The organism is Alterirhizorhabdus solaris, from assembly GCF_007785815.1.
GTDB classification, from domain to species: domain Bacteria; phylum Pseudomonadota; class Alphaproteobacteria; order Sphingomonadales; family Sphingomonadaceae; genus Alterirhizorhabdus; species Alterirhizorhabdus solaris.
In genome coordinates, this window is the sequence record NZ_VNIM01000031.1 from 1 (window position 1) to 40687 (window position 40687).

The 40687-nt window shown below is 68.1% G+C and carries 37 protein-coding genes and 4 tRNA genes; 26 read left to right on the top strand and 15 right to left on the bottom strand.

Translation table 11 applies throughout. From position 1 onward, the window contains the following. The first annotated feature begins 1 nt into the window (after nucleotide 1). Nucleotides 2–1174, top strand: coding sequence for a multidrug effflux MFS transporter (locus FOY91_RS09315; protein ID WP_145150464.1), 1173 nt, complete (start codon nucleotides 2–4; stop codon nucleotides 1172–1174). On the opposite strand, the gene FOY91_RS09320 is transcribed toward FOY91_RS09315, so the two are convergent. From FOY91_RS09320 to hslV, 3 genes are read right to left on the bottom strand one after another with little or no spacing between them, the layout of a single operon-like run. After that, nucleotides 1165–1878: an alpha/beta fold hydrolase gene (locus tag FOY91_RS09320; RefSeq protein ID WP_145150467.1), complete on the bottom strand. Its 714-nt coding sequence runs from the start codon at nucleotides 1876–1878 to the stop codon at nucleotides 1165–1167. The two genes, FOY91_RS09315 and FOY91_RS09320, sit on opposite strands and share 10 nt — an antisense overlap. A 22-nt stretch (nucleotides 1879–1900) precedes the next feature. Continuing rightward, complete coding sequence (gene hslU / locus FOY91_RS09325; RefSeq protein WP_145150470.1) at nucleotides 1901–3199, bottom strand: ATP-dependent protease ATPase subunit HslU; 1299 nt, start codon at nucleotides 3197–3199, stop codon at nucleotides 1901–1903. Nucleotides 3200–3259: 60 nt separating this feature from the next. Next, nucleotides 3260–3811: an ATP-dependent protease subunit HslV gene (gene hslV / locus FOY91_RS09330; protein ID WP_145150473.1), complete on the bottom strand. Its 552-nt coding sequence runs from the start codon at nucleotides 3809–3811 to the stop codon at nucleotides 3260–3262. A 337-nt stretch (nucleotides 3812–4148) separates the two neighbouring features. Here hslV and FOY91_RS09335 point away from each other — a divergent pair, with 337 nt between their 5' ends. Further along, nucleotides 4149–4766 carry an outer membrane protein gene (locus FOY91_RS09335; RefSeq protein ID WP_145150477.1) on the top strand — a complete coding sequence of 206 codons (618 nt, stop codon included), beginning with the start codon at nucleotides 4149–4151 and terminating at the stop codon, nucleotides 4764–4766. Between the two features lie 125 nt (nucleotides 4767–4891). Then, nucleotides 4892–5941, top strand: a complete 1050-nt coding sequence (locus tag FOY91_RS09340; protein ID WP_145150480.1) for an alpha/beta fold hydrolase — start codon at nucleotides 4892–4894, stop codon at nucleotides 5939–5941. Nucleotides 5942–5952: 11 nt separating this feature from the next. On the opposite strand, the gene FOY91_RS09345 is transcribed toward FOY91_RS09340, so the two are convergent. Then, a tRNA-Pro gene (locus FOY91_RS09345) sits at nucleotides 5953–6029 on the bottom strand. Nucleotides 6030–6201: 172 nt separating this feature from the next. Between FOY91_RS09345 and yajC the strand changes: the two genes are divergently transcribed. The 5 genes from yajC to FOY91_RS09370 all read left to right on the top strand — a co-directional run bounded on the left by yajC (nucleotide 6202) and on the right by FOY91_RS09370 (nucleotide 10534). Beyond that, the gene (gene yajC / locus FOY91_RS09350; protein WP_145150483.1) at nucleotides 6202–6543 is read left to right on the top strand and encodes a preprotein translocase subunit YajC; all 342 of its coding nucleotides are present in this window, start codon (nucleotides 6202–6204) and stop codon (nucleotides 6541–6543) included. 6 nt (nucleotides 6544–6549) lie between these two features. Next, the gene (secD, locus tag FOY91_RS09355; protein WP_145150486.1) at nucleotides 6550–8151 is read left to right on the top strand and encodes a protein translocase subunit SecD; all 1602 of its coding nucleotides are present in this window, start codon (nucleotides 6550–6552) and stop codon (nucleotides 8149–8151) included. Nucleotides 8152–8161: 10 nt separating this feature from the next. Further along, nucleotides 8162–9148 (top strand): protein translocase subunit SecF, encoded by a 987-nt coding sequence (secF, locus tag FOY91_RS09360; RefSeq protein ID WP_145150489.1) that lies wholly within the window; start codon nucleotides 8162–8164, stop codon nucleotides 9146–9148. Nucleotide 9149: 1 nt separating this feature from the next. Next, nucleotides 9150–9521 (top strand): Mth938-like domain-containing protein, encoded by a 372-nt coding sequence (locus FOY91_RS09365; protein WP_145150492.1) that lies wholly within the window; start codon nucleotides 9150–9152, stop codon nucleotides 9519–9521. A gap of 329 nt (nucleotides 9522–9850) precedes the next feature. Continuing rightward, nucleotides 9851–10534 carry a TetR/AcrR family transcriptional regulator gene (locus tag FOY91_RS09370; RefSeq protein ID WP_238995326.1) on the top strand — a complete coding sequence of 228 codons (684 nt, stop codon included), beginning with the start codon at nucleotides 9851–9853 and terminating at the stop codon, nucleotides 10532–10534. Nucleotides 10535–10562: 28 nt separating this feature from the next. Here the strand turns inward: FOY91_RS09370 and FOY91_RS09375 are convergent, their stop codons facing one another. The 3 genes from FOY91_RS09375 to FOY91_RS09385 are packed head-to-tail and all read right to left on the bottom strand — an operon-like array spanning nucleotide 10563 to nucleotide 15073. Next, nucleotides 10563–12185: an NAD-dependent malic enzyme gene (locus FOY91_RS09375; RefSeq protein ID WP_145150495.1), complete on the bottom strand. Its 1623-nt coding sequence runs from the start codon at nucleotides 12183–12185 to the stop codon at nucleotides 10563–10565. Between the two features lie 15 nt (nucleotides 12186–12200). After that, nucleotides 12201–13712, bottom strand: coding sequence for an alginate export family protein (locus FOY91_RS09380; RefSeq protein WP_238995328.1), 1512 nt, complete (start codon nucleotides 13710–13712; stop codon nucleotides 12201–12203). 26 nt (nucleotides 13713–13738) lie between these two features. Further along, nucleotides 13739–15073, bottom strand: coding sequence for a dicarboxylate/amino acid:cation symporter (locus FOY91_RS09385; protein ID WP_420822874.1), 1335 nt, complete (start codon nucleotides 15071–15073; stop codon nucleotides 13739–13741). Nucleotides 15074–15305: 232 nt separating this feature from the next. Here FOY91_RS09385 and FOY91_RS09390 point away from each other — a divergent pair, with 232 nt between their 5' ends. The 3 genes from FOY91_RS09390 to FOY91_RS09400 all read left to right on the top strand — a co-directional run bounded on the left by FOY91_RS09390 (nucleotide 15306) and on the right by FOY91_RS09400 (nucleotide 18486). Next, a complete protein-coding gene (locus tag FOY91_RS09390; RefSeq protein ID WP_203234532.1) occupies nucleotides 15306–17015 on the top strand; it encodes a sensor histidine kinase in 1710 nt (569 codons plus the stop codon). Then, nucleotides 17012–18331 carry a sigma-54-dependent transcriptional regulator gene (locus FOY91_RS09395; protein WP_145150504.1) on the top strand — a complete coding sequence of 440 codons (1320 nt, stop codon included), beginning with the start codon at nucleotides 17012–17014 and terminating at the stop codon, nucleotides 18329–18331. The genes FOY91_RS09390 and FOY91_RS09395 overlap by 4 nt, the downstream gene beginning before the upstream one ends. An 81-nt stretch (nucleotides 18332–18412) precedes the next feature. Continuing rightward, nucleotides 18413–18486 (top strand) — tRNA-Gly (locus tag FOY91_RS09400). Nucleotides 18487–18561: 75 nt separating this feature from the next. On the opposite strand, the gene ygfZ is transcribed toward FOY91_RS09400, so the two are convergent. After that, nucleotides 18562–19284, bottom strand: coding sequence for a CAF17-like 4Fe-4S cluster assembly/insertion protein YgfZ (ygfZ, locus tag FOY91_RS09405; protein WP_145150507.1), 723 nt, complete (start codon nucleotides 19282–19284; stop codon nucleotides 18562–18564). A gap of 41 nt (nucleotides 19285–19325) precedes the next feature. Here ygfZ and FOY91_RS09410 point away from each other — a divergent pair, with 41 nt between their 5' ends. Next, nucleotides 19326–20651, top strand: coding sequence for a dihydroorotase (locus FOY91_RS09410; RefSeq protein ID WP_145150510.1), 1326 nt, complete (start codon nucleotides 19326–19328; stop codon nucleotides 20649–20651). Nucleotides 20652–20808: 157 nt separating this feature from the next. Here FOY91_RS09410 and FOY91_RS09415 read toward each other — a convergent pair whose 3' ends face one another. After that, nucleotides 20809–21579 carry a DUF1134 domain-containing protein gene (locus FOY91_RS09415; RefSeq protein ID WP_145150513.1) on the bottom strand — a complete coding sequence of 257 codons (771 nt, stop codon included), beginning with the start codon at nucleotides 21577–21579 and terminating at the stop codon, nucleotides 20809–20811. 183 nt (nucleotides 21580–21762) lie between these two features. Here FOY91_RS09415 and FOY91_RS09420 point away from each other — a divergent pair. Beyond that, nucleotides 21763–21854, top strand: a tRNA-Ser gene (locus FOY91_RS09420). A 119-nt stretch (nucleotides 21855–21973) separates the two neighbouring features. Here FOY91_RS09420 and gorA read toward each other — a convergent pair. The 3 genes from gorA to FOY91_RS09435 all read right to left on the bottom strand — a co-directional run bounded on the left by gorA (nucleotide 21974) and on the right by FOY91_RS09435 (nucleotide 25622). Beyond that, a complete protein-coding gene (gene gorA / locus FOY91_RS09425; RefSeq protein ID WP_145150516.1) occupies nucleotides 21974–23323 on the bottom strand; it encodes a glutathione-disulfide reductase in 1350 nt (449 codons plus the stop codon). Between the two features lie 173 nt (nucleotides 23324–23496). Next, nucleotides 23497–25008 carry a glucose-6-phosphate isomerase gene (gene pgi, locus FOY91_RS09430; protein ID WP_145150520.1) on the bottom strand — a complete coding sequence of 504 codons (1512 nt, stop codon included), beginning with the start codon at nucleotides 25006–25008 and terminating at the stop codon, nucleotides 23497–23499. A 218-nt stretch (nucleotides 25009–25226) separates the two neighbouring features. Further along, a complete protein-coding gene (locus FOY91_RS09435; RefSeq protein WP_145150523.1) occupies nucleotides 25227–25622 on the bottom strand; it encodes an HIRAN domain-containing protein in 396 nt (131 codons plus the stop codon). Nucleotides 25623–26286: 664 nt separating this feature from the next. Here FOY91_RS09435 and FOY91_RS09440 point away from each other — a divergent pair. Beyond that, the gene (locus tag FOY91_RS09440) at nucleotides 26287–27045 is read left to right on the top strand and encodes a class I SAM-dependent methyltransferase (protein WP_145150526.1); all 759 of its coding nucleotides are present in this window, start codon (nucleotides 26287–26289) and stop codon (nucleotides 27043–27045) included. A gap of 181 nt (nucleotides 27046–27226) precedes the next feature. On the opposite strand, the gene FOY91_RS09445 is transcribed toward FOY91_RS09440, so the two are convergent. Further along, a tRNA-Arg gene (locus tag FOY91_RS09445) sits at nucleotides 27227–27303 on the bottom strand. Nucleotides 27304–27524: 221 nt separating this feature from the next. Between FOY91_RS09445 and FOY91_RS09450 the strand changes: the two genes are divergently transcribed. From FOY91_RS09450 to FOY91_RS09470, 5 genes are all read left to right on the top strand, one after another. Beyond that, nucleotides 27525–28265, top strand: coding sequence for a DUF4198 domain-containing protein (locus tag FOY91_RS09450; RefSeq protein WP_145150529.1), 741 nt, complete (start codon nucleotides 27525–27527; stop codon nucleotides 28263–28265). A gap of 23 nt (nucleotides 28266–28288) precedes the next feature. Then, a complete protein-coding gene (locus tag FOY91_RS09455) occupies nucleotides 28289–28666 on the top strand; it encodes a hypothetical protein (RefSeq protein WP_145150532.1) in 378 nt (125 codons plus the stop codon). 131 nt (nucleotides 28667–28797) lie between these two features. Next, a complete protein-coding gene (locus FOY91_RS09460) occupies nucleotides 28798–29517 on the top strand; it encodes a HupE/UreJ family protein (RefSeq protein WP_145150535.1) in 720 nt (239 codons plus the stop codon). Beyond that, the gene (locus FOY91_RS09465) at nucleotides 29514–30131 is read left to right on the top strand and encodes a hypothetical protein (protein WP_145150538.1); all 618 of its coding nucleotides are present in this window, start codon (nucleotides 29514–29516) and stop codon (nucleotides 30129–30131) included. The genes FOY91_RS09460 and FOY91_RS09465 overlap by 4 nt, the downstream gene beginning before the upstream one ends. Before the next feature lie 38 nt (nucleotides 30132–30169). Next, nucleotides 30170–30520, top strand: a complete 351-nt coding sequence (locus tag FOY91_RS09470; RefSeq protein ID WP_145150541.1) for a DUF3147 family protein — start codon at nucleotides 30170–30172, stop codon at nucleotides 30518–30520. A gap of 90 nt (nucleotides 30521–30610) precedes the next feature. On the opposite strand, the gene fsa is transcribed toward FOY91_RS09470, so the two are convergent. Beyond that, entirely contained in the window at nucleotides 30611–31267 is a 657-nt protein-coding gene (fsa, locus tag FOY91_RS09475) for a fructose-6-phosphate aldolase (RefSeq protein ID WP_145150544.1), read from the bottom strand. Nucleotides 31268–31381: 114 nt separating this feature from the next. Between fsa and FOY91_RS09480 the strand changes: the two genes are divergently transcribed. From FOY91_RS09480 to FOY91_RS09510, 7 genes are all read left to right on the top strand, one after another. Continuing rightward, a complete protein-coding gene (locus tag FOY91_RS09480) occupies nucleotides 31382–33550 on the top strand; it encodes a primosomal protein N' (protein WP_145150547.1) in 2169 nt (722 codons plus the stop codon). A gap of 161 nt (nucleotides 33551–33711) precedes the next feature. After that, on the top strand, nucleotides 33712–34266 hold the full coding sequence (locus FOY91_RS09485) for a F0F1 ATP synthase subunit delta (protein ID WP_145150551.1): 555 nt from the start codon (nucleotides 33712–33714) through the stop codon (nucleotides 34264–34266). Between the two features lie 2 nt (nucleotides 34267–34268). Further along, nucleotides 34269–35798, top strand: coding sequence for a F0F1 ATP synthase subunit alpha (gene atpA, locus FOY91_RS09490; RefSeq protein WP_145150555.1), 1530 nt, complete (start codon nucleotides 34269–34271; stop codon nucleotides 35796–35798). Between the two features lie 91 nt (nucleotides 35799–35889). After that, nucleotides 35890–36774, top strand: a complete 885-nt coding sequence (locus FOY91_RS09495) for a F0F1 ATP synthase subunit gamma (protein ID WP_145150558.1) — start codon at nucleotides 35890–35892, stop codon at nucleotides 36772–36774. Nucleotides 36775–36854: 80 nt separating this feature from the next. Beyond that, on the top strand, nucleotides 36855–38306 hold the full coding sequence (atpD, locus tag FOY91_RS09500; protein WP_145150561.1) for a F0F1 ATP synthase subunit beta: 1452 nt from the start codon (nucleotides 36855–36857) through the stop codon (nucleotides 38304–38306). 87 nt (nucleotides 38307–38393) lie between these two features. Further along, nucleotides 38394–38660: an ATP synthase F1 subunit epsilon gene (locus tag FOY91_RS09505; protein ID WP_145150564.1), complete on the top strand. Its 267-nt coding sequence runs from the start codon at nucleotides 38394–38396 to the stop codon at nucleotides 38658–38660. A gap of 118 nt (nucleotides 38661–38778) precedes the next feature. Beyond that, complete coding sequence (locus FOY91_RS09510; protein WP_145150567.1) at nucleotides 38779–40281, top strand: TadA family conjugal transfer-associated ATPase; 1503 nt, start codon at nucleotides 38779–38781, stop codon at nucleotides 40279–40281. 7 nt (nucleotides 40282–40288) lie between these two features. Here the strand turns inward: FOY91_RS09510 and FOY91_RS09515 are convergent. Continuing rightward, nucleotides 40289–40687, bottom strand: a 399-nt coding sequence (locus FOY91_RS09515) for an inositol monophosphatase family protein (protein WP_338062073.1), incomplete at its 5' end; no start/stop codon positions are given.

Here is a 40687-nt window from a genome sequence, read left to right on the forward strand (position 1 = left end):
GATGGCGATCAACGCACTCGGCATCGACTCCATGCTGCCGGCGCTGCCCGCGATGGGCGCCTCGCTCGGCATCCCGGAAGAGAATCAGCGGCAGTGGATCATCGCCGCCTACGTCATCGGCTTCGGCTCGTGCCAGCTCGTCTACGGGCCGCTGATCGACCGGTTCGGCCGGCGGCCGATCCTCTTCGCCAGCTTGGGGTTCTTTGCGGTCGCCTCGGTGGCCTGCGCCTTCGCCTATGACTTCCACACGATCCTGATCGGCCGGGTGTTGCAGGGCGTGGGCGCCGCGGCCTCGCGCGTGCTGGCCGTGTCGATCGTGCGCGATAGGTTTTCCGGGCGGACGATGGCGCGGGTGATGTCGATCTCGTTCGTCGTCTTCCTCGCGGTGCCGATCCTCGCGCCGAGCATCGGCCAGCTCATCATGCTGGTCGCGCCGTGGCACGGCATCTTCTACGCGCTGGCCGGCTTCGGCCTGTTCGTGGTGGCCTGGGCAGCGCTGCGCCTGCCCGAGACGCTGCATCCGGACGATCGCCGGCCGATCTCGATCGCCAAGCTCTGGTCGGCGGCCAAGCTCACCCTCGGCAACCGCACCTCGATCGGCTACACGCTGTCGATGACGCTGATGTTCGGCGCGCTGATGGGGTTCATCAACTCCGCGCAGCAGATCTTTGCCGACGGCTTCGGCGCGGTGCGCATCTTCCCGCTCGCCTTTGCCGGTTGCGCCGGGCTGATGGCCGTCGGCTCCATCCTGAACGCGCGCATCGTCGAACGGCTGGGCACGCGCCGCGTGTCGCAGACGGCGCTGCTGGCGCTCATCACGCTCTCGGGCATTCATGCGGTCGTCGTGCTCAGCGGGCATGAGACGATCTGGACGTTCTGCATCCTGCAGGCGCTGACGATGGGGTGCTTCCCGCTCTCCACCTCCAACTTCGGGGCGATGGCGATGGAGCCGGTCGGTCATATCGCCGGCACCGCCGCCTCCGTGCAGGGCACGATCTCGACGCTGGGCGGGGCACTGATCGGCCTCGTCATCGGCCAGCAGTTCAACGGCACCTCGGCGCCGGTCGTGGTCGGCTACTTCCTCGCCGGCCTCGCCGCGCTGGGCATGGTGTTCTGGACGGAGCGCGGCAAGCTGTTTAGCGCGCACCACGTCGTCCCGCCGGCTCAGGCGTGATCGCGGGCCACCACGTCGCGGATGAAACCGGCGATGCTGGCGGCGATATCGTCGAGCGGGGTCGCCGTCAGCGGGTGCGCCGGGCCGGGAAACAGCCCGAGCCGCCATGTAGCGAAGCTGCCGGCAAGCGCGTGCGTCTCGGCCAGCGGCACCAACTGGTCCTCGCTGCCGTTCATCACCAGCACCGGCACCCGCATAGCGCGCAGGTCCCCGGGCGAAAGCGGCGGGTTGTGCCCCAGATCGGCGAACAGCCGCCGGTTGGCCGCGTTCACCAGCCGCCAGTCGGTCGGGTGGTGGATCGCGGCGAGTTCGGCCGCGCGGGGGTTGCCGGGGCGGGTCAGCCGCGCCGGGTCCGCAAGATGGACGATGTGCGCCACGGCGGCGGGATGCCATATCGCCCGCGCGGCGAGCGTCGCGATGCCGGCGATCCGGTCGGGCCGGCGGTGGGCCAGCATCATCGCGAGCATCCCGCCGATGCTGTAGCCGAACACGAAGCATCGGCCGATCCCGGCGGTATCCATCGCCGCCTCGATATCGTCGGCTATGGCGGTGATGCCATACTCCGCCCCCGGCGGCGGGCGGCCGCCGTGGCCGAGCCAGTCAGGCGCGAAGGTAACGATTTCAGGCGGCAACCGCTGCGCGACCGGCGCCATCTCGGCCGCCGATCCGTTCGCGCCGTGGAGCAGGACCAGTGTTTCCGGCACCTGCTCCCCCCGCCCCTACCGCCTAGAGGACATATTTGCTGAGATCGGTATTGCGCGCGATCGCCTGCAACTGGCTCTCGACATAGGCCGCATCCACCGTCAGCGCCTCGCCCCGCCGGTCCTCGGCATCGAAGCTCACGTCCTCCAGCAACTTCTCCATCACGGTGGAAAGGCGGCGGGCGCCGATGTTCTCGATCTGCCCGTTCACCTCGGCCGCGATGCGGGCGATGGCGGCGATGCCGTCCTCGGTAAAGGTCACCTCCACCCCCTCGGTGCCGATCAGCGCGCGATACTGTTCGGTCAGGCTCGCCTGCGTCGCCGACAGGATGCGGACGAAATCGGCCTCGGTCAGCGCCTTCAGCTCCACCCGGATCGGTAGTCGGCCCTGAAGCTCGGGCAGCAGATCGGAGGGCTTGGCAACGTGGAACGCGCCCGAGGCGATGAACAGGATGTGGTCGGTCTTCATCGGCCCGTATTTGGTGGCGACGGTGGTGCCCTCGATCAGCGGCAGCAGGTCGCGCTGCACGCCCTCGCGGCTCACCGATCCGCCACGCACGTCGGACACGGCGATCTTGTCGATCTCGTCGAGGAACACGATGCCGTTGGCCTCGGCATCGGCCAGCGCCGCACGGCTCACCTCGTCCTGATCGAGCCGCTTGTCCGATTCCTCCTCGATCAGCTTCGCCCAGGCGGCAGGCACCGGCAGCTTGCGGCGCTTCGGACGCCCACCGCCCATCTTGCCCATGATCTCACCGAGATTGATCATGCCCATCTGGCCGGGCATCCCGGGAATCTCGAACTGCCCGCCGCCGGCATCCTCCACCTCGATCTCGATCTCCTTGTCGTCGAGATGCCCGTCGGTGAAGCGCTGGCGGAAGGCGGTGCGGGTCGCCTCGCTGGCATCCTTGCCGGTCAGCGCGTCGAGCAGGCGGGCCATCGCCGCCTCCTCGGCCTTGTCACGCACGGCGGCGCGGCGGCGTTCCTTCTCCAGCCGCACCGCCTCCTCCACGAGATCGCGGGCGATCTGCTCCACGTCGCGACCGACGTAGCCGACCTCGGTGAACTTGGTCGCCTCCACCTTCACGAACGGGGCATCGGCCAGCTTCGCCAGCCGCCGGCTGATCTCGGTCTTGCCGCAGCCGGTCGGCCCGATCATCAGGATGTTCTTGGGCGTCACTTCCTCGCGCAACCCCTCGGGAAGGTGCTGGCGGCGCCAGCGGTTGCGCAGGGCGACGGCCACCGCGCGCTTGGCATCGGTCTGGCCGACGATATGGGCGTCCAGCGCGGCGACGATGGCTTTGGGGGTGAGGGCGTCGTTCATAGCAATATCTCCGTCATCCCGGCCCGGGCCGGGATCTCTGCGGCGAAGCGGAAAGCGGTATCAGGCCGCCGGCTCGATCGTCTCGATCGTGAGGTTGCCGTTGGTGAACACGCACACGTCGGCGGCAATCGCCATCGCCTTGCGGCAGATCGTCTCGGCATCCTGCTCGTAATCCAGCAGCGCGCGTGCGGCGGCCAGCGCATAGTTGCCGCCAGAGCCGATCGCGGCGACCCCTGCCTCCGGTTCCAGCACGTCGCCGTTGCCGGTCAGGATCAGCGTCACCTCCTTGTCGGCGACGATCATCATCGCCTCCAGGTTGCGCAGGAACTTGTCGGTGCGCCAGTCCTTCGCCAGCTCCACGGCGGCGCGCAGAAGCTGGCCGCTGTGCTGCTCCAGCTTGCGCTCCAGCCGCTCGAACAGGGTAAAGGCATCCGCCGTCGCCCCGGCGAAACCGCCAATCACCGATCCGTCACCCAGCCGGCGCACCTTGCGCGCGTTGGGCTTGATGACGGTGTTGCCGAGCGAGACCTGCCCGTCACCCACCACCACCACCTTGTTGCCGCGACGGACCGACAATATCGTCGTGCCGTGCCATCCGATCTTGTCGCTCATCGCACTCCCCGCATCAGGGTGGGGGATATGGGGAGGTGAGGGCGAACGCGCAATCGCCCACAGCGGGCGCAAGGCTTGCCGCGACAGATGCGCTGCAACCGAAGTATCGACGGCGACATGTCAAGTCGAGGCACCGGATTTACTCCGTTTTGCTCATTACCAAGAGTTCACGGTCGATTAACTTGACGTTCATCCGCCGGGAACGCTCGCGCCCGTGAGGCGTGGTGCAAATATGCAACAACATAGCGCGATCTCGGCGGGTCGCACGAAGGGGGTGGAACCTGCGCGCGATCCGTCTATTCAGCCGACGCGTATTTGCAAATCGGAGTGTCCCCGTATGAAGAAGATCATCCTCGCCCTGGCGACCGCGGGCGCCGCCCTCGGCGCCACCGCCGCATCGGCCCAGGTCGTCAACAACACCACCTTCCGCGGCTTCCGTGCCGAGGGCCAGGTCGGCGGCGATCGTTTCCAGTCGCAGGGCGAGAGCAACAACAAGTTCGGCTACGGCGGCGCCATCGGCTTCGACGGCACGATCGGCGACAAGATTGTGGTCGGCCCGGAAGCCACCTACTGGCGTGCCAACGAGTGGAACGGCAACCGCACCGCCGGCGTGCGTGGCGGCGTCGTCGACCACAAGTCGTTCGAAGAGTGGGGCGCTGCAGTGCGCGTCGGCTATCTCGTGACCCCGGCGCTGCTGGTGTACGGAAAGGCCGGCTACGTCAGCAACGAGTTCCGCAAGAGCTTCATCCCGGCCGCGCCGACCGCCACCGTGCGTGAGACGGGCTACTACAACCGTGGTCGTTCGGACGGCTATCAGGTCGGCGGCGGCGTCGAGTATTCGCTCACCGACATGTTCTACGTGAACGGTGAATACAAGTACTCCAACTATGCCAACGACTCGGTTCGTCAGCGCGCTCTGGTCGGCTTCGGCGTCCGCTTCAAGCCGGGCTTCTGATCCGAACGAGATAATGGGGCCGGCCTTCTGCGGAAGGCCGGCCCTTTTCTGCGTCCGCGAGACAAGCGGCAGCGGCAACTTTTTGCAGTGCAGCATGTTGGGGTGGCATCCATCAGGAGCCACTCATGAACAAATCTGCTTTCGGCCGTATCCCGGCTGGCAAGATCCCTTCGTCGGGTAGCAAGCTTTCCCGCATCGGCGCCGGCATCACACCGAAGGGCGCACTGATCGCCTCGGGCGTCGTCGCCGCCCTTGCCGCCGCCGCCCTCTACAACCGTCGCGAAACGACCGTCGCAGAGCGCAATACGCCGCCGACCGGATCGTTCGTCGAGGTGGACGGGGTTGACCTCCACTATATCGCGCGCGGCACCGGGCGTCCGCTCGTCCTGCTCCATGGCAATGGCGTGCCGTTGCAGGACATGATCGTCAGCGGCCTGTTCGATCGCTCGGTCGAGGCCGGCTACCGGGTCATCGCGTTCGACCGGCCGGGTTACGGCTACAGCAGCCGCCCGAGCGACCGGATGTGGACCCCGCGCGAGCAGGGCGACCTGTTCGCGCACGCGCTTGCCACGTTGAAGATCGAACAGCCCGTCGTGCTCGGCCACAGTTGGGGCACCATGGTGGCGCTGGCGATGGCGCTCGATCATCCGGAGAGCGTCGCCGCGCTCGTGCTGCTGTCTGGCTATTACTATCCCACCGTACGGCCCGATGCGTTGCCCCAGTTGCCCACCGCCGCACCGTGGCTGGGCACCTTGTTCGCCCATACGCTCACGCCGCTGATCGCCCGCCTGTTCGGCCCGTTGCAGGTGAAGGCCAGTTTCTCGCCTGCCCCGGTATCGCCTTGGTTCGCCGACTTCCCGGCACGGATGTCGCTGCGTCCCTCGCAGATCCGTGCGGCCTCGATCGAGGGTGCGATCATGGTGCCGGGCGCCGCGACGATCAGCAAACGATATGGCGAGCTCGATCTGCCCGTGGTCATCATGGCGGGCGACGGCGACAAGATCGCCTGGCCGGAGCGGCATGCGGTGCTTATGCATCATGAGATCGCACGGAGCGTGCTGCGCGTCGTGCCGGGTGTCGGCCACATGATCCACTACGACGCGACGGACGAGGTGGTGGACGGTATCCGCGACGCCGATCAGCGCAGCAGGCAGGCGACACCGATGGCCGCCTGATGGGGTCTAGCTGGTCGGGGCGACAGGATTCGAACCTGCGACCCCCAGACCCCCAGTCTGATGCGCTACCAGGCTGCGCTACGCCCCGACCACGGCGGCGGCTTTAGGCGGCGATGCCGCACTTGGCAAGCGCCCGCTGATCGCGGCGGCGAACATGTCCCGGAGGCGCCGCAGCGCGGTTGCGCGGAGGCGCCCGCCCGTGATAGGCGCCGCGCGATCAACGGCCCCGCGCCCGCAGCTTCCAGGAAGCCTTTCCAGCGATGTTCATCTCTCCCGCATACGCCCAGGCCGCCGGCGCGACCCCGCCCGGTGGCGCCACCGCCATCATCATGCAGATGGCGCCGCTGCTGCTGATCTTCGTCGGCTTCTACTTCCTCATCATCCGCCCGCAGCAGAAGCGCGCCAAGGCGCACCGCGATCTGCTGATGGCGGTGAAGAAGGGCGATCAGGTCATCACCGGCGGCGGCCTGCTCGGCAAGGTCACCCGCGTCGAGGAGGATGCGGTCGAGGTGGAGCTGGCCCCCAACGTGCGCGTCCGCGCGCTCAAGTCCACGCTCACCGACGTGACCGGCACCGGCACCGCCAAGCCCGCGAACGACTGAGCCGCCATGCTCGACTTTCCGCGCTGGAAGATCTGGTCGATCTGCCTCACCCTGCTCGTCGGCGTGCTGTTCGCCATCCCCAGCTTTCTGCCGGAAGCGACGGTGGCGAAGTTCCCGCCCGGCGTGCCCAGCGCGCGGTTCAACCTCGGGCTCGACCTGTCCGGCGGCAGCCACATCCTGCTGGAGGCCGCGACCGACGATCTTGAAAAGCAGCAGCTCGCCAAGATGGAGGAAACCGTCCGCACCGAGATGCGGCGCGGCGACCCGCAGGTGAACATCGGCGATATCTCGACCACCGGCAACCGTCTCTCCTTCTTCGTCCGCGACGTAACGCAGCTCGACGCGGCGGTGGACCGTGCCCGCACGCTCACCAGCGCGGTCGGCGTCACCGGCAAGCGCGACTGGGATGTCGCGGTGGTCGATTCGACCCGTATCGTGATGACGCCCACCAAGGCCGGTCTCGCCTACGCCACCGACGAGGCGATGAAGGTCGCGGTCGAGGTGGTGCGCAAGCGCATCGACGAACTCGGCACGCGCGAGCCGACGATCATCCGCCAGGGCGACGACCGCATCGTGGTGCAGGTGCCCGGCCTGCAGAACCCGGCGGCACTCAAGGCATTGCTCGGCAAGACGGCCAAGCTGGAATTCAAGCTGGTCGACCTGACCGCCGACCCGGCGCAGATCGCGCAGGGGCGTGCGCCGATCGGCAGCCAGGTGCTGCCCTATCTCGACAATCCCGCCGGCGGCCAGCGCATCGCCGTGCAGCGCCGCGCGATCCTGTCCGGCGACGAACTGATCGACGCGCAGGTCGCGCGCGATCAGGATGGCCGCCCGGTCGTGTCGATCACGTTCAACTCGGCCGGCGGACGCAAGTTCGCGCGGGTGACGCAGGAGAACGTCGGCAAGCCGTTCGCCATGATTCTCGACAATCAGGTGCTGTCGGCGCCGAACATCAACGAGCCGATCCTTGGCGGCAAGGCGCAGATCAGCGGCAACTTCAACGCCGAAAGCGCCAACGCGCTCGCCATCTCGCTACGCTCGGGCAAGCTGCCGGTGGCGCTGAAGGTGATCGAGGAGCGCACCGTCGGCCCCGATCTCGGCGCCGATTCGATCCGCTCCGGCGCGATCGCGGCGATCATCGCCACCGTCGCCGTGATCGCCTTCATGATCGCCACCTACGGCCGCTTCGGCGTCTATGCGACGCTTGCGGTGGTCATCAACATCTTCGTCATCCTCGGCGTGATGGCGATCATCAACGCCACGCTCACCCTACCCGGCATCGCCGGCTTCGTGCTGACGATCGGCGCGGCGGTGGATGCCAACGTGCTCATCAACGAGCGTATCCGCGAGGAGCAGAGGCGTGGCCGCAACGTGATCCAGTCGGTCGAGCTGGGCTACAAGGAAGCGAGCCGCACGATTTTCGACGCGAACGTGACGAACCTGATCGCGGCGATCATCATGATCGTCTTCGGCTCCGGCCCCGTGAAGGGCTTCGCCGTGGTGCTCACCATCGGCATCGCCACCTCGGTGTTCACCGCCGTCCACTTCACCCGGATGCTGGTCGCCCTGTGGCTGCGCAAGCAGCGCCCGACGCACTTGAATATCTGAGGGACACGCCATGCGTCTGCTGAGAATCGTCCCCGACAACACCAACATCGGCTTCGTCCGGCTGCGCTTCGTCGCGTTCGCCTTCACCATCCTGCTCACCCTCGCCTCGATCACGCTGATCGCCACGCGCGGGCTGAATCTCGGCGTGGATTTCGTCGGCGGGCTGATGATCGAGGCGGGGTTCAGCCAGCCCGTCCAGCTCGACGAACTGCGCGAGACGGTGAGCGGGCTGAACGTGGGCGAGATCTCGCTCCAGCAGTTCGGCGGACCGAACAACGTGGCGATCCGCCTGCCGCTGCCGCCGGGCGACGAGACCGCCGCGCAGACGGTGGTGAAGCGCGTGCAGGCGACCATCGCGCAGAAGCACCCCGATGTGGTGTTCCGCCGCGTGGATACCGTGTCGGGAAAGGTATCGGGCGAGCTGATCCGCAACGGCATCTTCGCAGTGCTGCTCGCCATCGCGGGCATCGCGGTGTTCACCTGGGCACGGTTCGAGTGGCATTTCGGCGTCTCCACGCTGGTGGCGCTATTCCACGACGTGATCGTCACGCTGGGCTTCTTCGCGCTGACCCGGCTGGAATTCGACCTCAACGTGGTGGCGGCGATCCTGACGATCGTCGGCTATTCGCTGAACGACAAGATCGTGATCGACGACCGCATCCGCGAGAACCTGCGCAAGTATCGCCAGATGGAGATCGGCGCGCTGATCGACCTGTCGGTCAACGAGACGCTGCCGCGCACGGTGATGACGACGATGTCGATGGTGCTGGCGCTCGGCTCGCTGCTTATTTTCGGCGGTGAGGTGATCCGCGGCTTCACCTCGGCGATGCTGCTCGGCATCGTGATCGGTACCTACTCGTCGATCTACGTCTCGTCGTCGCTGCTGATCGCGCTCGGGATCGACCGTAGCACACTCGCCAAGCGTGCCACCCCGTCGCTGACGCCGGAAATCAATGCCGAGCGCGTCACCCGTCGCCGCGACGATCCGAAGGCCTGACTTGCCGACGATCGAACGTGAATCGCCCCCCGGCGGGCCGGTCGTCCGGGGCTTTGCCGGGCGTGGCTTCCGCGTCGGCGAGACGGTGTATGCCGATGGCCTGCTGATGACCGCCGAGTGGGCGATGGCGTGGAACGCCCCGTCGCTCGATACTCTCGCGGAGGCGGACGTTCTGCCGCTGCTCGACGGACCGCACGAGTTCCTCTTGCTCGGCACCGGCCCGAGCCTGCGCCGCCCGCCGGCGGCCTTCACCGCCGCGCTCGACGCGCGGAGCATCGGCGTCGAGATCATGGACAGCCGCGCTGCCGCCCGTCTGTGGGGTGTGCTGCGCGCCGAGGGTAGGCAGATCGTCGCGGCGTTGCTGCCGCTGTAGACGACAGACGCCAAACGGCAGCGATGCGCTTTCCGACTGGCCGACCGTATCGGAAATACGCACGACGAGCAGCATGATCGCAGGGACCCGCCTGGCAGATCAGCCGCTCGCTGCTTCGCCCGATGCCGGCCTTACCGTCCGCACTGGCGGAAAGCCGGTGAAGGAAGGGATGCCTCGACACCTCGAGGAATCCACTACCGAATTTCACCGCGTCCGGCCGTCATTTTGAAATTGCTAACGTGATTTATGATATACGTCAGCCTTCCGGGGCCGGGGTTATTGCCGCTGCCCGTGCGGCGATGAAAACATGCTGGCTCCGGGCCGGGTGAGTGAAAAGGCGTTTGGTCGAGATGGCGGAGCAGGATCAGGCACTGGCGCCACGCCGCAGGCGGCGGTCTTCGCAGCAGTTGACCGACCTCATCCTGGAGGCGGCGGCCGCCGAATTCGAGGACAATGGTTTCGCCGGCGCCACCACCGCCGCGATCGCCCGTCGCGCCGCCGTGACGGAAACCCAGCTTTTCCGCTTCTATCCCTCCAAGCAGGCCTTGTTTCGCGCAGCCATCTTCGAGCCGCTCAGCCGCCATTTCGCCGAGTTCAACGCGCGGCACCCAGCCAGCGGGGGCGAGCCGGTTTCACGGCAGGCGTTCGCCGCCCAGTATATCGACGAGCTGCAGCTCTTCATCGAGCGCAATTCCCGCATGATGATGTCGCTGATCGCCGCTTCTGCGTTCGGGGCCCGGGCCGGGTCGGACGTGCCGACGATCGATGGCATGACCGACTATTTCGCCCACGGCGCCGCGATGATGGCCAAACGGGTCGGCGACGATCCCGCCATCGATCCGGCTCTGATGGTCCGGGTGTCGTTCGCCGCCGTCCTCGGCAACATCGCCTTTCGCAACTTCCTGTTCCCCGGCCCGATGGCGGACGATCAGCGCATTCGCGAGGCGGTCGCCCGGCTGGTGCTGTACGGCGTCGCCACGGACGGCCCGCCGCCCGGCGACGGGGAAGGCTAGCACCGCCCGCCGCCGCGTAGCCACCGCCTCAGGGGTAGGTCGCCTCCCACATTCCGGCGGCGATCGCTTCGCGGGTCAGCGTCTCCGGATCGACGGTGGCGACGCCCTCGACCAAGGCCTGGCGGGCGACCGCCACGGCGATGTGCAACGCCACTTCGCGCAGGCGCGTGATCGGCGGCAGCAGCGTCGCCCCCTCCCCGCCCAGCGCGCCCAGCGCTCGGGCGGCGGCCATGAACATGCCGTCCGTCACCTCGCGCGCGCCGCTGGCCAGCGCGCCCAGCCCCACGCCGGGGAAGATATAGACGTTGTTCACCTGCGTGACGCCGGCGACGCCGAACGGGCTGCCGGTGCCGACGATCGCGCGGCCATCGGTCCACGCCAGCAGATCGGCTGGATGCGCCTCCGCGCGCGAGATCGGGTTGGAGAGCGGGAAGATCACCGGCTGCGCCACGCCCGCCGCCATCGCGCGGATCACGCCTTCGCCGAACGCGCCCATCTGGCCCGATGCACCGATCAGCACGGTGGGCCGCACGTTGGCGACGGTATCGAGCAGGCCGATCGCATTGGCCCCCGTCCGCGTCCAGTCGACGATATCGGCCGGATCGTGTGCCAGTGCCTGCTGCTGCGGCGGCAGGCGGGGAATGTCGGAGAGGACCAGCCCGTCGCGATCCACCGCCCAGATCCGCGCCCGCGCCTCCGCCTCGGCCAGCCCGTCCGCCATCATCGCGCGCACCAGCAGTTCGGCCACGCCGCTGCCCGCCGCCCCCGCGCCGAACAATACCACGCGCTGTTCGGTCAGCGGCGTGCCGGTGCGGCGGATGGCGGAGAGCAACGTGCCCACCGCCGTCGCCGCCGTGCCCTGGATATCGTCGTTGAAGCTGAGCAGCCGGCCGCGATAGCGTTCGAGCAGATCGTAGGCGTTCTTGCCGGCGAAATCCTCCCACTGGAGCAGCACGCCGGGAAAGCGATCCGCCACCGCCGCCACGAACGACTCCATGAAGGCGTCATACTCCGCGCCCCGGATGCGCGGGTTGCGCCAGCCCACGTACAGCGGATCTTCGCGGCGGGCGGCGTTGTCGGTGCCCACGTCGATCAGGATCGGCAGTACCTCCGCCGGGTGGATGCCGGCGCAGGCGGTGTAGAGCGCCAGCTTGCCGATCGGGATGCCCATGCCGCCCGCCCCCTGATCGCCGAGGCCCAGAATGCGCTCGCCATCGCTGACGACGATCACCTTCACCCGGTCCAGCGCCGGATCGGCGAGGATGTCGGCGATACGGTCGCGGTTCGGGTAGCTGAGGAACAGCCCGCGCGGCCGCCGCCAGATCTCGCTGAACCGCTCGCACCCCTCGCCCACCGTGGGGGTATAGACCAGCGGCAGCATGCGCGGCAGATCGCGCTGGACGAGTGCCTGAAACAGGACCTCGTTCGAATCCTGCAACTCGCGCAGGAAGGCATAGCGGTGGAAATCGTCCTTCATGCCCTCCAGCGCGCGCATCCGCCGCTCGATCTGGCTGTCCAGCGTACCGACGTGCGGCGGCAGCAGCCCGTGCAGGCCGAACGTCTCGCGCTCCTCGTTGGTGAAGGCGGTGCCCTTGTTGGTCAGCGGATCGGCGAGCAGGGCGCGCGCGGCGGCATGGAAGGCGGGGGAGATAGGACGATCCTTTCGTCAGAAGCGCAGGCTGATCCAGCCGGCGAGGAAATCGGAACTCTTGTAGCCCGCGTCGGTCAGCGCCGGGCCGGCGGCGAGATGCTCGTACCGCCCGGTGAACGAAACGCGCGGCGTGATCGTCCAGACGAGCTGGAGGCGGGCCACGTCGGCGATACGGCGCGCACGGAAGTTCTGCGTACCGGCGAACGGCTGGCCGTTGGCGCGATACACCGCATCGCGCACGTCGTCCCGCCAGGCGCGCTGATATTCGGCAGTCACGCGCACGCCCTCCAGCGGCGTCACCGTCAGGTTGGGCGCGAGGGTGACGAGGTTGGAGGGGGTGAGGAACAGCTGGTAGCTGTAATAGATGTTGTTGCCGAACGGCGCATAGGCATTGCGCAGCTTGCCCTGCCCATAGCCCCCGCCGCCGCTGGCATAATCGGCGTGGAAGCCCACGCGCGGCGCCGTCTTCGCCGATCCGACGCGGTAGGTCTGGGCGAGGAACACCTGCCAGGCGGAAATCTCCTGATCGATGTAGCTGCCCGTCTGGCGGTTGGCCGACCAGTCGATCGTGAGCGGGCCGACATCGCCCCACAGCCGCGCGCCGGCATAGTGACGCACGGCCGGGCCGATCCGCCCGCCCCACGCGCCCTTGGTGTTGCGCCGGCGCCAGAGGAACGGGTCGAGATAGAGCTTCGATCCGCCGAACCACGTCGTCGGCAAAGCGGCGCCCAGCGTGACGCCTGAGAAGCGCCGGGCATCGTCGATCACGTCGTCGCCCGTGCCCAGATCGCCATATTGGGTAGGCTTCATGTCGAAAACGTCGGCGCGCAGGCGGGTGCCCCGTGCCCATGCCCGCCAGCCGTTGAGCGTGTAGCGGATCGTGTTGTTGTCGCGCTGCGAGACGAGCAGGTTCGGCCCGTCGGTGAACTCCTGCCGGCCGTAGCGCACACCCACCGCGATGCCCTCCACCGTGCCGTTCGCCTCGACGAAATACTGCTGGTACACCAGATCATTGCGCAGCGAGGCGGCCGGCGCACCCAGCCGCTTGCCCGAGATGCCGCCATGCGCCACCTCGCCGAAGGCACGCAGGTGCGGCCCGATGTGAACGTCCGCACCCAGAAACAGGCGGTTGATGTTCTGCTGCTGGTAAGCCCCCTCGCGCAGGTTGGGGTTGGTGGTGTTGTTCTGCCGCAGCCGCAGTTCGCCCGAGAGGGTGACGTACACCTCGCCGTCGCCATCCAGCGGCAGATATTTCAGCCGGTCGAGGAAGTCGTCGCGCTTCTTCGGGTCGCGCATACCGCGCCAGTCCTCGGCCCAGCGTGACAGGTTGTAGCCGTTGAGCGTCGTCGCCTCGCCGTTCGCCGCGGCGGGATAGCCGTTGGCGATCGTCGTGGCCGGCGCCTTGGCCACCGCCTCGCCCGGCGTGGCCGAGGGGGAGGCGGCGGGCGCGGCCGGCGGGGCTTCCGCCAGCAGCGGCGCTGGCGTGAGGCAGAGGGTGGCAGCGCAGAACCGCAGGGACATCGTCATGGGAAGTGCCTCCTTGGGCCAGCGGTTCACTCGGCGGCGACGACGCCCTGCGGCAGGTCTTCCACGCGCGGCATCCGGCCGGAGAGCGCGGCGTCGAACTGCTCCTTGTCCAGCGCCCCCTCCCAGCGCGAGACCACCACCGTCGCCACCGCGTTGCCGATGAAGTTGGTGAGGCTGCGGCATTCGGACATGAAGCGATCCACCCCGAGGATCAGCGCCATGCCCGCCACCGGCACGGACGGCACGATCGACAGCGTGGCGGCCAGCGTGATGAACCCCGCGCCCGTCACCCCCGCCGCGCCCTTGGACGACAGCATCGCGACCGACAGCAGCAGCAGTTGCTGCCCGAGCGTCAGGTCCACATTGTACGCCTGCGCGATGAACAGCGCCGCCAGCGTCATGTAGATGTTGGTGCCATCCAGGTTGAAGCTGTAGCCGGTCGGCACGACCAGCCCGACGATCGACTTGGGGCAGCCCGCGCGCTCCATCTTCTCCATCAGGCTGGGCAGCGCGCTTTCCGACGACGACGTGCCCAGCACCAGCAGCAGTTCGGCCTTCAGATAGGCGATCAGCCGGAGGATCGAGAAGCCCGAGAGCCAGGCGACGGTGCCCAGCACCACCAGCACGAAGAACAGCGAGGTGAGGTAGAAGGTGCCCAGCAGCCAGCCCAGATTGGCAAGGCTGCCGATGCCGTACTTGCCGATGGTGAAGGCCATCGCGCCGAACGCGCCGATCGGTGCCGCCTTCATCACGATGCCGACCAGCTTGAAGAAGGCGATCGACACGTCGTTCATCACATCGAGCACGCGGGTTCCACGGTCGCCGATCAGCGCGAGGCTGACGCCGAACAGGATCGACACGAACAGCACCTGCAGGATGTTGCCCTCGGTGAGCGAAGACAGGAACGTGTCGGGGATGATGCCCGTCAGGAAGCCGATCAGCGTCGTGTCGTGCGCCTTGGCGGCATATTCAGCCACCTTGCCCGCATCGAGCGCACCGGCGTTCGCGTTCAGCCCCGCGCCGGGCTGCACCACGTTTGCCACGATCAGGCCGACGATCAGCGCCAGCGTGGAGAAGAACAGGAAGTACGCAAACGCCTTGCCCGCCACGCGGCCCACCGCCTTCAGGTCGCGCATCCCGGCGATGCCGGTCACGATCGTCAGGAAGACCACCGGCGCGATCACCATCTTCACCAGCTTGATGAAGGCATCGCCCAGCGGCTTCAGCGCCTCGCCGGTGGCCGGCGCGAAGTGGCCGAGCAGCACGCCCGCCGTGATCGCGATCAGCACCTGAAGGTAGAGCTGCGCGTACCACGGCTTGGGCGCTGGTGGCGTGATGTCGATGGTGGGGGACATAATCATCGGCTGACCTTTCATCCTCTCGCACGTCCCGAGTCTCGGCCGGGGTCGCGCTGCTGGCGCATCGTCACCGATCGCGACATGCGGCCCAAGCGAATGCAACCGATGAAGCCGAAGCACGGGTTTCCGCCGTTTCCTCGGTGCGACGGGTGAAAAGCTGTCCCGTTTCCTGCCCATCGATACGGCCCGAGTGCAGAAAGTTGCACATTGCCGGTGCCCGCCCTAGCGTCTGTCGATGACACGGTGGCGGTGGATCGGATGGGTGGCGGCGGCGCTGGCGTTGTGCGTGCTCGCGGGCTGGCTCGCCGGGCTCGCGGTCGAGCGACGCGAAACCGCCCGGCTGATCGCTGCCACCACCGCCGACGCCCGGCTACGGCAAGGCCTGCTCGGCAGCGAGATCGCGCGCTTCCGCCTGCTGCCGCTGGCGATGGCCGATGATCGCGACCTGCGCGCCGCCGTCGCCGGCATCCCCGGCGCGGCGCGCGCGCTGGATACCAAGCTGGAGACGCTGTCGGCCCGCACCGGCGCGGCGGTGATCTACGTGATCGGGCCGGACGGCCGGGCCATCGCGGCGAGCAACTGGCGCGCCCGCACCAGCTTCGTCGGTCGTGACTACCGCTTCCGCCGCTACTACCGCGATGCCCTGCGTGATGGTGCCGGCGAGCAATTCGCGCTCGGCACGGTCAGCCGCAAGCCCGGGCTGTACCTCACGCGGCGCAGCGACGGCGGCGGGGTCATCGTGGTGAAGCTGGATTTCGACGACGTCGAGCGGCAGTGGCGCGCGGCCGGCGGCATCACCTTCGCGACCAATGCCGCAGGCATCGTCCTCGTCACCAGCCGGGCGGACTGGCGCTTCTCGGCCACCGCCCCGCTTTCCGCCGCCGTGGCTGCGGCGGCGCGGGCGGACAGTGGCACGCGCGCGCTGGCCGGGCCGCGCTTCTCGATGGCCGGCGACGGTCGCGTCGCGATCCCGGGCCGGCGGGGCACGCTGCTCCACGCCGTCACCGCGCCCGATGCGACGGGGTGGCGCGTCCACCTGCTCGTGCCCGCCCGCCCGATCGACATCGTGACCCGCGCCGCCCGCATCGCCGCCGCGCTGGCGACGCTCGGCCTGCTCGCACTCGGCTGGGGCCTGCGGGAGCGCGCGCGCCGCCGGTCCGCCCGCACCGCAACGCTCGAGGCCGCCGTCGCCGCGCGCACCGCCGACCTCAGCCGCGAGATCGACGAACGCACCGCCGCCGAGGCCCGCGCCGCCGAGCTGCGCGAGGGGCTGCGGCAGGCCAACCGCCTCGCCACGCTGGGCCAGATCACCGCCGGCCTCGCGCACGAGACGGCGCAGCCGGTCGCCGCGATCCGTACCTATGCGGCCAACGCCGCCCAGTTCCTCGATCGCGGCGCACACGATGCGGTGCACGACAATCTGCGCGCGATCGGCCGGCTGACCGAGCGGATCGGCGCGATCACGGCCGAGCTGCGCGGCTTCGCCCGCAAGCGTTCCGGCGAGATCGAGCCGGTGCCGCTGGGGGACGTGATCGACGGCGCACGGCTGATCCTGAAGGAGCGGCTGGCGCGAGTGACGTTCGTCGCACCGCCAATCGACCCTGCCCTGCGGGTCGTCGCCGGGCGGGTGCGGCTGGAACAGGTGCTGGTGAACCTGTTGCAGAACGCGATCGAGGCGCTGGACGGCCACCCCGATCCGCGCATCGCCCTCGTCGTGGCGCACGACGACGACGAGGTTCGCGTCACTGTCGAGGACAACGGCCCCGGCATCGCTGCCGACATCGCCGATCGCCTGTTCACCCCGTTCGCCACCAGCCGGCCCAACGGCCTCGGCCTCGGCCTCGTCATCGCGCAGGACATCATGGCCGATCTGGGCGGGTCGCTGCGGCTGCTGCCCGGCGAGGGTGGCGCCCGTTTCCGCATCGTGCTGCGGCGCGCGGCATGAGCGTGCAGCGCGTGGCCCTGGTGGAGGACGACGCCGACATGCGCGCCGCCACCGCGCAGCTACTGGCGCTGGCGGGTTTCACCGTCGATGCCTTTACCGCCGCCCAGCCTGCGCTGGATGCGATCGACGCGGCTTATGCCGGTGTCGTCGTCACCGACGTGCGGATGCCGCACATGTCCGGCATCGAGCTGTTCCATACGCTCCACGCGCGTGACGCCACGCTGCCGGTCATCCTCGTGACCGGGCACGGCGACGTGGCGATGGCGGTGGACGCGCTGAAGGCCGGCGCGTGGGACTTCCTGACCAAACCGTTCGATCCGGCGGCGCTGGTGGCGGCGGTGACGCGCGCCGCCACCGCCCGCGCGCTGGCGCTGGACAATCGCCGGCTGCGCGCGCTGGCCGAAACCGACGACGATGCCGGGCTGATCGGCGCCGACCCCGCCATCCGCCGCCTGCGCGAGATGATCCCGGTTCTGGCCAGCGCCGACCTCGACCTGTTCATCGAGGGCGAGAGCGGCACCGGCAAGGAACTGCTCGCCCGGCTGATCCACCGCGCCGGCAAGCGCGCGCGCCACCGCTTCCTCGCCCTCGCCTGCGCCGCGCTGCCCGATACGCTGATCGACAGCGAACTGTTCGCCGCGACCGGCGAGGCGAGCGTGGCGGCGGCGAACCGGGGCACGCTGTTCCTAGACGACGTGGATCAGGCCTCGCGTGCGTTGCAGGCGCGGCTGGTGCCGCTGATCGAGGAACGCGCGATCCGCCCGTCCGGCGGCCGCCCCGCGATCCCGCTCGATCTGCGCGTGATCGCCACCGGCGGCGAACCGGCCGCGCGCGGGGCGGAGGCGATGCTGCCCGCGCTGTTCTACCGGCTGGCGGCCGTGCGCCTGTGGATGCCCCCCTTGCGAGAGCGGCGGGAGGATGTGGCCGCGCTGTTCGCCCATCTTGCCGGGCTGTCGGCGGCGCGGCTACGGCGGGCGGTGCCGGCGATGTCGGCAGGGGTACGCGATCATCTGGCCGCGCACGACTGGCCCGGCAACGTGCGCGAACTGGCCAATTATGCCGGCCGCTTCGTGCTGGGGCTGGAAGACGCCGCGCCCGCCGACGCCGCAGCCGATCCGCAGGCCGCCGACACCTCCCTGCCCGACCGGGTGGCCGCGTTCGAGCGGGATGCGATCGTGCAGGCCGTGCTCGCCTCGCCCGGCGACATCGGCGGCGCGATCACCCGGCTGGGGCTGCCGCGCAAGACCTTCTATTACAAGGTGCAGCGCCACGGCATCGATCTGACCGCCCTGCGCCAACGCCGCGAACCGCGATGACCGGCACGTGCCTGTGTGGACGGCCGGCAGGAGACGAGTTGACGGCGCAGGCCCAGCGGTGGCAGGGAGCGGCAGGATCGGGCGGGCGTAGCATAGTGGTAATGCTCTAGCCTTCCAAGCTAGCTAGGCGGGTTCGATTCCCGTCGCCCGCTCCACGCCTCCCATGCGTTTGCCCGTACCGGTGACGTCGTGCCGATCCCCGCGCACACCGGCCTTCCGAGTTAGCCAGATTACGTGTCGTGCGCGTCCGCCGCGATCGCCGCCGCCAGCCAGTCAGGCCGCAGCGCGCCTTCCAGCGCGTCCATCCGCCGATGCTCCACCGCCAGCCCGAGATCGGGATAGACGATGCGGGTGCGGTCGTTCGGCTCGGCGGCCGGCATCACCACGAGCCGCCGGTTCACCTTTGAGCGATGGTGCATCCGGGCCGTATTCTCCTGCCCAACGTAGCAACCCTTTATGAAGCTGACGCCGTTCAGCTCGCGCGCGTTCGCCTCCAGCCACAGCGTCTTGTCTGTCCCGAGTTCGTCCACCCCCTCGGCCACACCCAGCCGCAGGCGGTGTTCGCGCCACCCGTCCGCCGCGCCGTCCGCCGGCGCGATCCAGCGGCGACCGAGCGAGGCGAGCCGCGGATCGGGCACCCCTGCCTCCCCCGCCGCCGCCCAGTGCACCGCCAGCGACGGATCGCGTGCGATCGTGATCGCCCGCCGCAGCCGGTAGAGCGACAGCCGCCGGACCAGTGCATCGGCCTGCGCGGCCTCGCAATCGATCAGGAGATCTTCGCCATCGGCCCAGATCAGGAAGTCGAACAGCGCCTTGCCCTGCGGCGTCAGCAGCCCGGCCCATACCGGCAGCGGTCCGGCGACATCGCCGGTGACGAGGCCTTGGAGAAATCCGCGCACGTCCTCGCCGGAAAGGCGGACGACGGCGCGATCGATCAGGGTGGTTCCGCTCATGCCGGTGAGTTAGGAGGCGACAGCCCGAAAGGAAAGCACGCATGGCCAGCTACGACCTGATCCTGAAGAACGGCACCGTCTGGACGCCCAGCGGTCCGGCGGAGACATCGGTCGGCGTGACGGACGGCCGCATCGTCGCGATCGGCGTGACCGGCGACGCGGGCGAGACGATCGACTGCACGGGCCTTACCGTGCTGCCCGGCGTGATCGACAGCCAGGTCCACTTCCGCGAGCCGGGGCTGGAAGCCAAGGAGGATCTGGAAAGCGGCAGCCGCGCAGCCGTGCTGGGCGGCGTGACCGCCGTGTTCGAGATGCCGAACACCAAGCCGAACACCGATTCGGCAGAAGCGGTGGCGGACAAGCTGGCCCGCGCGAAGGATCGCATGTGGTGCGACCACGCCTTCTACGTCGGCGCGACGAACGCCAACGCCGCCGACCTGGCAGAACTGGAGCGGATGCCCGGCACGGCCGGCGTCAAGATCTTCATGGGCGCCTCCACCGGCGACCTGCTTGTCTCCGAGGATTCCGCGTTGGCCGAGGTGCTGGCCGCCGGCACCCGCCGCGTGGCGATCCACGCCGAGGACGAGGCGCGGATGAACGAGCGCGCCGGCCTGCGCGTGGCCGGCGATCCGTCGTCCCACCCCGTCTGGCGGGATGACGAGAGTGCGATGCTCGCCACCCGCCGCATCATCGCGCTGGCGCGCGCGGCGGGGCGGCGTATCCACATCCTCCACATCACCACCCCGGCCGAACTCGAATATATCGCCGGGCACAAGGACATCGCCACCTGCGAGGTGACGCCGCAGCACCTGACGCTGGCAGGCGAGGATGCGTATCCCCAGCTCGGCACCCACGCGCAGATGAACCCGCCGATCCGCTCCGCGGCGCATCGCGACGGGCTGTGGCACTGGCTGCGTCAGAGCGTGCCGGACGTGCTCGGCTCGGATCACGCGCCGCACCGGCTGGAGGAGAAGGCGCAGGAATATCCCGCGTCCCCGTCCGGCATGCCGGGCGTGCAGACGCTGCTGCCGCTGATGCTCGATCATGTCGCGAACGGCCGTCTCACGATGCAGCGGCTGGTCGACCTGACCTCGGCCGGGCCGCAGCGGGTGTTCGGCCTCGTCACCAAGGGGCGCATCGCGGCGGGCTATGACGCCGATTTCTCGATCGTCGATACCGCCGCGCGCTGGACGGTGGAGGAGAGCTGGCTCGCCTCCAAGTGCGGCTGGTCGCCCTTCACCGGCATGACGCTGACCGGCCGCCCGGTCGGCACGATCATTCGCGGGCAGCGGGTGATGTGGGAGGGGCAACTGGCGAACCATGCCATCGGCCGCCCGGTCCGGTTCGAGAGCACGTACCGGCCCTGATCGGGTGCGGTCTTGTCCCGGAGCAGGCCGGGCAGGACCACCCACCTGAAGTCTTCATCCCAGCGGACGCCGGGATCTCCGCGAGGCGGAGACGCCGCCCATCCAGCCATCGCGGATCCGCGTGCCCGCGATTTAACGGCAGCGAGCGATCACGCCGTCAGAACGGCATCCACTTCGACTCCTCGGTGAACTTAAGGTAGCCCACGTTCGCGCCCAGCCGCCAGCCGACACCGAGGCGGATCGGAATCAGCACCACGTCCTTGCGGCGCAGGTAGCTCGCGGTGAAGCCGCCGATCAGATAGGCGGCACCCTCGGCGGCCGGATAGCGGTGGAACAGCTCCTGGCTGTCGTACAGGTTGTACACGAGGATGAAGCTCTTGGCGCCGTTGCCGCCGAAGTCGAAGCCCAGCGACGGCCCGGTCCAGTACACCGGCCGATCGCCCTCGACCTTGTGGTGCATCACGCCCGATCCGTAGCGCAGGCCTACGGCGAAGGCCGCGCCCGCCTCGCGGCCGGCGATATAGGCGCTCGGCTCGCCCTGCTCGCGCAGGATCTTCTCGACGATCTTGGCAAGCCCCTCCGCGCCCCGGCCGAACACGCCCTCGGCGGCGTCCATCACGTCGCTCTGCTGATAGGTCGCGCCGGTTGCGGCGACGGTGGGGCCGGGCGCCGTGACCGGGTGACTGTCGTCGCTGTCGGCGGAGGCGCCGCCCGCCAGCGTCCCGTTGGCATCGCGCGGGGCAGTGGCCGGGGCCTGGCCGGTATCGCCCACCGCCGGCGCGGCATCGTAGGAGCCGCCATCGGCGGGCGCGGGATCGCGGTTCATCGCCGCAGACGGATCGACCGTGCGCACCTGCGCGCCGGCCGGCACCGCCACCAGCGCGATGCCCACCGGACCGATCACGCGCATCCACAGATTTTTCGACATCGACCGGTCAGCCCCCACCATGAACCCCAGCATAGGCCGGCTCACGCTGTCGCTGCAATGAACGCGCGACGGGCCGCGCGGCGCGCACGCCGGAAAATCGGACGACCGCGCGGGAAATTGGCGACGAACCCCCGTTGATCCGCCCCGCCCTCCCCGCTATAGACGCCGAATGCCGCCGGGTCCGGAGACGTGGGTGAGTGGCTGAAACCAACGCTTTGCTAAAGCGTCGTACCGGTTAAACGGTACCGAGAGTTCGAATCTCTCCGTCTCCGCCATCATGCTCTACTGACCTCATGCCGTCTGGGACGAGGTAGTCGCATCGGGTCGGCACCAAAACCTCGCCATCATGCCCGCCCGCCGACCATGGCGGCGAACGGACACGACAGCGCCGGGCTTATTTCAGCAGCACCAGTTCCTCCGCCATCGACGGATGGAGCGCCACGGTATCGTCCCACGCCTGCTTGGTGAGGCCGGCCTTCACCGCCACCGCCGCGGCCTGCAGGATTTCCGGCGCGTCCGGGCCGATCATGTGCAGGCCGACGACCCGGTCGGTATCCTCCTCGACGATCATCTTGTAGAGAGCGCGTTCATTGCGGCCGGCCAGCACGTTCTTCATCGCGCGGAAGTCGGAGGTGTAGACCTTCACCGTCCCCAGCTTCGTGCGCGCCTGCGCTTCCGTCAGCCCGACGCCCGCCATCGGCGGGTGGCTGAACACCGCACTCGGGATCATCTCATAGTCTATCCGGTGCGGCCGGTTGCCGAACACGGTGTCGGCGAACGCCTGCCCCTCGCGGATCGCCACCGGGGTCAGTTGCACGCGATTGGTCACGTCGCCGACGGCGTAGATGCTGGGCACGCTGGAGCGATTGTCCGCATCGACGACCACCGCGCCGGCCTTGTCCAGTTCCACGCCCGCCTCGGCCAGCCCCAGCCCGTCGGTCTTCGGATTGCGGCCGGTGGCGAACATCAGGACGTCGCATTCCAGAGGCGCCGCGTCCCCGCCGGTGTGGACGGTGAGCGAACCGTCGGCGTTCTTCTCCACCGACTTGAACGGCGCGTTGAAACGGAACTCGATCCCCTTGGTCATCGAGATCTGGAGCAACCGGTCGCGGATCGATTCGTCGTAGCCGCGCAGGATCTTGTCGCTGCGGTTGACGATCGTCACATGCGCGCCGAACCCGTGGAAGATGCCGGCGAACTCGTTGGCGATATAGCCGCCACCTGCGATCACGACGCGCTTCGGCATCGTCTCGAGATGGAACGCCTCGTTGCTGGTGATGCCATGCTCGGCGCCGGGGCAGTCCGGCCGCGCCGGCCACGCGCCGGTCGCGATCAGGATGGTGCCGGCGGTGATCTCGCGGCCCGATGCCAGCTTCACGCTGTTCGGCCCGGTGACGCTGGCGCTTTCCTTGATGATCTCGACCTTATGGTTCTCCAGCGTGTTGCTGTAGATCCCTTCCAGCCGCGTCACCTCGGCCAGCACGCTGTCGCGCAGACGCGGCCAGTCGAAACTGCAGGCGGGCACGTCCCAGCCGAACTGCTTGGCGTCCTGCAGGTCCTCGGCGAAGTGCGAGCCGTAGACGAGCAGCTTTTTCGGCACGCAGCCGCGGATCACGCAGGTGCCGCCCACGCGATGCTCCTCCGCCACCGCCACCCGCGCACCATAGGCCGCCGACACCCGCGCCGCCCGCACGCCGCCGGAACCGGCGCCGATCACGAAGAGGTCGTAGTCATAGTCGGCCATGCGTCGCTCCTGAATGTCTCGAATGCTCAGGTAGGAAGCCGCCGTGCGGAGGGCAAACGGCTATTGCCGATCAGACTGATCGAAGGGGGTGCCTCCCTCCCCCTACTGCCCCGTCATCCCATCGTCCGCTGGGATGACGGGGCAGTTTATGGAACGCGACAGTTTGCGCAGCCTTACCCGAACGCCCGGGCGATCAGCGCGCGCGTCGAGGCGTCGAAGCGGTCCGTCCCCTCGCTCTCGATCGATCGGGCGATCTCCTTGCCCAGCTCCACGCCGAACTGGTCGAACGGGTTGATGCCGAGCAGCGTGGCGGCGGCGAACACCCGGTTCTCGTAGAAGGCGATCAGCGCCCCCAGCCGCGCCGGATCGACCCGGTCGAGCAGGATCGTGGTGGAGGGGCGATCCCCGGCATAGGCGCGCGCCGGGTCGTCATGCGCCTTGCCCGCCATCAGCGCCGCCCCCTGGGCGAAGGCATTGACGAGCAGCTGGCGGTGATGCCCGTCGTCCAGCGCGTGGCCCGGATCGACGCTGGCGATGAACTCCACCGGCACCAGCCGCGTGCCCTGGTGGAGCAGCTGGAACACCGCGTGCTGCGCGTCGGTGCCCACCCCGCCCCACGAGATCGGGGCGGTGTCGCGGCCCACGGGCTTGCCCTCGGCGGTCACGCTCTTGCCGTTCGACTCCATCTCCAGTTGCTGGAGGTAGCTGGGCAGCAGCCGCAACCGCTCGTCGTAGGCGAACACCGCGCGCGTTTCCGCCCCGCGCACGCTGGCGTAGTAAAGATCGACGAAAGCGGCGACGAGCGGCGCATTGGCAAGCGGCGCAGCAAGGCGGAAGTGGCGGTCCATCGAGGCGGCCCCCTCCAGCATCGTCTCGAACGCATCCCAGCCCAGCGCCAGCGCGATGGGAAAACCGATCGACGACCACAGCGAGTAACGCCCGCCGACATTCCCGGAAAAGGGCAGCACGCGGGTTTCGTCCACACCCCATTCGATCGCCTTTTCGGGGGCGGCGGTCAGCGCGATCACGCGGCCATAAGGGTCCTCGACGCCAGCCTCTTCCAGCCACGCCAGCGCGCTTTCGGCGTTGAGCAGGGTTTCCGTCGTCGTGAATGTCTTGGAGGCGACGACGAGCAGCGTGGCGGCGGGGTCGAACCGGCCGAACACCTCGTCCAGCGCGGCGCCGTCCACGTTGGAGACGACGGCGACGTCGTAGCGATCCGCCTCCCGGCCCAGTGCGTCGATCACCAGTTTCGGGCCGAGCGCGGAGCCGCCGATGCCCATGTGCAGCACGTGACGGATCGGCCCCAGCGCCTCCGCCTCGATCGCGTCGATCAGTGCGCGCATCCGGGCGTGGAGGCCGCGCGCGCGGGCGACGCTTTCGGGCGCACCTTCGCCGCGCTCGGCGCCATGCTCGGCGGCGCGGCCCTCGGTGACGTTCACCTTTTCGCCGGCGAACAGCGCATCGCGTTTCGCCGTGAACCCCGCCGCCCCGGCCAGCGCGACGAACGCATCGAGCAGCCCGGCATCGAGATGCGTCTTGGCGAAATCGAAGCGGATGCCGGCTTCCTCGATGGTCAGCCGCGAAAGCCGGTCCGGCTCGGCGTCGAACAGGGCCAGCAGCGGGCGGCGCGGCACCGCCTCGATCGCGTTCCAGGCAGCGTCGCGTGCGGCGGCTTCGTCCATATCGATCCCGGCTCCGGTCGGTGAAGGCGCCTGCTTATCGCGCCACCGGAGAGCCTGCTAGCGCGGTTTCGTTACGAAGCCATGGACGCGGCGGGACGAGACCGCGCGTCGCCGAAATGCCGCCGGGATACGTTGCAGACCGGCTGAACGAAACGGTTTCCGGACCCGCTACCCCCCGCTCTCGATCTTACTCGAGCGCGAGGTCACCGTCCGATCGACTACGCGCCCCACGCCGGCCCTTCCGGATCGACCGCGTCCCAGTCGTCGCGGTCGATCTCGCGCTCCCGCACCGGCGGCAGCGTCGGGGCACCCTCCCCGATCCGCACCCGGATCGCCGCCCCGCCGCGCGTCTCCGCCTGGAAGATCGCGGTGACCGGCCCGGCCCGCATCTTCGCTCCAATCCACGGCGCCCGATCGGCGGGGACATACCCCATCTGCTCGCCGCGCCGGTTGACCACCGCGATCGCGTGCGCGTCGAGCGGATGCTTCGGCTCGGGCCGCAGTTCGATCGGATCGCCCGGCCTGCACGTCCTGACCGCGAACAGCCGGTTGCTGCCATCGGTGTTCGGATACGCCACGCCGACGACATGGATCGAGAGTTCCCGGTCGTCCATCACTCGCCAGTCCTTCCTGCCACGCCGGCATCATCCGACGTGGCCCGCATATACGTGGCGGGCATCGGATGCCCCCGCAGAAAGGCGAAGAACGCCGTATCGCCGGCCGGGCCCCCGTCGACCAGCCAGCGGAGTGCAGACGATGGACACCCGCAACGTAGGGTGGGAGCCATGGCCGCAGGATCCCCGCCGCGACCTACGCGGGCTGACGATCACATCCGGCCCGGGCTCGCCGCCCCGCTACGTTGCTGCGCTTCATCGCATTGAAGTGGCCAAGGTGACGCAACCGACGCCGGAAAACTGCCTCTCTCGTGAAGCCCAGATACCGGCCTTTCCTTTGCGATAAGGAAGGCGACAATTCACCGAATTACAGCACCACGCCTCCAATATAAGCGATTAATACAAGCCTGAAGATGGGCGCATGTGATTGAACCAGCGATCAAATCAGGAAATAAAACCGCAGCCTGCTGCGATCCCGATAGAGCGGATGCGATAAGCCAGACGACACTATCGAAGACCTCTTATAATGGAGTAATTCTTCCCTTATCGGAACATCATATCACTCGACTGTTAGTTCACTGATGTAATAATTGACACGAACCGATCGGCCTGTATCCCACTTGATTACGCCTTCGGGGGAGGGCGTATTTGGGGAAATACGCTGATGATCAATGCTGCCGCAGCACGAGTTGAGCGTGAGAGAGCCTTTCACAACGATCGTTTCACTGAAGAAACGCGTGAGGCACAGGGCAAGTTCTATGCCGCGATCAAGCATGGCTCGACCGTCTATGAAGATCGCGTCAAGCGGCACGCCATCGGCAAGGACATTCTGGAATATGGATCCGGCGCGCTGAATCAGGCCGCGCTGCTTGCACCGGTCGCCGGCTCGGTGATGGGCATAGACATTTCCGACGTGGCCATCGCGGCCGCGCGAGCCGCCATTCCGGCAGGGCATGCCAATCTGCGCTACGAGGTGATGGACGCCGAGAACCTGACCCTGCCCGATCGCAGCCTCGACCTGATTTTCGGCCGCGGCATCATCCACCACCTGGATCTTTGCCGCTCGTTCGAAACGGTCGCGCGCGTGCTGCGGCCCGATGGGAAGGCGATTTTCTGGGAGCCGCTCGGCCACAACCTTCTGCTCAACCTGTATCGCCGCGCCACGCCTAATGCACGAACACTCGATGAGCATCCGTTGCTGAAGCCCGACATCGAACTCGCCAGATCATATTTCGAAGACGTTCGCGTCACCTTCTACGGGCTGACCACCTTGGCCTCCGTGCCGATCCGCGACACCGCCATCGGCGATGTCCTGCTCAACGCCTGTGCGTTGGTGGATCGTGCGCTCTTCGTCCTGCCTGGCGTCCGGTGGCAGGCCTGGTACTGCCTGCTCGAACTGGGCCGCCCCAAGGCGTTGAACTGATCCGTATCTCGGCACGTGACATGCTGCCGATCGCCGACGGCCGGGCGGGGTGTCGGAATGGCCGGCGGAAGCGGCGCGGCTTACGTACGCCAGCGGCGTTCGCGCCGGGGAGGCCCGCATCAGGCTGCGCCGATGTAGCTCGGACAATACCCGGACATTACCGGGTTTCGGGTCTGTGGAGTGGTGCACCGGAAGGGATTCGAACCCCTGACCCCTGCCTTCGGAGGGCAGTGCTCTATCCAGCTGAGCTACCGGTGCGTGGCGGTCCACCTAGCAAAGCGACCGGCGCGCCGCCAGCCCTAATCCACGACGAAGAGCGTGTTACGCGCTGATGACGGTTTCATGCTGCGATGCGGGGCCGTCGCATCATCTCGTGCCGTAATGATCGCCATTAAGGGCTTTTATGCGCGTGGCCGCACGATAGGCTCGCCGTCGCAAGAGGTCGCCGCCCCGGCCCGGCCGCTCTGAGGAAAACGCCCATGCGCCCCGTCGAACGCCTCGTCTCCGCCCTCATGCTCGCGGGCCTCGTCACGGCTGCGGTGCCGGCCGATGCCCACGGCATCTGGTTCGCCTCGCGCGCCAAGCAGCCGGCGCTGATCTACGGCATCGGCGCCGACGATCTGGACGCCGTGAAGCGCCAGCCACTCGTGGAGAAGATCTCCGCTTTCGATGCCAGCTTCCAGCCGATCCCGGCGGTGCTGCGCGTGTCCGGCCCGGTTCTGTATGTCGATGCCGAAAGCCAGCCCACCTTGCTCGCCGCCGTGCTGAACAACGGCACATGGTCCAAGATGAAGGACGGCGAGTTCGTCAAGAAAGGCCGCGACGAGGCGCCGGATGCGGTGCTTTCGGAAAAGACGATGAAATATGCGGTCGGCGTACAGGGGCCGCTTACCGCCGCCATCCCGCCGCTGCCGGGCCAGTCACTGCAGATCGTGCCGGTCGGCGCGATTCCCGAGAAGCTGGGCGCGCCGCTTACCTACAAGGTGCTGTTCATGGGCAAGCCGGTGGCGGGCGCGCGCCTCATCAACGACATGATCAACGATCCCGATGCGAAGGAGGTCGCGACGAAGGCCGACGGCACCGTCACGCTGCCGGTGCGCAACCAGGGGCTGAACGTGATCCGCGCGGTGTATGATGGCCCGGCGGACGACAGGAAGAAGGTCGACCGGATCGAATATACCGCGACGCTTTCGTACACCCTCGCCCACGCCCCCGAATGACCCGCCTGCAAGGAGCCACGCGCATGACCTTCAAGTTCCTCCCCCTCGCCTTCCTCGCCGCCGCCACGCTGGTGCAGGCGCCCGCGCTCGCCCACGGCAACATGAAGCCGCAGCATGGCGGCATGGTCCAGATGAGCGGGGAAACCCTGTTCGAGCTGGTGGTGAAGCCCGCCGGCGTCCAGCTGTTCGTGAGCGACGACGACGAGCCGGTGAACGCCGCCGGCATGACCGCGAAGCTCGGCATCACCGCCGCCGGCAAGACGAGCGAAGTGATGCTGAAGCCGGCCGCCGGCAACCAGTTCACCGGCGCGGGGGTAAAGATCCCGGCCGGCGCCAAGGTGGCCGTGATGGTGGTGAACACCGCCACCAAGGCCCGCATGGGCACCACCTTCACAAGGTGAGGTGACCATGGCCCGGCGGTTTCCCCCCGTCCGCCGGGCCTTTCGCCGTCCCGCCGCCACCGCCGCCATCGCGCCTGCGCGGTGACGATCGGGGGATGGTGTGGGTCGAAAACCGAGCGAAGGAACCGCGCATGGCCGACCACCCGCTTGCCCGCCGCGCCCGCCGCCTCGCCGTCTGCGCGGTGCCGCTGATCGTCGCGATGCTGGCCGACAGCGCGCTGGCGCACGGCGTCGCCGAGGGCGACAAGGCGTTCATCCAGAACAATCCGGGGGTGAACATCATCCCGTACATCTACCTCGGCGCCAAGCGCATGGTGACGGGGTACGATCATCTGCTGTTCCTGTTCGGCGTGATCTTCTTCCTCTATCGCCTCAAGGACGTCGGCAAATACGTCACCCTGTTCGCCATCGGCCATTCCACCACGCTGCTGATCGGGGTGCTGGGCAACGTCCACGCCAACCCGTTCGTCGTCGATGCGATCATCGGCCTGTCGGTGGTGTACAAGGCGCTCGACAATCTCGGCGCGTTCAAGACGGTGCTGGGGTTCGAGCCGAACCAGAAGGCGGCGGTGCTGATCTTCGGTTTCTTCCACGGCTTCGGCCTCGCCACCAAGTTGCAGGATCTGGTCGCCTCGCGCGACGGGCTGTTCACCAACCTCGTCAGCTTCAACGTGGGGGTGGAGATGGGCCAGTTCATGGCGCTCTCGGTGATCCTCATCCTGATGACGCTGTGGCGGCGCACGCCCAACTTCACCCGCAGCATCGTCGTCGCCAACACGCTGCTGATGACGGCGGGCGTCGTGCTCGTCGGCTACCAGTTGACCGGCTATTTCACGGAGACCGTCGCATGAGCGCCACCACGACCGATACCGCCCGTGCGGTGCCCTATCAGGCCTCCCGCCGCACGCTCGGCCGCGCCTCGCTGGCGGCGCTGGGGGCGGGTGCGGCGATCGTGCTGCTGTTCGTGATGCCCGCGGAATATGGCATCGATCCGACCGGCGTCGGCGGTGCGCTGGGCCTCACCCGGATGAGCGGCGAGCAGGCGGAGGCGGCCGAGGATTCCACCCCCGCCACGCCGGCGGACGCCGCGCCCGTCGCGCTCCGGCCACAGACGAAGGCGACGATCGACAAGCTCACGCCGATGCGATCGGACGAGCGCAAGCTGACGATCGCCCCGCACGAGGGGATCGAGCTGAAGGCGCGGATGAAGGCGGGGGACGCGCTCGTCTTTCGCTGGACCGCCACCGGACCGCTCAAGATGGACATGCACGGCGAGCCCGGCCCGCCCAGCACCGACTTCTCGACCTACTGGAAGGAGAAGGGGCTGACGACGGCGCAGGGCGATTTCACCGCGCCGTTCGCCGGCATCCACGGCTGGTACTGGCGCAATCAGGGCGAAACGCCGGTGACGCTGACGCTGAACACCACCGGCTTCTATGCCGAGCTGTTCCGCCCGGCCGAATAGGCGGCTATGGCCGGCCGCACGCGAACGGAGCCGGTGCGATGCTGTATTTCATCCTGAAGGCCGGCATTTCCGGCGTGCTGATCGCGCTCATCTCCGAAGTGGCCAAACGCAGCCCGGCGGCCGGCGCGCTGATCGCGTCGCTGCCGCTCGTCTCGATCCTCGGCATGATGTGGCTGTGGCGCGACACGCACGATCCGGCACGGATGGCGGCGCATGCGGGCGCCACCTTCTGGCTGGTGATCCCGTCGCTGCCGATGTTTCTGCTGATCCCGGCGCTGCTGCGGCGGGGCGTGCCGTTCTGGCAGACGCTGGCGGCGGGCTGCGTGGTCACGGCGCTGCTGTATCTGGCGATGCTGGGGGTAGGCGCGCGGTTCGGGCTGCGGCTGTAGGTCAGCTCGAGCCGACCGAGCCCGCCACCCGTTACTCCCTGCCGTCATCCCAGCGAACACCGGGATGACGGCACATCACAGGTAACAACCTCAACCCAGGATCGTCTGCCCGGTCTTCGCCCAGTCGGCCATGAAGCCGGCGATGCCCGCGTCGGTCAGCGGGTGCTTGAACAGCTGCTTGATGACGGACGGCGGCGCGGTCATCACGTCGGCGCCGATGCGCGCGCTTTCCAGCACGTGGATCGGGTGGCGCACGCTGGCGACGAGGATCTCGGTATCGAATCCATAATTGTCGTAGATCAGACGGATGTCGGCAATCAGCGCCATGCCGTCGAACCCGTTGTCGTCATGCCGGCCGACGAACGGCGAGATGAAGGTCGCGCCCGCCTTGGCCGCCAGCAGCGCCTGATTCGCCGAGAAGCACAGCGTCACGTTCACCATCACGCCGTCGTCGCTCAGCTTCTTGCAGGTCTTCAGGCCGTCGATCGTTAGCGGCACCTTGATGCACACGTTGCCGGCGATCTTGCGCAGCACGTCGGCCTCGCGCATCATCGTCTCGTGATCGAGCGCCACCACCTCGGCCGAAACCGGGCCGGGCACGATGCCGCAGATCTCCTCCACGACTTCCACGAACTTGCGGCCCGACTTGTGGATCAGCGACGGGTTGGTCGTCACGCCGTCCAGCAGGCCGGTCTCGGCCAGCTCGGCGATTTCCTTGGTGTCGGCGGTATCGACGAAGAACTTCATGGGATGGATCGCTTTCGCAAGGAATCAGGATTGGCGCGGCGTATAGCGATGATCCCGCCGCAGCCCAAATCGCCGGGATTCCCTTTCGCCGCGGGCATCCCTACCTAGCAGGTCGTGAACCGCGCCCGTGTCCTCCTGCTCAACGCCGCGCTCGGCCCGCTCGATTATCGGGTGGACCGGGAGCATGACGTGCAGCCCGGCAGCATCGTGCTCGCCCCGCTCGGCCCGCGCCAGCTTGCCGGTGTGGTGTGGGAGGCGGACCGGATGCCCTCCGATTCGGAGGTGGGCGACAATCGCCTGCGTCCGCTCGCCGCCGTCTACGATCTGCCGCCGCTGGGCGCCCCCCTGCGGCGGCTGATCGAGTGGACCGCCGATTATTACCTCGCCTCCCCCGCCTCGGTGCTGCGGATGACGCTGGCCTCGGCAAGCGCACTGGATGGCGGGCGCACGACGATCGAATATCGCGCCACCGGCCATGTGCCCGAGCGGCTCACCCCGCAGCGCGCCCAGGCGCTCGACCGGATCGGCGAGCGGCAGGGGCTGGTGCGCGAACTGGCGACCGTCGCCGACGTCTCTGACGCGGTGATCCGCGGGCTGGTGAAGGCCGGCGCGATCGAGGCGGTGGAGGTGTCGGTGGACGATCCGTTCGTGCCGCCCGACCCGGATCATGCCGCGCCCGAACTGTCCGAGAGCCAGCGCGGCGTGGCCGATACGCTGGTGGCGGCGGTGCGCGCGCGAAAGGCAGCCCCGTTTCTGCTCGACGGGGTGACCGGATCGGGCAAGACCGAGGTGTATTTCGAGGCGGTGGCCGAGGCGATCCGCACCGGCCGGCAGACGCTGGTGCTGCTGCCCGAGATCGCGCTGACAGAACCGTTCCTCAAGCGCTTCGCCGCCCGCTTCGGCCATCCGCCGGTGGCGTGGCACTCCGACCTGCGCCAGTCGCAGCGGCGGCGGGCGTGGCGAGCGATCGCCAGCGGCGAGGCGAAGGTGGTGGGCGGCGCGCGCTCGGCGCTGTTCCTGCCCTATGCCGATCTGGGCCTGATCGTGGTGGACGAGGCGCACGAAAGCAGCTTCAAACAGGAAGAAGGCGTGATGTACCACGCCCGCGACGTGGCGGTGATGCGCGGCCGGTTCGAGGACGTGCCCGTCATCCTCGCCTCGGCCACACCCGCGATCGAGACGCGCCAGCAGGTGGCGCTCGGCCATTATGCCGAGCTGAAACTGCCCAGTCGCTTCGCCCCCGCCCGCCTGCCCGAGATCGCCGCGCTCGACCTGTTGCAGGCCCCGCCGTTGCGCGGCCGATGGATCGCGCCGACGCTGGTGCGCGCGCTGGAGGAGACGCTGGGGCGCGAGGAACAGTCGTTGCTGTTCCTCAACCGGCGCGGCTATGCGCCGCTTACGCTGTGCCGCACGTGCGGGCACCGCTTCCAGTGCCCCAACTGCACCGCCTGGATGGTCGAGCATCGCCTGACCGCGCGGCTTGCCTGCCACCATTGCGGCCATGTGATGCCGCCGCCCGCCGCCTGCCCCGAATGTGGCGAGGCCGACAGCCTCGTCGCCTGCGGGCCGGGGGTGGAGCGGATCGCCGACGAGGTGACCGCGCTGTTCCCGCAGGCGCGCACCGCGATCGTCACCTCCGATACGCTCTGGTCGCCCGCCAGATCGGCCGAATTCGTCAACCGGATGGAGGCGGGCGAGATCGACATCGTGATCGGCACCCAACTGGTGACGAAGGGCTACCACTTCCCCAACCTCACGCTCGTGGGCGTCATCGATGCCGACCTCGGCCTGTCGGGTGGCGACCTGCGCGCGGCGGAACGCAGCTTCCAGCAGATCGCGCAGGTGGCCGGGCGTGCCGGGCGCGGCGCCAAGCCGGGCCGGGTGCTGGTGCAGACTCGCGAGCCGAAGGCGCCGGTGATCCGCGCGCTCGTCTCCGGCGATGCCGAAAGCTTCTACGCGGCGGAAACGGAAGCGCGCCGCCACGCCGGCGCCCCGCCGTTCGGGCGATTCGCCGGGATCATCGTCTCGTCCGAAACGCTGGACGATGCGGTCGCCACCGCCCGCGCGATCGGTCGCGCCGCGCCGGAGGTGGAGGGCATGGCGGTGTACGGCCCCGCCCCCGCCCCGCTCGCCATGCTGCGCGGGCGCCATCGCCAGCGCCTGCTGGTCCACGCCCGCCGCACGCTGGCGGTGCAGGAGGTGATTCGCGACTGGCTCGGTCCGAGGGAATGGCCGCGCGGGGTACGGGTGGCGGTAGACGTGGATCCCTACTCCTTCGTTTGAGGCGGGGCGTTCGGGCAAGCACGGAACCCGGCGGGACGTCATGCGTGAAGCGCAACCTTGCATCGCGGCAACACGCCTGCTAACCGGCCCGCGACATGCAGGAGGCGCCCTCGCGGTGCCTTTTCGGCATGGGACAAATCCATTTGGGGGATCAGGGGCGCGTGGAGATTTCCGGCGGCATTCAGGCAAGCCTCGCGGGGCGCTATGCGACGGCGCTGTTCGAGCTGGCACGCGACGAGAGTCAGCTGGACGCGGTGTCCGCCAGCCTCGCCTCGCTCAAGGCGGCGCTCTCCGGGTCGGAGGACTTCCGTCGCCTGACCGAGAGTCCGCTGGTGGATCGCGCGGGCGCTACCCGCGCCATCGCCGCCGTGGCTCCGACGCTGGGACTCGATCCGCTCACCACCAATTTCCTCGGCGTGCTCGCGCAGAACCGTCGCTTGGGCCAGATCGGCCCGGTGATCCGCGCCTTCACCGGCCTGCTGGCGCGCCATCGCGGCCAGGCCACGGCCGACGTCACCTCCGCCCACCCGCTTTCGGACGACCAGATCGAAGCGCTGAAGGCCAAGCTCAAGCAGCAGACCGGCCGTGATGTGTCGATCGATCTCAAGGTCGATCCGACGATCCTGGGGGGGCTGATCGTCAAGGTCGGCAGCCGCATGGTCGATGGCTCGATCCGCACCAAACTGAACACGCTCGCGCATGCGATGAAAGGCTGAAAATGGATATCCGCGCCGCAGAAATCTCGAAGGTCATCCGTGACCAGATCGCCAGCTTCGGCAACGAGGCGCAGGTGTCCGAGGTCGGCCAGGTGCTGTCGGTCGGCGACGGCATCGCCCGCATCCACGGCCTCGACAACGTCCAGGCCGGCGAGATGGTAGAATTCTCGAACGGCATCAAGGGCATGGCCCTCAACCTCGAGGCCGACAACGTCGGCGTCGTGATCTTCGGCTCGGACAGCCAGATCAAGGAAGGCGATGTCGTCAAGCGTACCGGCACCATCGTGGACGTGCCGGTCGGCAAGGGCCTGCTCGGCCGCGTGGTCGACGGTCTGGGCAATCCGATCGACGGCAAGGGCCCGATCGTCGCCGAGAAGCGCAGCCGCGTCGAGGTGAAGGCCCCCGGCATCATCCCGCGCAAGTCGGTGCACGAGCCGGTGCAGACCGGCCTCAAGGCGCTCGACGCGCTGGTGCCGGTCGGCCGTGGCCAGCGCGAGCTCATCATCGGCGATCGCCAGACCGGCAAGACCGCCGTCGCGATCGACACCTTCATCAACCAGAAGAAGAGCCACGAGCAGGGCGACGACAGCAAGAAGCTGTTCTGCGTCTATGTCGCCGTCGGCCAGAAGCGTTCGACCGTCGCGCAGATCGTCCGCGCGCTGGAAGAGAATGGCGCGATGGAATATTCCATCGTCGTCGCCGCTACCGCCTCCGAGCCGGCGCCGCTCCAGTTTCTCGCACCGTACACCGGCTGCGCGATGGGCGAGTATTTTCGCGACAACGGCATGCACGCCGTGATCGTGTATGACGATCTTTCCAAGCAGGCCGTCGCCTACCGCCAGATGTCGTTGCTGCTGCGCCGTCCGCCGGGCCGCGAGGCCTATCCGGGCGACGTGTTCTATCTCCACAGCCGCCTGCTGGAGCGCGCCGCCAAGCTGAACGACGACAACGGCAACGGCTCGCTCACCGCGCTGCCGATCATCGAGACGCAGGCCGGCGACGTGTCCGCCTACATCCCGACCAACGTGATCTCGATCACCGACGGCCAGATCTTCCTCGAAACCGACCTGTTCTATCAGGGCGTGCGTCCGGCCATCAACGTCGGCCTCTCGGTCAGCCGCGTCGGCTCCGCCGCACAGACCAAGGCGATGAAGAAGGTCGCCGGCAGCATCAAGCTGGAGCTGGCGCAGTATCGCGAGATGGCCGCCTTCGCCCAGTTCGGTTCGGATCTCGACGCCTCGACGCAGAAGCTGCTGAACCGCGGCGCCCGCCTCACCGAGCTGCTCAAGCAGGCGCAGTACGCGCCGATGCCGTTCGAGGAGCAGGTCGTCTCGATCTTCGCCGGCGTGAACGGCTATCTCGACAAGATCCCGTCGACCGACGTGACCCGCTACGAGCAGGCGCTGCTGGCCGACGTGCGTTCGCGCCATGCCGATATCCTGACCACGATCCGCGAGAGCAAGGATCTGTCGCCCGAGACGACGACGAAGCTGAAGGATGCGCTCGAAGCCTTCGGCAAGACGTTCGCCTGAGCGGACCCCGTCCCCGCCCCCGGTTCCGTGCCGGGGGCGGGCGGCTCGCCAGCCTCGCTGGCATGACGTTTGAAGGTTAGACTGGAACACGATGGCCAGCCTCAAAGCCCTAAAGGTCCGTATCACCTCGGTGAAATCGACCCAGAAGATCACCAAGGCGATGAAGATGGTCGCCGCCGCCAAGCTGCGCCGCGCGCAGATGGCGGCCGAGCAGGGCCGTCCCTATGCCGAACGGCTCAACGACGTGATGGCGCGTCTCGCCGCCAAGGTCGTCGTGGGGCCGGAAAGCCCGCGCCTGCTCGCCGGCAGCGGCAAGGACCAGCTGCACCTGATCGTCGTCGCCACCTCCGAGCGGGGTCTGGCCGGCGCGTTCAACACCAACATCGTCCGCGCCGCGCGCAAGAAGGCGGACACGCTGATCGCGCAGGGGAAAACCGTGCGCTTCTACCTGATCGGCAAGAAGGGCCGCGCCGTGATCCAGCGGCTGTTCCCCGGCACGATCGTCCATCAGGTCGATCAGACGCACATCAAGAACGTCGCCTTCACCGACGCGCTCGAAGTCGCCCGCGATCTGACGACGCGTTTCCAGAACGGCGAGTTCGACGTCGCCCACCTGTTCTACGCCCGCTTCCAGTCGGCGCTGGTGCAGGCGCCGACCGAGCAGCAGATCATCCCGGTTTCGACCCCCGCCGCTGCCCCGCAGGCGAGCAACGTGGCCGCCGCCGCCGTGGAATATGAGCCGGACGAGGAAGCGATCCTCGCCGAGCTGCTGCCGCGCAACGTGGCGATCCAGTTGTTCCGCGCGATGCTGGAGAATGCGGCCTCAGAACAGGGCAGCCGCATGACCGCGATGGACAACGCCACGCGCAACGCCGGCGACATGATCAACAAGCTGACGATCGTGTACAACCGTACCCGCCAGGCGGCGATCACGACCGAACTGATCGAGATCATCGCTGGCGCGGAAGCGCTGTAGCGACGAAGATCGGCGCGGAAGCGCTCCAACCAGACCCGGCGCGCGAGCGCCCCGAACGACCCGCAGGCAAGGACCCCACGATGGCAACCGCCCCGACCACCAATTACACCGGCCGTATCAGCCAGATCATCGGCGCCGTCGTCGACGTGTCGTTCGATGGCGAGCTGCCGGCGATCCTGAACGCGCTGGAGACGCAGAACAACGGCACGCGCCTCGTTCTCGAAGTCGCCCAGCATCTCGGCGAGAACACCGTCCGCACGATCGCGATGGACGCGACCGAGGGGCTGACCCGCGGGCAGGAAGTACGCGACACCGGCTCGCAGATCCGCGTGCCGGTCGGCCCCGCCACGCTCGGCCGCATCCTGAACGTCATCGGCGAGCCGATCGACGAGCGCGGGCCGGTGAGCCGCGAGTTCACCAACCCGATCCACGCCGATGCGCCGCTGTTCGTCGACCAGTCGACCGAGAGCAGCATCCTCGTGACCGGCATCAAGGTGATCGACCTGCTCGCGCCCTACGCCAAGGGCGGCAAGATCGGCCTGTTCGGCGGCGCCGGCGTGGGCAAGACCGTGCTCATCCAGGAGCTCATCAACAACATCGCCAAGGGCCACGGCGGCGTCTCGGTCTTCGCCGGCGTCGGCGAGCGCACCCGCGAGGGCAACGATCTCTACCACGAGTTCCTCGATGCCGGCGTCATCGCCAAGGATGCCGACGGCAACCCGACGCCGGAAGGCTCCAAGGTGGCGCTGGTGTTCGGCCAGATGAACGAGCCGCCGGGCGCCCGCGCCCGCGTCGCGCTCTCCGGCCTCGCCAACGCGGAATATTTCCGCGACGTCGAGGGGCAGGACGTGCTGTTCTTCGTCGACAACATCTTCCGCTTCACCCAGGCGGGTTCGGAAGTGTCGGCGCTGCTCGGCCGCATCCCGTCGGCGGTGGGCTACCAGCCGACGCTGTCGACCGACATGGGCGCGCTGCAGGAGCGCATCACCTCGACCAACAAGGGGTCGATCACCTCGGTGCAGGCGATCTACGTGCCCGCCGACGATCTCACCGATCCGGCGCCGGCCACCTCCTTCGCCCATCTGGACGCGACCACCACGCTGAACCGCGCCATCTCGGAGCTGGGCATCTACCCGGCGGTCGATCCGCTCGACTCCACCAGCCGCGTGCTGTCGCCGGCCGTCGTCGGTCAGGAGCATTACGATACGGCGCGCGCCGTTCAGGAAGTGCTGCAGAAGTACAAGTCGCTGCAGGACATCATCGCGATCCTCGGCATGGACGAGCTTTCCGAAGAGGATAAGCTGATCGTCAGCCGCGCGCGCAAGATCCAGAAGTTCCTCAGCCAGCCGTTCCACGTCGCCGAGGTCTTCACCGGCATCCCCGGCAAGTTCGTGCAGATCGAGGATACCGTGAAGTCGTTCAAGGCGGTGGTCGACGGCGAGTACGATCACCTCCCCGAGGCGGCCTTCTACATGGTCGGCGGCATCGAGGAAGCGGTCGCCAAGGCGCAGAAGCTGGCCGAGGCCGCGTAAACGACCGCCGAGGCGTCTTTGCCAAGCATGAGCGGGCGACCCTCCGATCGATAGTCGGACGGTCGCCCGCATTTTTCAGGAACGACAATGGCAAACCTCCACTTCGAACTCGTCACGCCCGAAAAGCTGCTCCGCTCGGAGGACGTCCACATGGTCGTCGTGCCCGGCACCGAGGGTGATTTCGGCGTTCTCGCCGGCCACGCACCGTTCATGTCGGTCGTCCGTTCGGGCGAACTGACGATCTATTCCGGGCCGAACACCGTCTCCGGCAAGATCCACGTCGAGGGCGGGTTTGCCGAGGTGAACGAGCGCGGGTTGACCGTGCTGGCCGAGGCAGCGACCGAGCAGGCCTGATGCTTCCGCGCCGCCGTGCGGTTCGGCGGCGGGCTGGTAAGACATCGTAAAAGCTTGCCCGCTATTCACCATCACAGACGAGGCCCATCGGGGCACGGGATGTGAGGGTATTGACCGCATGAGCGCTTTCGGCCGACGCAGCGGCGTCACGGGCAACGCACAGCGTCCCTCCTTCGGCGTCGCGCGCCCGCTCCACGGCCCCGGCCCGGCGGAGAGCGGCGGCAGCCAGTTTCCGCCGATCGAAAGCCTCCCCTTCCCCGGTGAATCCGCCGCTCCGGCCGTGGGGCAGGACGCCATGGCGCGGCTCGCCAGCCGGCAGGATGCTTCGGGCGAGGCCGGCTCCTCCAAGGCCGAGGGGTTCGATGCCTCGGTCCACAAGATCAAGGAACAGGTCCTCCCCCGCCTGCTCGAACGGATCGACCCCGAGGCCGCCGCCACGCTCTCCAAGGACGAGCTGGCCGAGGAATTCCGCCCTATCATCGGCGAGGTGCTGGCCGAGCTGAAGATCACACTCAACCGCCGCGAGCAGTTCGCGCTGGAAAAGGTGCTGGTCGACGAATTGCTCGGCCTCGGCCCGCTGGAAGAGCTTCTCAACGATCCGCTCATCACCGACATCATGGTGAACGGGCCGGACCAGACGTACATCGAAAAGCGCGGCAAGCTGGAGATCGCCCCGATCACCTTCCGCGACGAGGAGCATCTGTTCCAGATCGCGCAGCGGATCGTGTCGAAGGTCGGCCGCCGGGTGGATCAGACCACGCCGCTGGCCGACGCCCGCCTGATGGACGGTTCCCGCGTCAACGTGATCGTGCCGCCGCTCAGCCTCAAGGGCACGGCGATCTCGATCCGCAAGTTTTCCGCCAAGCCGATCACGCTGGACATGATGGCCAAGGGCGGCAGCATGTCGGAGAAGATGGCGACGACGCTTAAGATCGCCGGGGCGAGCCGCTTCAACATCGTCATCTCGGGCGGTACGGGTTCGGGCAAGACGACGATGCTCAACGCGCTGTCCAAGATGATCGACCCGGGCGAGCGCGTCATCACCATCGAGGACGCCGCCGAGCTTCGCCTGCAACAGCCGCACTGGCTGCCGCTGGAAACGCGCCCCGCCAACCTGGAGGGCAACGGCTGCATCTCGATCCGCGATCTCGTGGTCAACGCGCTGCGTATGCGGCCGGACCGCATCATCCTGGGCGAGATTCGCGGCAGCGAGTGTTTCGACATGCTCGCCGCCATGAACACGGGTCACGACGGGTCGATGTGCACGCTCCACTCCAACTCTCCGCGCGAGGCGCTGGCGCGTATGGAGAACATGGTGATGATGTCCGACATCAAGGTGCCGAAGGAGGCGATCAGCCGTCAGATCGCCGACTCGGTGGACATGATCATCCAGGTGAAGCGCCTGCGCGACGGCAGCCGCCGCGTGACCAACATCACCGAGGTGATCGGGATGGAGGGCAGCGTGATCGTGACGCAGGAGCTGTTCAAGTTCGAGTATCTGGACGAGAGCGCCGAGGGCAAGATCGTCGGCGAGTATCGCGCGATGGGCCTGCGCCCCTATACGCTCGACAAGGCGCGCCAGTTCGGCTTCGACCAGCCGTATCTGGAAAGCTGCCTCTAACTGGGGTTCAGCGTACTACCGCCGCCGCCGCGCGCCCGGCCAGCCGCGCCACGGCGGCGTCGTGGATGCCGGGGGCGGTGGCGAGCACGCCGAACATCTCGCCCTTCGTGGAATTGTAGCGCAGCGGCTGGCCGCGCGCGTCTGTGACGGTGGCGCCCGCCTCCTGCGCGATCAGGGCGGCGGCGGCGATATCCCATTCATGCCCCCAGCGGAGCGAGGCGAGCAGATCCGCCTCGCCGCACGCGACCATCGCCATGCGCAGCGCAATCGAATTGGGTTTGGCGACCGTCACCAGATCGCCGTCCTGCTTCGGCAGCGAATCGGCGGGCACGCGCGCGCCGGGCAGCCTGTCGCGGTCGCGCACATGCACAGACACCCCGTTGCAGGTGGCCCCGCCCCCCGCCTC

Coding starts and splice junctions, on each gene's coding strand:
- FOY91_RS09415 (WP_145150513.1), bottom strand. CDS start 21,579: ATGTCGAAAAATCTGTGGATGCGCGTGATCGGTCCGGTGGGCATCGCG.
- FOY91_RS09385 (WP_420822874.1), bottom strand. CDS start 15,073: ATGATTATGTCCCCCACCATCGACATCACGCCACCAGCGCCCAAGCCG.
- FOY91_RS09505 (WP_145150564.1), top strand. CDS start 38,394: ATGGCAAACCTCCACTTCGAACTCGTCACGCCCGAAAAGCTGCTCCGC.
- secF (WP_145150489.1), top strand. CDS start 8,162: ATGCGTCTGCTGAGAATCGTCCCCGACAACACCAACATCGGCTTCGTC.
- FOY91_RS09440 (WP_145150526.1), top strand. CDS start 26,287: ATGATCAATGCTGCCGCAGCACGAGTTGAGCGTGAGAGAGCCTTTCAC.
- atpA (WP_145150555.1), top strand. CDS start 34,269: ATGGATATCCGCGCCGCAGAAATCTCGAAGGTCATCCGTGACCAGATC.
- gorA (WP_145150516.1), bottom strand. CDS start 23,323: ATGGCCGACTATGACTACGACCTCTTCGTGATCGGCGCCGGTTCCGGC.
- FOY91_RS09495 (WP_145150558.1), top strand. CDS start 35,890: ATGGCCAGCCTCAAAGCCCTAAAGGTCCGTATCACCTCGGTGAAATCG.
- FOY91_RS09470 (WP_145150541.1), top strand. CDS start 30,170: ATGCTGTATTTCATCCTGAAGGCCGGCATTTCCGGCGTGCTGATCGCG.
- FOY91_RS09435 (WP_145150523.1), bottom strand. CDS start 25,622: ATGGACGACCGGGAACTCTCGATCCATGTCGTCGGCGTGGCGTATCCG.
- FOY91_RS09315 (WP_145150464.1), top strand. CDS start 2: ATGGCGATCAACGCACTCGGCATCGACTCCATGCTGCCGGCGCTGCCC.
- pgi (WP_145150520.1), bottom strand. CDS start 25,008: ATGGACGAAGCCGCCGCACGCGACGCTGCCTGGAACGCGATCGAGGCG.
- ygfZ (WP_145150507.1), bottom strand. CDS start 19,284: ATGAGCGGAACCACCCTGATCGATCGCGCCGTCGTCCGCCTTTCCGGC.
- fsa (WP_145150544.1), bottom strand. CDS start 31,267: ATGAAGTTCTTCGTCGATACCGCCGACACCAAGGAAATCGCCGAGCTG.
- yajC (WP_145150483.1), top strand. CDS start 6,202: ATGTTCATCTCTCCCGCATACGCCCAGGCCGCCGGCGCGACCCCGCCC.
- FOY91_RS09390 (WP_203234532.1), top strand. CDS start 15,306: ATGACACGGTGGCGGTGGATCGGATGGGTGGCGGCGGCGCTGGCGTTG.
- secD (WP_145150486.1), top strand. CDS start 6,550: ATGCTCGACTTTCCGCGCTGGAAGATCTGGTCGATCTGCCTCACCCTG.
- FOY91_RS09460 (WP_145150535.1), top strand. CDS start 28,798: ATGGCCGACCACCCGCTTGCCCGCCGCGCCCGCCGCCTCGCCGTCTGC.
- FOY91_RS09465 (WP_145150538.1), top strand. CDS start 29,514: ATGAGCGCCACCACGACCGATACCGCCCGTGCGGTGCCCTATCAGGCC.
- FOY91_RS09510 (WP_145150567.1), top strand. CDS start 38,779: ATGAGCGCTTTCGGCCGACGCAGCGGCGTCACGGGCAACGCACAGCGT.
- FOY91_RS09410 (WP_145150510.1), top strand. CDS start 19,326: ATGGCCAGCTACGACCTGATCCTGAAGAACGGCACCGTCTGGACGCCC.
- FOY91_RS09455 (WP_145150532.1), top strand. CDS start 28,289: ATGACCTTCAAGTTCCTCCCCCTCGCCTTCCTCGCCGCCGCCACGCTG.
- FOY91_RS09450 (WP_145150529.1), top strand. CDS start 27,525: ATGCGCCCCGTCGAACGCCTCGTCTCCGCCCTCATGCTCGCGGGCCTC.
- FOY91_RS09395 (WP_145150504.1), top strand. CDS start 17,012: ATGAGCGTGCAGCGCGTGGCCCTGGTGGAGGACGACGCCGACATGCGC.
- FOY91_RS09380 (WP_238995328.1), bottom strand. CDS start 13,712: ATGACGATGTCCCTGCGGTTCTGCGCTGCCACCCTCTGCCTCACGCCA.
- FOY91_RS09340 (WP_145150480.1), top strand. CDS start 4,892: ATGAACAAATCTGCTTTCGGCCGTATCCCGGCTGGCAAGATCCCTTCG.
- atpD (WP_145150561.1), top strand. CDS start 36,855: ATGGCAACCGCCCCGACCACCAATTACACCGGCCGTATCAGCCAGATC.
- hslV (WP_145150473.1), bottom strand. CDS start 3,811: ATGAGCGACAAGATCGGATGGCACGGCACGACGATATTGTCGGTCCGT.
- hslU (WP_145150470.1), bottom strand. CDS start 3,199: ATGAACGACGCCCTCACCCCCAAAGCCATCGTCGCCGCGCTGGACGCC.
- FOY91_RS09335 (WP_145150477.1), top strand. CDS start 4,149: ATGAAGAAGATCATCCTCGCCCTGGCGACCGCGGGCGCCGCCCTCGGC.